This is a genomic window from Paracoccus shanxieyensis (assembly GCF_009711265.1).
In the GTDB taxonomy this organism is placed as follows: domain Bacteria; phylum Pseudomonadota; class Alphaproteobacteria; order Rhodobacterales; family Rhodobacteraceae; genus Paracoccus; species Paracoccus shanxieyensis.
This window is the reverse complement of record NZ_WMII01000020.1, coordinates 1-54,740: the sequence shown is the minus strand read 5'-3', so window position 1 is coordinate 54,740 and position 54,740 is coordinate 1. Positions and strand designations below refer to the sequence as shown.

General features: G+C 64.9%; 50 protein-coding genes, 1 tRNA gene and 1 pseudogene. 15 read left to right on the top strand and 37 right to left on the bottom strand.

What is annotated here, in order from left to right:
* The 5 genes from GL284_RS17360 to GL284_RS17340 all read right to left on the bottom strand — a co-directional run.
* The coding region (locus GL284_RS17360) for a prohead protease/major capsid protein fusion protein (RefSeq protein WP_155045859.1) at positions 1-1,992 on the bottom strand (1,992 nt) is incomplete at its 3' end.
* 3 nt (positions 1,993-1,995) lie between these two features.
* Positions 1,996-3,552, bottom strand: a complete 1,557-nt coding sequence (locus GL284_RS17355) for a phage portal protein (RefSeq protein ID WP_155045858.1) — start codon at positions 3,550-3,552, stop codon at positions 1,996-1,998.
* A complete protein-coding gene (locus tag GL284_RS17350; RefSeq protein ID WP_028030714.1) occupies positions 3,552-3,761 on the bottom strand; it encodes a phage head-tail joining protein in 210 nt (69 codons plus the stop codon). The genes GL284_RS17355 and GL284_RS17350 overlap by 1 nt, the downstream gene beginning before the upstream one ends.
* Positions 3,761-5,764 carry a phage terminase large subunit family protein gene (locus GL284_RS17345; RefSeq protein ID WP_155045857.1) on the bottom strand — a complete coding sequence of 668 codons (2,004 nt, stop codon included), beginning with the start codon at positions 5,762-5,764 and terminating at the stop codon, positions 3,761-3,763. Before GL284_RS17345 ends, GL284_RS17350 begins: the two co-directional genes overlap by 1 nt.
* Positions 5,712-6,308 (bottom strand): hypothetical protein, encoded by a 597-nt coding sequence (locus GL284_RS17340; RefSeq protein ID WP_155045856.1) that lies wholly within the window; start codon positions 6,306-6,308, stop codon positions 5,712-5,714. The genes GL284_RS17345 and GL284_RS17340 overlap by 53 nt, the downstream gene beginning before the upstream one ends.
* Before the next feature lie 111 nt (positions 6,309-6,419).
* Here GL284_RS17340 and GL284_RS17335 point away from each other — a divergent pair, with 111 nt between their 5' ends.
* The 3 genes from GL284_RS17335 (at position 6,420) to GL284_RS17325 (ending at position 8,006) form a co-directional block, all read left to right on the top strand.
* Complete coding sequence (locus GL284_RS17335; RefSeq protein WP_066813809.1) at positions 6,420-6,692, top strand: hypothetical protein; 273 nt, start codon at positions 6,420-6,422, stop codon at positions 6,690-6,692.
* A 95-nt stretch (positions 6,693-6,787) separates the two neighbouring features.
* Positions 6,788-7,351, top strand: coding sequence for a DUF3489 domain-containing protein (locus GL284_RS17330; protein ID WP_155045855.1), 564 nt, complete (start codon positions 6,788-6,790; stop codon positions 7,349-7,351).
* A 175-nt stretch (positions 7,352-7,526) separates the two neighbouring features.
* Positions 7,527-8,006 carry a GNAT family protein gene (locus GL284_RS17325; RefSeq protein WP_155045854.1) on the top strand — a complete coding sequence of 160 codons (480 nt, stop codon included), beginning with the start codon at positions 7,527-7,529 and terminating at the stop codon, positions 8,004-8,006.
* Positions 8,007-8,050: 44 nt separating this feature from the next.
* Here the strand turns inward: GL284_RS17325 and GL284_RS17320 are convergent, their stop codons facing one another.
* The 7 genes and pseudogenes from GL284_RS17320 to GL284_RS17295 form a co-directional block, all read right to left on the bottom strand.
* Complete coding sequence (locus tag GL284_RS17320; RefSeq protein WP_155045853.1) at positions 8,051-8,266, bottom strand: DUF7220 family protein; 216 nt, start codon at positions 8,264-8,266, stop codon at positions 8,051-8,053.
* Complete coding sequence (locus tag GL284_RS21575) at positions 8,263-8,661, bottom strand: hypothetical protein (protein WP_230383127.1); 399 nt, start codon at positions 8,659-8,661, stop codon at positions 8,263-8,265. Before GL284_RS21575 ends, GL284_RS17320 begins: the two co-directional genes overlap by 4 nt.
* 202 nt (positions 8,662-8,863) lie before the next feature.
* Positions 8,864-9,373: pseudogene (locus tag GL284_RS21570) on the bottom strand (DNA cytosine methyltransferase); the annotation flags it as partial.
* Position 9,374: 1 nt separating this feature from the next.
* Complete coding sequence (locus tag GL284_RS17310; RefSeq protein ID WP_155045851.1) at positions 9,375-10,715, bottom strand: site-specific DNA-methyltransferase; 1,341 nt, start codon at positions 10,713-10,715, stop codon at positions 9,375-9,377.
* Positions 10,716-11,147: 432 nt separating this feature from the next.
* A complete protein-coding gene (locus tag GL284_RS17305) occupies positions 11,148-11,573 on the bottom strand; it encodes a DUF6362 family protein (protein ID WP_196216796.1) in 426 nt (141 codons plus the stop codon).
* Entirely contained in the window at positions 11,566-11,766 is a 201-nt protein-coding gene (locus tag GL284_RS17300) for a hypothetical protein (RefSeq protein ID WP_089389369.1), read from the bottom strand. Before GL284_RS17300 ends, GL284_RS17305 begins: the two co-directional genes overlap by 8 nt.
* A complete protein-coding gene (locus GL284_RS17295) occupies positions 11,763-12,284 on the bottom strand; it encodes a crossover junction endodeoxyribonuclease RuvC (RefSeq protein ID WP_425274245.1) in 522 nt (173 codons plus the stop codon). The genes GL284_RS17300 and GL284_RS17295 overlap by 4 nt, the downstream gene beginning before the upstream one ends.
* Before the next feature lie 506 nt (positions 12,285-12,790).
* On the opposite strand from GL284_RS17295, the gene GL284_RS17290 reads away from it, so the two are divergent.
* Entirely contained in the window at positions 12,791-13,411 is a 621-nt protein-coding gene (locus tag GL284_RS17290) for a hypothetical protein (RefSeq protein ID WP_155045849.1), read from the top strand.
* Between the two features lie 7 nt (positions 13,412-13,418).
* Complete coding sequence (locus GL284_RS17285; RefSeq protein ID WP_155045848.1) at positions 13,419-14,489, top strand: helix-turn-helix domain-containing protein; 1,071 nt, start codon at positions 13,419-13,421, stop codon at positions 14,487-14,489.
* 33 nt (positions 14,490-14,522) lie between these two features.
* Here the strand turns inward: GL284_RS17285 and GL284_RS17280 are convergent, their stop codons facing one another.
* The 15 genes from GL284_RS17280 to GL284_RS17210 all read right to left on the bottom strand — a co-directional run bounded on the left by GL284_RS17280 (position 14,523) and on the right by GL284_RS17210 (position 26,699).
* A complete protein-coding gene (locus GL284_RS17280) occupies positions 14,523-17,087 on the bottom strand; it encodes a VapE domain-containing protein (RefSeq protein WP_155045847.1) in 2,565 nt (854 codons plus the stop codon).
* Positions 17,088-17,096: 9 nt separating this feature from the next.
* On the bottom strand, positions 17,097-18,416 hold the full coding sequence (locus GL284_RS17275; protein WP_155045846.1) for an ATP-dependent DNA helicase: 1,320 nt from the start codon (positions 18,414-18,416) through the stop codon (positions 17,097-17,099).
* On the bottom strand, positions 18,413-19,162 hold the full coding sequence (locus GL284_RS17270; protein WP_155045845.1) for a hypothetical protein: 750 nt from the start codon (positions 19,160-19,162) through the stop codon (positions 18,413-18,415). Before GL284_RS17270 ends, GL284_RS17275 begins: the two co-directional genes overlap by 4 nt.
* Complete coding sequence (locus GL284_RS17265) at positions 19,159-19,956, bottom strand: hypothetical protein (protein WP_155045844.1); 798 nt, start codon at positions 19,954-19,956, stop codon at positions 19,159-19,161. The genes GL284_RS17270 and GL284_RS17265 overlap by 4 nt, the downstream gene beginning before the upstream one ends.
* Complete coding sequence (locus GL284_RS17260; RefSeq protein WP_155045843.1) at positions 19,953-20,162, bottom strand: hypothetical protein; 210 nt, start codon at positions 20,160-20,162, stop codon at positions 19,953-19,955. The genes GL284_RS17265 and GL284_RS17260 overlap by 4 nt, the downstream gene beginning before the upstream one ends.
* Positions 20,163-20,172: 10 nt before the next feature.
* Positions 20,173-20,400 (bottom strand): DUF6511 domain-containing protein, encoded by a 228-nt coding sequence (locus GL284_RS17255; protein ID WP_155045842.1) that lies wholly within the window; start codon positions 20,398-20,400, stop codon positions 20,173-20,175.
* 140 nt (positions 20,401-20,540) lie between these two features.
* Entirely contained in the window at positions 20,541-20,771 is a 231-nt protein-coding gene (locus GL284_RS17250) for a hypothetical protein (RefSeq protein WP_155045841.1), read from the bottom strand.
* A gap of 82 nt (positions 20,772-20,853) precedes the next feature.
* The gene (locus GL284_RS17245; protein WP_155045840.1) at positions 20,854-21,603 is read right to left on the bottom strand and encodes a hypothetical protein; all 750 of its coding nucleotides are present in this window, start codon (positions 21,601-21,603) and stop codon (positions 20,854-20,856) included.
* A gap of 18 nt (positions 21,604-21,621) precedes the next feature.
* Positions 21,622-22,479 carry an ATP-binding protein gene (locus tag GL284_RS17240; protein WP_155045839.1) on the bottom strand — a complete coding sequence of 286 codons (858 nt, stop codon included), beginning with the start codon at positions 22,477-22,479 and terminating at the stop codon, positions 21,622-21,624.
* Positions 22,480-22,580: 101 nt separating this feature from the next.
* Complete coding sequence (locus GL284_RS17235) at positions 22,581-23,099, bottom strand: hypothetical protein (protein ID WP_155045838.1); 519 nt, start codon at positions 23,097-23,099, stop codon at positions 22,581-22,583.
* Positions 23,099-23,491, bottom strand: coding sequence for a hypothetical protein (locus tag GL284_RS17230; RefSeq protein WP_230383122.1), 393 nt, complete (start codon positions 23,489-23,491; stop codon positions 23,099-23,101). The genes GL284_RS17235 and GL284_RS17230 overlap by 1 nt, the downstream gene beginning before the upstream one ends.
* Positions 23,491-23,847, bottom strand: a complete 357-nt coding sequence (locus GL284_RS17225) for a hypothetical protein (RefSeq protein WP_155045837.1) — start codon at positions 23,845-23,847, stop codon at positions 23,491-23,493. The genes GL284_RS17230 and GL284_RS17225 overlap by 1 nt, the downstream gene beginning before the upstream one ends.
* A 13-nt stretch (positions 23,848-23,860) precedes the next feature.
* Positions 23,861-24,454, bottom strand: a complete 594-nt coding sequence (locus tag GL284_RS17220) for a hypothetical protein (RefSeq protein WP_155045836.1) — start codon at positions 24,452-24,454, stop codon at positions 23,861-23,863.
* 108 nt (positions 24,455-24,562) lie between these two features.
* A complete protein-coding gene (locus tag GL284_RS17215) occupies positions 24,563-25,492 on the bottom strand; it encodes a winged helix-turn-helix domain-containing protein (protein WP_155045835.1) in 930 nt (309 codons plus the stop codon).
* Entirely contained in the window at positions 25,461-26,699 is a 1,239-nt protein-coding gene (locus tag GL284_RS17210) for a hypothetical protein (protein ID WP_097031827.1), read from the bottom strand. Before GL284_RS17210 ends, GL284_RS17215 begins: the two co-directional genes overlap by 32 nt.
* Before the next feature lie 160 nt (positions 26,700-26,859).
* Here GL284_RS17210 and GL284_RS17205 point away from each other — a divergent pair, with 160 nt between their 5' ends.
* Genes GL284_RS17205 through GL284_RS17190 form a run of 4 tightly spaced genes read left to right on the top strand, consistent with a single transcriptional unit; the run spans position 26,860 to position 29,199 of the window.
* Positions 26,860-27,063, top strand: coding sequence for a hypothetical protein (locus GL284_RS17205; protein ID WP_097031826.1), 204 nt, complete (start codon positions 26,860-26,862; stop codon positions 27,061-27,063).
* Positions 27,060-27,515: a DUF2924 domain-containing protein gene (locus GL284_RS17200; protein ID WP_155045834.1), complete on the top strand. Its 456-nt coding sequence runs from the start codon at positions 27,060-27,062 to the stop codon at positions 27,513-27,515. Before GL284_RS17205 ends, GL284_RS17200 begins: the two co-directional genes overlap by 4 nt.
* Positions 27,512-28,819, top strand: coding sequence for a recombinase family protein (locus GL284_RS17195; protein ID WP_155045833.1), 1,308 nt, complete (start codon positions 27,512-27,514; stop codon positions 28,817-28,819). Before GL284_RS17200 ends, GL284_RS17195 begins: the two co-directional genes overlap by 4 nt.
* On the top strand, positions 28,816-29,199 hold the full coding sequence (locus GL284_RS17190; protein ID WP_155045832.1) for a helix-turn-helix domain-containing protein: 384 nt from the start codon (positions 28,816-28,818) through the stop codon (positions 29,197-29,199). The genes GL284_RS17195 and GL284_RS17190 overlap by 4 nt, the downstream gene beginning before the upstream one ends.
* 48 nt (positions 29,200-29,247) lie before the next feature.
* Here GL284_RS17190 and GL284_RS17185 read toward each other — a convergent pair whose 3' ends face one another.
* The 4 genes from GL284_RS17185 to GL284_RS17170 are packed head-to-tail and all read right to left on the bottom strand — an operon-like array spanning position 29,248 to position 35,371.
* Complete coding sequence (locus GL284_RS17185) at positions 29,248-32,286, bottom strand: type I restriction endonuclease subunit R (RefSeq protein WP_155045831.1); 3,039 nt, start codon at positions 32,284-32,286, stop codon at positions 29,248-29,250.
* Positions 32,283-33,578, bottom strand: coding sequence for a restriction endonuclease subunit S (locus tag GL284_RS17180; protein WP_155045830.1), 1,296 nt, complete (start codon positions 33,576-33,578; stop codon positions 32,283-32,285). The genes GL284_RS17185 and GL284_RS17180 overlap by 4 nt, the downstream gene beginning before the upstream one ends.
* The gene (locus GL284_RS17175) at positions 33,575-35,149 is read right to left on the bottom strand and encodes a type I restriction-modification system subunit M (RefSeq protein ID WP_341870490.1); all 1,575 of its coding nucleotides are present in this window, start codon (positions 35,147-35,149) and stop codon (positions 33,575-33,577) included. Before GL284_RS17175 ends, GL284_RS17180 begins: the two co-directional genes overlap by 4 nt.
* Before the next feature lie 42 nt (positions 35,150-35,191).
* Complete coding sequence (locus GL284_RS17170) at positions 35,192-35,371, bottom strand: type II toxin-antitoxin system Phd/YefM family antitoxin (RefSeq protein WP_076365648.1); 180 nt, start codon at positions 35,369-35,371, stop codon at positions 35,192-35,194.
* A gap of 49 nt (positions 35,372-35,420) precedes the next feature.
* On the opposite strand from GL284_RS17170, the gene GL284_RS17165 reads away from it, so the two are divergent.
* The gene (locus tag GL284_RS17165) at positions 35,421-36,374 is read left to right on the top strand and encodes a GIY-YIG nuclease family protein (protein ID WP_155045829.1); all 954 of its coding nucleotides are present in this window, start codon (positions 35,421-35,423) and stop codon (positions 36,372-36,374) included.
* 271 nt (positions 36,375-36,645) lie between these two features.
* Here the strand turns inward: GL284_RS17165 and GL284_RS17160 are convergent.
* A tRNA-Ser gene (locus GL284_RS17160) sits at positions 36,646-36,735 on the bottom strand.
* 481 nt (positions 36,736-37,216) lie between these two features.
* Between GL284_RS17160 and GL284_RS17155 the strand changes: the two genes are divergently transcribed.
* The 3 genes from GL284_RS17155 to GL284_RS17145 are packed head-to-tail and all read left to right on the top strand — an operon-like array spanning position 37,217 to position 45,438.
* Positions 37,217-42,688: a glutamate synthase-related protein gene (locus GL284_RS17155; protein WP_155045828.1), complete on the top strand. Its 5,472-nt coding sequence runs from the start codon at positions 37,217-37,219 to the stop codon at positions 42,686-42,688.
* Positions 42,689-42,691: 3 nt separating this feature from the next.
* Positions 42,692-44,446, top strand: coding sequence for a diflavin oxidoreductase (locus GL284_RS17150; RefSeq protein WP_155045827.1), 1,755 nt, complete (start codon positions 42,692-42,694; stop codon positions 44,444-44,446).
* A gap of 8 nt (positions 44,447-44,454) precedes the next feature.
* On the top strand, positions 44,455-45,438 hold the full coding sequence (locus GL284_RS17145; RefSeq protein WP_155045826.1) for a hypothetical protein: 984 nt from the start codon (positions 44,455-44,457) through the stop codon (positions 45,436-45,438).
* Positions 45,439-45,544: 106 nt separating this feature from the next.
* Here the strand turns inward: GL284_RS17145 and GL284_RS17140 are convergent, their stop codons facing one another.
* The 5 genes from GL284_RS17140 to GL284_RS17120 all read right to left on the bottom strand — a co-directional run bounded on the left by GL284_RS17140 (position 45,545) and on the right by GL284_RS17120 (position 51,510).
* Positions 45,545-47,617: a TonB-dependent receptor gene (locus GL284_RS17140; protein WP_155045825.1), complete on the bottom strand. Its 2,073-nt coding sequence runs from the start codon at positions 47,615-47,617 to the stop codon at positions 45,545-45,547.
* A gap of 195 nt (positions 47,618-47,812) precedes the next feature.
* Complete coding sequence (locus GL284_RS17135) at positions 47,813-48,619, bottom strand: ABC transporter ATP-binding protein (protein ID WP_155045824.1); 807 nt, start codon at positions 48,617-48,619, stop codon at positions 47,813-47,815.
* Entirely contained in the window at positions 48,612-49,592 is a 981-nt protein-coding gene (locus tag GL284_RS17130; protein ID WP_155045823.1) for a FecCD family ABC transporter permease, read from the bottom strand. Before GL284_RS17130 ends, GL284_RS17135 begins: the two co-directional genes overlap by 8 nt.
* The gene (locus GL284_RS17125; protein WP_341870489.1) at positions 49,589-50,575 is read right to left on the bottom strand and encodes a FecCD family ABC transporter permease; all 987 of its coding nucleotides are present in this window, start codon (positions 50,573-50,575) and stop codon (positions 49,589-49,591) included. Before GL284_RS17125 ends, GL284_RS17130 begins: the two co-directional genes overlap by 4 nt.
* Entirely contained in the window at positions 50,572-51,510 is a 939-nt protein-coding gene (locus GL284_RS17120; RefSeq protein WP_155045821.1) for an iron-siderophore ABC transporter substrate-binding protein, read from the bottom strand. Before GL284_RS17120 ends, GL284_RS17125 begins: the two co-directional genes overlap by 4 nt.
* Positions 51,511-51,633: 123 nt before the next feature.
* Here GL284_RS17120 and GL284_RS17115 point away from each other — a divergent pair, with 123 nt between their 5' ends.
* A complete protein-coding gene (locus GL284_RS17115) occupies positions 51,634-52,710 on the top strand; it encodes a siderophore-interacting protein (protein WP_155045820.1) in 1,077 nt (358 codons plus the stop codon).
* Between the two features lie 340 nt (positions 52,711-53,050).
* Positions 53,051-54,463: a tyrosine-type recombinase/integrase gene (locus GL284_RS17110; protein WP_155045819.1), complete on the top strand. Its 1,413-nt coding sequence runs from the start codon at positions 53,051-53,053 to the stop codon at positions 54,461-54,463.
* Positions 54,464-54,740: the final 277 nt, after the last annotated feature.

The following is a 54,740-nucleotide window of genomic DNA, read 5'->3' as shown; positions in this document are numbered from 1 at the left end:
GCACTTGATCTCGACCCCGTCGACGTCGAAGCCGTTGCGCGTCTCGATATAGGCGCCCTGCTGGCCCTCGAGATAGGCGTACTCGATGGTGTCGATCTGGTTCGGGCTGGCCGCCAGATACCAGGCGCTCTCGCTGGCGGCGTCGAGCCGCGGCTCGCTGATCGGCGAAAGCGTGCGGATCGACTGCGGCACCACGCTGGAGGTCGCGGCGGGCACCAGGTTCTGGGCGACCAGCTGCTCGGCCTTCAGTTCCAGCGAGGCGGGCACGATCAGGAAGGCCGGGCGGACGTTCAGCACCGTCTTCTTGTCGAGCCCGGTCTGCTTCGCCATCGCCGCGCGGGCCGCACCGACGCTGCTGACATCGAGCGCCGCGCCGGTGCCTGCCAGGTTCTTGTGCGTGGTGTGGAACAGCGCGTTGCCGTCGGCCATCGCCGGGTTGGCGGTGATGATGCCCCAGACCACGTCCGACTCCAGCTGGGCGATGGAGTTGCCGTACATCGCCGGGATCCGGGTGAAGGCGTCGAGATCGTCGTTGATCAGGGTCTGGCGGGTGATGGCGACCACCCGGCCATAGGTCTTGACCTTGTAGCTCTCCTTGCTCTCGCCGAGCGTGCCGCGCTTGAACTCGCCGCTCTCGCCGACCTCCAGCAGCTGCGGCGCTTCGCCGAGCTGCACCCGGTGCATCGCCTTGAAGTCGGTGGCGAGCACCTGGCGGCAGAACAGCATGAACGTGCGGGGATACGCCTCGTAAGCCTGCCGCAGCGTCTTGTTGGTGACCGCCGAGAGGATCTCGGGGAAGTCCGAGGTCGAGTGCAGCGCGCGCGTCGCCACCTCGTCGCGCGAAAGACCCCGCGTGTTGACCCCGGCATTGCCGAGGCTTTCGCGAGCGAGTTCCAGCAGGGTCATGCCGCGATACTGCCGGGCGGCGTCCTCCAGCTGGAAGAGCGTCGGGCTGTAGCGGTGCAGGAGCGCGTTCGCCACCGCGTCGCGGCGGGTGATCCGCTCGTCCCGGCCGCCGAGGGGGACGGAGACATGCGGGAAAGTCCGGGTCTCGTCCGACTTCGCCGCGACCTGGTCGAGGATCAGGCGGCGGGACTCGTCGACGCTGACGCCGCGCTTCACCAGGTCCTCGGCGAAGCCGCGTTCCAGGTTCAGCCGCCCGGCCAGATCGTAGATGGTGGAGACGCGATCACGCTCGGCTTCGCGGGCGCGGGTGGCGACCGCCTCGGTGTCGGGCGCGGGAGTTGCCTGCGGCTTCGGCTGGCTGCGCGTCTCGCTGGCCGCGACCTTCGGGTCGGGCGCAGCCGGTTTCGGCTCGGTCATGGGGGTGTCCTCGGTTGCGACCGGCTCGGTCGGCTGGGTGGTGGTTGCCTTGGCGGCGTCGCTCGCCGGGGTCTGGGTCTTGTCCGTCATCGGGGATGCTCCTTGCGGTGTGGGGGCGTCCCGGCGGTGAAGGACGCAGTCGTGAAGGGGGTGCTGGGCGCGGAAACCCGCGGCGGGATCGGCGCCGACCGCGACGGCGGAGACCTCGAAGGGGGTCCAGTCCACCGCCCGCCAGAGTTCGCGCGCGGCCTCGGGCTTCGAGACCTCGAAACGGTGGACCTGGTAGCCGATCGAGACCGCGCGGATGTGCCCGGCCTGGATGTCGCGCCAGATCGGCTCGACATCGGCGCGCTCGCTGATCCGGACCAGCGCGATGCCGCGCCCGTTCTCGATCCGCGCCGAGCCCGGCACGACCGAGCCGATCACCGCGTCGAGCGTGTCGAGCTCGTGCACCTTCAGGAACGGCGCGCCCGCGTTCAGCCGGTCGAGGCGGACATGGGCCGGGTCGAGGCTCAGTTCCTCGTCGTATGGCTCGCCGAAGAAGGTCGCGCGGCGGACGCGCGCGCCCGCCGACCAGACCACCTCGACGGTGCGGCTGTCGGCGTCGGCCGTGTTCGGCGCAAGCTCCGCCGACCGGCGCATGGCCGGCAGTTCGATCATCGTGTCCATGGGTCAGTCCTGTTGGTCGGCCTGCGCCGGGTCATTGTCCGCGCCGGCGGCCGGGTCGTCGGTGTCCTGTTCGTCGGCGGCCGGGTCATTCGACGGATCGCTGGTCTGCGCGCTGCCGGTCTTGGTGACGCGGCGCGGGTCGCTGTCGAGCACCAGCCCGAGCGCGTCCAGCTTGGCGTTGGTCGCGGCGATCTCGGCGAGCACCGCGTCGGGGTTGCGGCCCTGTTTCGCGATCACCTCGGCCAGCGTCATGGTGCCGGAGCGGATCGACAGCAGGTTCGCCATCGCGTCCTTCTGGGGATCGACCGCCTCGAACTTCGGGGGCGACCACTCGACCGGCACGGTCGGCGACGGGATCTGGCCTGCGGCCCATGCCGCTTCCGTGAACCAGCGCCAGACCGGCGCGCAGAACATCGGGATGAAGAGCTGCCACTGCACGGCATCGATCATGCGGCGGAACTCCACTAGCCCCGCCCGGATCGAGGAATAGTTCACCTGGGACAGGTCCCCGGTCAGCAGCTCGTAGGGCACCCGGAAGCCTGCCGAGATCGTGTGCAGGCTCGCGCGCTTGTATTCGCCGTAGCCGCCCGTCGCCGAGGGCTGGTTGAAGCGGATGTCCTTGCCGCCGCGGGCATAGGCGATCAGCCCCGGCTCGAACTGTTCCACCCGGTTGCCGTCGGCATCGACCACGGAGGGCGCGATGCCCTGTTGCGCCTCGTCGTCGCCGAAGACGATGGCGGTCACGCAGGCCTCGGTCTTCTTGCGGACCAGTTCCGCCAACTCGTAATCGTCGAGATCGCGCAAGGACCGGATGACCGGCGCACCCCAGGGAACGCCGCGCGCCTGCGTGCGCTGCTTCTCGTAGACATGGGCGATCTCTGACGCGGGGACCGGGCGGCTCTGCAACCCGTTCTGCAAGGCCCCGTAGGCGTCGCCCGGATGCTCGGCATGCAGCCAGTAGGCCCGGCGTTTGCCGACCGGGTCGAACTCGATCCCCTGCACGAGGCGTCCCGCGCCGAGGACGCCGGATTTCGTGGCGTCGAGGAAGTCGGCCTCCAGCACCTGCAATTGCAGCGGCACCGGAAGGCCGTCGCTCGCACGCCGCAGGCGGCGGCGCACCAGCACCTCACCCGCCTCGACCATCTCGCGGCAGATCAGCGTCTGCAGACCGTAGAAGTCGAGTTGACCATCAGCGTCGCAATCCGCTGTCCAGCGTTCGAACAGCGCGTCCACCTTCCGGTCGAGCGTGTCGTCGCCGCTCGCGGCGCGCGGCATGATGCCGGCGCCGATGATGTTGTTCACCAGCACCGCCACGGCCTTGGCCGCATGCGGGTTGTTGCGCACGAGGTCCCGCATCCGGTCACGCAGCAGCGCCCCGGCGACGCCGATCTCGGTGTCGGCGGAGGACCCCGGCGCCCGCCAGCCCTCTGTCCGTCGGCCTTTCGCGGCCCCGTCATAGCCCCGTGTGAGGGTCTCGAAGGCCTGACGGGCCAGCACGCGCCTGGCGGCGGCCCGAGGGGCGACGGAGGCAATGGCCCTGTCGAACCAGTTTGCCGACATCAGCGATCCCCGCGCGAAAAGCCCGCCAGCCCGGCCACCGGCAACGGCCGCGTGGTGCCCGCGATGGCGCGTTCGATGGTGCGGATGCGGGCGAGCAGATCCTCGGCGGAGCCGTAGTCGACGGACTTGCCGTCATAGCTCACCCGCGTCGTGCCGCTGGCGTAGGCCCGGCGCAGCGCCGAAAGCTCGGTTTCCGTCCAGTCGGTCATCAAAACCATCCTCCACGCCGTCCGAGCCAGTCGGAGCGGCGCTTGCCCTGCGGGGCCTGTCCCGGCCGGTTGATCTGTCCGGCGGGATCGGTGTCGGTGGGAGCGGCCCCGAGCTGATCCTCGAGGTCGCGCCATTTCTCGTCGGGCCAGCGGTCCGCGCCGGCGATCCAGGCGGCGGCGCGGGCATAGACCCGGCAGTCCAGCGCCTCGTTGCGCTCGCGCAGCTTCTGCCATTCCAGCCGGGCGAAGCCGCGCTTCGTGCGCACCGTCACCAGCTGTTCGGCCACGAACTGCTTCAGCCATTCGTTCTCGACCCAATGCGGCAGGTGCACCGAGCCGGGCGGGAATGCCGCCCCGTCGTCCATCTCCTCCTCGGTCGGCCGCGCCAGCCGCAGGAAGCGGTAGGTCTCGGCCTTGAAGGTCGACACCGCCACGGTCCAGAGCCGGGCGCCGCGCCGCAGGCGTTTGCCACCCTCGGTCGCGTCGACGAAGGTCGGCCCCGACACCGGGCTCGAGCGGTTGAACCCCTCGACGCCCTTGACCGGCGACACCTGCGCAAACCCCTGCGCCCGCGACCAGGAATAGACCGCCGGGGCCTCGTAGCCCGTGTCGATGGCGAGCCGCGCGATCCGAAGATGCGCGCCGCGCTCGTGCGGCCAGGACCGGTCGAGCAGCGCGGTCAGCTCCGACCATGCGTCATGCCGGTCCGGCCCGCCCTCGATCACGACGTGATCGACAAGCCAGCTTTCGAGCCCGCGACCCCAGGCCCAGACGTCGACCTCGATCCGGTCCTTCTGCACGTCGGCCCCGGCGGTCAGGAACAGCCCGCCCGCTGGCACGGTGCCGGATGTCCAGCGCTCGCGGCGGTCGTAGAGCCGCTGCCAGTCCGGCGCTTCGCCGGTCTCGACCCAGGTCTCGCCGAGGATCGTGTTGCGGAAGGCCTTGATCGCCTCGTCCGACCCCTGTGCTGCGTCCCATGCCCGCACGATCCGCTCCCAGCTCAGCCAGCCGATCGGCGAATAGAGCGCCGAGAGGTGATACCCGACCGTGGTCGGATCGGCGGCCGTGGCGGTCGCGCGCCATTCGCCCCCCTCCAGCATCGCCGTCTTGTGGTGTTCCGCGATTGCCGCGTCGCAGCCCTCGCAGTGATACTCCGCCGTCTCCGGGCGGCCCTTCTGCCAGCGCAGCCGGTCGAACTTCAGCCATTGCATCGCGCCGCAATGCGGGCACGGCACGAAATACCGGCGCTGATCGCTGGCCTCGTATTCGCGCTCGATCCGGCTCAAACCCCGGATGGTGGGCGTCGAGGCCAGGAACACCTTGCGCCGATGGGCGAAGGTCAGCGACCGGGCTTCCGCCAGCGTGACCGGATCGCCTTCCTCGTCGGCGGACGCGGGATACGCATCGACCTCGTCCAGAAATATGTAGCGCGCCGGTGTGGACCTCAGCCCGACCGCCGAGTTGGCCCCGGTCATGATCAGGATGCCACCCGCAAACTCCTTCGACAGCATGGTGTTGCCCGCGTCCCGCGAGCGCGCCGGTTTGACCCGCTCCCGCAGCTCGGGGCTCTCGTCTATCAACGGGTCGATCCGCTGCCGCGAGTTGCGTTTCGCCAGTTCCACCGTCGGCTGGACGGCCAGCATCGGACCCGGCGCCTGATGGATCGCGAAGCCGATCCAGTTGTTGCCCGCCTCGGTCGCCCCGACCTGCGCGGCCTTCATGAACACGATCCGCTGCGTGGGATCGCCCGGCGACAGCCGGTCCATGATCTCGCGCATATAGGGCGTGCGCACCGTGCGGTATCGCCCGGGCTCGGCCGAGGCGCGACCCGAGAGCATTCGGTGCCGGTCCGCCCATTCCGAGACGGTCAGGTCCGGGTCGGGCCGCAGCCCGTTGCCCCATGCGCGCAGGATCTCGCCCGCGCCATCGAAGTCCGTCAGGCCATCATCATCACCGGAAGTCGGGCCGGACCTCGGCGAGTTCGTCGAGGTGGGCGCGTACATGTTTCTCCAGCACCTTCTGCATCGCGGCTGGCTCCACGGTGATCTGCTGGCCCGTCGCGTCGCTGCACGAGGCCGAGAACTCGGCCGCCATCAGCGCCGCCGCACGCGCGGGCCAGTTCACCCATGCGTCCCGTTCCTCCCGCGCGAGGCGGAACACCAGCGCCAGCGCGCGGGCCCTTTCGATCAACTCCCCCTTCAGATTCTGGAGCCGGATGCGCCGTTCCTGCGCCTTCAGCACCTCGTTCGCGGTCTTGGCCTGCAGGAAGGTCGTGCCGCCGCCGACGGCGGGGACTGCCAGACCCTGTTCGCGGAGCGTGTCGCCGACGGCCGCCACCGCCGCCTCGGGGACGGGCTTCAGCTTCGGCGCGGGCGGCTTTCTCGTCTTCGACGGGTCCGTTGTCTCGGCACGCCGGGCGTCGCTGGCCGCCGCGTTGATGCTGCCGTCCGGATAGAGGACCAGCCGCTCGGCCGTCTTCGCCTTCTGGATCGCGCCGCGCGACAGCCCGACATGCGCGGCGTACTGGCGCTCGCTCATGCCCTGCATCGACGGCTCCGATTATCATTCAAGATCATGTGCTTATAGAGTTGATAAGCGTCGCGACCGGAGCGAACGTCCGTTCAGAAGGACGATGCAACTCACCAAGGAGCCACAACGATGACCACCCGCCTGAACCCGATCACCACCCCGCGCCACGAACTCCGCGCCGAGAAGGCGCGCCGAAACAAGGAAGCCGCGCTCGCCGCTTTTATCGGCAAGAAGGCCGAGATCGACGAGATGCTCGCGCGCCTTCAGGCGCTCAGCGACGACCATTTCAACTGCCACCCCGACGAGGCGGGCTGGGCGATGGTCGGCACCCTCGAACACTACGCCAGCCTCCTGAAGCGCATTACGGACAGCGCCTTCGGCGAGGGCGAGCACGCCCGCTGATCTCCGGCACCGCCGGAACTCCTGCCGCGTTCCCTGCGCGGCTCGGGGTCGTAGAAGGCGCCGCATGACGCGGGCCCGAAAACGGAGACGACCCAATGCCCAAGCTTTCCGACACCCAAGCCATCATCCTCAGCGCTGCCGCACAGCGTGAGGACCGCATTGCCCTGCCGCTGCCCGAAAGCCTGCGCGGGGGCGCCGCCGCCAAGGTGGTCGGCGCGATGCTCGGCAAGGGCTTCCTCGAGGAGGTCGACGCCGACCTGCGCAAGGGCGAGCCCGTCTGGCGCGAGACCGGCGACGGCCACGGCGTCACACTCGTCGCCACCGACGCGGGCCTCGCCGCCATCGGCATCGAGCCCGACGACGCGAACCCCGCGCCTGCGGGCGCGACGGACGCGCCGACCGAGGAGCCCATGCCGGACACTCCCAACGAACCGGAGGCCGCGCCAAAGGCGCGCACGCCGCGCGAGGGCACCAAGCAGGCCACCCTGATCGCCATGCTGCGCGCGCCGGACGGCGCGACCATCGAGGAGATCATGGCCGCGACCGGCTGGCAGTCGCACACGGTGCGCGGCGCCATGGCCGGGGCGCTCAAAAAGAAGCTCGAGCTCGAAGTGGCCTCGGAAAAGATCGAGGGGCGCGGAAGGGTCTACCGGCTCTAGGGAGCCTGAGTTATCCGCATCCGAAAACCAAATTGAAGCCGCCCGAGCAGGGCGGCAAACACGTCTGTTACTAGCTGGTGCTTTCTCGAACGGTGAACACTTGCAGCGTATCGGGTCTGGGGTTGCGGCATCATCCGACACCCCATAAACAAATGATAACTGAAAGGATTTTGAGATGGCACGCGTTGATATGATGCTGACCCTTGCCGGGTTCGATGAGGCGCTTCGTTCAGGACGCATAAAGACCGCAAGGATGCAAGGGAACGAAAAGATACAGATACATCAAGATATGCCAGATGGCCGAACACCTCGTCTGACCTATGCTCGGACCAAAGGATCTGGCGTCACAGCTGTCACCGTTATCACCACAGCAGAGCCAATTGACGGAATGCGCTGCTTTCATCTTGGATATGCAGTTCGGGAAGATCAGCGGGGAAAGGGCCTCGCAAAGGACCTCGCTTCGGCAGCCGTCACCGATTTTGTCGCGAACATCGTGCGGAACGGTATGAGAGAGTTTTGCATCGAGGCTATAGTTGACCGCGATAATCCCGTCTCTGGATCGGTTGCTCGCGCTGTCCTCGGCGTAGACCCCATTGAGAAGAACGACACTTCTGATGGGACGCCGATCTGGCAGTTTGTCAAAGTCATAACCTGACAAAGTCTACTAGGTCATTGCCTACGGAAAGTCCTGCCGCCAAGTCATGGCGGTCGACTTCTTTCGAACAACCTCCGCAGGACGTAGGAGCGCGCTATGCTGACCACGGTGAAGACCGCGCCCATCTTCAGGTTCTGCGCCAGCGTCGTGTGCAGGCCAAAGACCGGAAAGATCAGGATCTGCGTTGCGACCGCGACGCCGTAGCCGACGATCACGTTGGCTACGGCTTCGACCAGCGACATGACGCGCGACTGCTTCATCTCGCCGCCTCATCCACCGGCCAGCAGTTCAGCCGCCAGAGTTCGCAGCGCATGCGCTGCAACCAGGGGGACCACGCCGTTGCCACAGAGGCGAAGCCGGTCCACCCGGTGGGCCATCCCATCAGCGCCTCGACGAACAGCGGGTTCAAGGTCCGGCGCACATCGCAGGTACCGCTCCCAGCCATTGGCGTCACCAGGACCTGGCGGCCAAGCAGGCCGTTCACCGGCGTGTTCGCCAGTGTCGTCGCCCCGTCCTTGTGATCCCGCGCCGTCGGCGTCATCCACATCCCCGCCGAATGGGTCAGGTCGGCCGACCTGCGGTTGCCCGCACTCGGCTTGCAGCCATCGTTCGCCATCGGCGTCGGCCAGAGCGCGGCCGTCGTCGCGAGGTTCATCCCATGCTGGCCTGCTGCCTGCGACGGCGTCGGCTTTGTCTGCCGGTTCTCGTTGGCGCTGGCCCTCGGCGTCGGCCAGAGCCGCAGCAGTTCCGTCCGGTTGCCGCCACTCGATCGGGTGCCAGAGCAGGCGCGCGGGGTTGGCCAGGTTGTCCCCCTCGCGGATGGCGAGGATGAAGAGCCGCTCGCGCCGGTGGGGCGCACCGACTTCCGCCGCTGTGAAGAGGCCTGCCGCAAGGCGGTAGCCCATGCCGACCAGTCCGGTGGCGACTTCGGGGAAGCCGAGGCGGAGATGATGGGCGACATTCTCGAGGAAGACGAAGGGCGGCTCGACCTCGCCGATGATGCGAGCAACATGCGGCCAGAGGTGGCGCGGGTCGTCGGCACCCCGGCGTTTGCCCGCGACGGAGAACGGCTGGCACGGATAGCCCGCAGTGACGATATCCACCGCGCCGCGCCAAGGGCGGCCGTCGAAGCTGGTAACGTCGTCCCAGACAACAGCCTGATCCAGGGACGCGTCTTCCATCCGCGCCACGAGAGTGGCTGCGGCGAAGGTCTCCCGTTCGACATGGCCCACAGTACGATATCCGGGGATGGCGATGGCAAGCCCGAGGTCGAGCCCGCCCGCGCCGGAGCAGAGGGAGAGGCCGAAGAGGCATGCATCTCCGACTCCGGAAGCGCGTCCGGAGGAAGGTAAAGCCAGGTCATGCATGTCACGCGGCGGGTTCAGTTTGGGTTTCGGTCTCGGCCGTACTTTCCGCCAGCCGCGCGGTTCTCACTTGGGCGAAGGTCCGGCCATCGCTGTCGAGGATCGCCTCCTTGCCGGTCTCGGCCTGCCAGCGTTCGACGGCGACATCGACATAGGCGGGGCTGATTTCCATCGCGAAGACGCGACGGCCATTCGCTTCGCCTGCCATGATCTGCGAACCCGAGCCCGAGAACGGTTCATAGCAGAGGCCGCCCCGCGCCACATGCTGGCGCATCGGGATCCCAAACGCATCGAGCGGCTTCGGCGTCGGGTGGTCGGGACGCTCATCCTTGGCAAAGCTGGGCAGCGCCCATGTCGATGGCAGCGTTTCCTCGGCCACTTTCGGCGGGCGGTTTGGGCGGCGCCAGCCCATGAAGCAGGGTTCGTGTTTCCACAGGTAATGCGACCGGGTCAGAACCCCGCGGTCCTTCACCCAGATGATCTGCTGGTGCACGAAGGCACCGGCCTTTTCCCAGCAGGCTTCCAGCATCGCCTGGCGGCGCGAGGCGTGCCAGCAATACCACGCCGCATTTTCGGCAATGGCCTCTGCCACGGCGGCTGCGATGAAGCCGTCGTAAAGCTCCGCCCCCTGCGAACTGTCATCCCAGGTCGTGCCATAGGACGCGGACCAGTCCTTGTTGCGGGTCGGATGGTTCGAGCCATCGTAATCGACGAGATACGGCGGGTCGGTCGCGAACAGGATCGCCCGCTCGCCGTTCATCAGGCGGCGGACGTCGTCGTGGTTCGTGCTGTCGCCGCAGAGCAGCCGGTGATCCCCGAGGATCCACAGATCGCCGGTGCACGAGGCCGGATTGCGCGGCGGCTCGGGGATGGTCACCGGCGGCACGGAGCCCCCGGCGCCTCCCTCGTCCCCGTCGTCTTCCGCGACGTAGGCCAGCAGCTTGTCGAGCTCGCCGTCGGAAAATCCGACCAGCGACAGGTCGAAATCATCAGCGAGAAGGTCGTTCAGTTCCGCCGACAGCAGCGCTTCATCCCAAGTCCCTAATTCTGTTAGTTTATTGTCGGCCAAACGGTAGGCCCGCCGCTGCGCCTCTGTCAGGTGACCGAGCACAATCACCGGCGCCTCTGTCAGCCCCAGCTGCGTTGCGGCCAGCACCCGGCCATGCCCGGCGATCAACTCACCGTCTTCGGCCACGAGGCAAGGCACGGTCCACCCGAACTCGGCCATGCTGGCGGCGATCTTCGCCACCTGGTCTGCGCCATGCGCCTTCGCATTGCGGGCGTAGGGCTGCAAGCGCGCGAGCGGCCACATCTCGATCCGATCCGGGGCAAAGCTCAGCGTCATCGGGGGGCATTCCTCGGATCAGGGTGGATACCGCTGGCTTCCGGACTCCGGGGTCCAGACTGGACTCCACGCGGTGTCCAGCCGCCACCAGGGGTGTCCAGCTTCAAGGGTTTGAATTTGCAGTATTTCAGGCGAGTTCAGGCGGTGCTGGCTTCCGGGTGGCTTCCCAAAAATCCGGCCCTGTCGCTAGCGATATGCCGCGCTTCGCCCGCCAGCATACGAATGTCGCCAGGAAGGAACCAAGATATCAAAGGCTTGGCAGTTTGGACCCCGACTGGTTCCCTCGCTGGACCCCGGAAGCCAGCGGCGCGGCCAGTGCCTGCGCGCTCCTCTCCCGAGTATATTAAATCTGTAGCGTCCTGGACGCGATCTGTCTTGGCGTCTGGTGTCTCGCTTGAAAGTGTCTCGCACACGCGACGGCTATTGACAGGTTCAGTGCGTCACCTTCGCCACCACGAATTCCATCGACCGCTTCGACGGCACGCGTTTGCCATTCAACCGCCAGACGATGACTGCAATGCCATACTGCCAGCGCCGGTTGGCGGTGGCGCGGCTGATGCCCAGTTCCCAGCAGATCGGCTTCCATGGCTTGCGGTTCGCCCGGAGCCACACAAGGCGCGCGTCGGCCGGGTCCAGCCAACGCAACCACAGCAGCGCGTCGTCGGCTTGGGTGATGTCGCGAGGGCCGGGCTTCGGCCGTCGCATCCGAGGTTCTTGACCGACCTGGTCGGCGAAGCTGTGGAAATACTCGGGCCAGGCGTTGAAATAGCCCTGCGGCTTCACCTCGGGCAGCGACCTAAAAACATCGGCAGCGCTCTCAAGGCGCGCTTCGACAATGGTGGGTGTCCACTCAGCCATGTGCGATCTCCCTTGGCTCGACACGCGGGCCGTAGAGTTTTTCACCCAGCTGGCGGACCAGTTCCTGCTCCGGCCAGGTGAGACGCGGGTCGTCGATGGACACGGCCAATAGCCCATGGTCATGCCAGCCGTCCTGCTTGACGCGATCTGGATCACGGCGGGTGCCACCATAGCCGCGGGGATACCACCTCACGCGACACCCCCGTTCGTTTCGATGGCCCAATGCAGGATGGCAATGGCATCGGCCTCGTTGTCATCGGTGGGGCTGAACCCACGCGCCCGCGCGGCCGTAATCATCGCCTCCTTGTCAGCGTTGCCCTTCCCGGTGGCGTGGCGCTTGATTGTGCCAACCGGAACGCCCTCATAGGGGATGCCGCGGAGTTCAGCCCATGCCGTGAGCGTGGCCATCAGCCCGCCATAGACATGGGCAGCGTCCGTGCCGACATGGCGGCGGACTTCCTCGAACCAGATGGCAGCGATGGGGCCTGAGAGCCGGTCGATTTCGGTCAGCCAGTTGGTGAAGCGCAGATACCGCATGCCGCCACCGTCGAAACGGCCGGGGCGAAAGGACGTCGTGCCGGAGGTGATAAGGCCGTCATGGCCGCGCAAGGCCCAGCCTGTCGTTGTCCCGAGATCGAGGGCAAGGATGCAGGAAATGAAAATGCGCCCCTGCTCGGGGCGGACTTCCTGCGCGGAGATCATTGTGTTCATGGTGAAGGCTCACAAACTGTGGGCCTTCGGCTTCGGTCGCGGTCAGATTTAGCATGCACCGAGTCTACCCCAAAGCGAAAACGACGACGCGCCGTTCGAGGGAAACAACCGGCGCTGTTTGGTCCCCGTCCCAACCTCTGGACCCTCAAACCCAAGGTTCAATAGGGTTGGGGCACACCTTTATCATTCCAATTCAATGAGTTGATGGAATGGCGCCCCAACCGCTGTGTCCCCAACGGGTGGTCAACTCCTTTTACATGGAATCGTATGGCCCCGACGATTTTCATCATTCCACATGAATGGTCATCAATAGGTTGGGGAAACAGCATAAGGTTGGGGACACCGTTGTTTCTGCAGGCTTTCTTGTGTCCCCAACGCGAGATGGAAGTTGGGGCAGCGTTGGGTCTACTGGGAAGGTTGGCACGCTTGGGGACAAGGGATGTCTTGACCGTGCCCGTTTTTTTAACCTACAAGTAGGTGGAAAAAACGGGCATGAGGAATCGAGCATGGCAGGATGGGTTGAAACGAAGATACTGGGTGAGCCTTGGGATGTGGACCGTCGTATCGCCGAGATGGGATTGTCGATGGATGGTTTGACCAACTCGGTCCGCGCGGCTCGCACTGCTAGTGGAAACGCGACGGCGCTGCATCCTTCGAACGCGGCAGGCACATTTGGCTATCACGAGGGCGTCGCATCTCTTCGCCAGGAGTTCATTGGCGACGAATGGGTCATCGACCGGAAAGACGGGGTCGAGACCATCCGCAACGACCAGAAAGGGCTGAAGATCGGGTTCTGCAACGTCGATCGCGCCTGTGGCGACAAGGCGCCGAAGCCGCGCTCGGACAAGGGTGCTGCGTCCGAACGTGCCTGCGGCCCGATGCTTTTCGATCCGGAAGAACTTCGTTTCTTCGTCCGTGACGATGCCGTGGGGCTCGCGTTTTATTACCTCATGGTCGACGATATAGGACGGGCCGAACTCACCCGGCCCAAGATTTCGGGCAAGACCTTCGAAGGCGCAGTGGAGCGCATCTTCCTGCTTCCCGAAGGCGACGAAGAAGACATGCTCCTGAATCTCGACGACGACGGCATCGCGGAGGATTTCGAGCCCAAGATCGTGCGCAAGTAGGCGTCACATGTTTGAAGAATCACGATTGAAATTGGCTCGTGCGCGTCGCGGGCTAACGGCGAAAGCGCTTGCCGAACAGGCTGGCGTTAGCGTCGACACCATCAAACGTCTCGAGCAGGGCCGGAACGAGCCTGAGCCGCATACGGTGGGGAGGCTGGCAGAGGCGCTTGGATACCCGGAAGAATTCTTCTTCGGACCCAAGGTCGATGCCGTCGATCCCGGTGCTGTCAGTTTCCGCTCATTCTCGAAGATGACGGCCAAGGAGCGCGATGCCTCTCTTGGCGCCGGATCGGTGGGGCTCATGCTGAGCGGATGGGTCGAGGAGCGATTTGGTTTGCCGGAGCCCGATCTGATCGATCTGTCGTACGAAAGCGACCCTGAGGTGGCAGCGTCGCACATGCGGCAGCAGTGGGCGCTTGGGCAGCAACCCATCGCTGACCTGATGGCGCTTTTGGAAGTCAAAGGAATTCGGCTGTTTTCGCTTACCGAGAACACCGCGTCGGTCAACGCCTTCTCTTTCTGGCGCGGCGGCAAGCCGTACATGTTCCTGAACAACTTCAAGACCGCCGAAAGCAGTCGTTTCGATGCCGCACATGAACTGGCTCACCTCGTCATGCACAAGCATGGCGACCCCAAAAAGGGACGAAATGTCGAGCGTGAGGCAAACGCCTTTGCTTCGGCGTTCCTGATGCCCGCCGAAGATGTCATAGCCCGCATTCCGAGGCGGGTCACAACGGATACCGTCATTCGCGCCAAAGCCCGATGGCGTGTTTCGGCAATGGCGATGGCCTATCGTCTTCATCAGCTGAAGCGACTTTCGGAGTGGCAATACAAGTCGATCTGCATCGACCTGACGAAGCGCGGCTACCGCACCGGTGAACCGAACGGCATCGGTCGCGAGAAATCAAAGGTCTGGCGCCAAGTGCTTACGATGCTCTGGCAGGAGCGCGTAACCAAGGCTGACATTGCGCGAGAACTCGGCCTCCCGCTCGGAGAAGTAGAGGGGCTTATCTGGAGCTTGACCGCCGATGATGGCGGGAGTGAGCGGCAGGAAAGAGGGCCGCTGCGAGCCGTGTAGAAAGAGGTATCGAGATGCCCAGACGTGCGATGACTACGTCTGGGCTTTCCGATACCGCCACTCCCGACCTGCCGCGCGCCCTCCCTCGTCGCGCCGCCGATATCGCTCCCAGCCGTTGGCTTTGAGATAGGCCGAGACACGCATCTGATCGCCACGTGTCCAACGTCCGGGTTCGAGCCCGATCGCTTCATCGAGGATCTCGCCGACCGATACGTCGCTCAGCGGTTCCTGCCGCAGCACGCTTTCGGTGCGGGAATTGCCGTAGTCCGGGTAGCCGTCGGACACTGTGCGGATCTCGTGCGTCAGCCAGTGCTCGATCAGATTGTCCCAAGCGTCGGATTGGTAGCGGCGCTCCTGTTCTCCATGAGCTTCGGCAAGGATCGCCGGATCGTCGATCCACCAAATCGCGCCTTCGCGGAAACGGTGGACGGCTTCGGCCCAGAGTTGATCCCGGTCGCGAGCGATTGCGGCGATGTCGATGCTTCCACAGCGTAGCGGCCAGAATCGGCGATTGCCGGTTTCATCGCGCAGATAGGTGTCGGGGTTCACAGTGCCTGCGAACACGCACTGGCGGGGAACCTCGACGGTGTAGCGGCCATAGGGCGGCCGGAAGCGGTCGGTGGTGCGGGTCAGGAACGCCTTGATGCGCGAGACCTCGGCGCGGCCAATGGCGTCGAGTTCGGCGATTTCCACAATCCATACGCCCTGCATGTGAATGGCCGCGTCCTTGGACCCAAGCTCGGGCAACTCGTCGGTGAACCAATCCTCGCCCGCGAGCACCTTGATCGCAGTGGATTTGCGCGCGCCCTGCGGCCCTTCGAGGATCAGCATATGATCGGCCTTCACCCCGGGCCGGTAGATCCGGGCCACGGCCGAGATCAGCCAGAGCGCGCCGATGGTGTGATGGAAGGCAGTCGGCGCAGCGCCGAGATAGGTGCTTGTCCAGGTCTCGATCCGAGGCGTGCCATCCCATTTCAGGGTGTCGAGCCAGTCGCGAACCGGATGGATGCGCAGGTCGCGGGCCACCGCGCCGACACCACGGCCGACAACCATCGGGGCGACGTTCAGCCCGCGCAATTGCAGCCACTCGGCCGTGCGCACATCGTCGGCATCGTTCCAGGGGCGCGGAAAGCGGATGGCCGGGTCATCCCACGGCAGCGGCTGGCGCACCACGATACCTTGGGCGAACTCGTCGAAGGCCAGGAGCCCTGCGAATACCGGATCCGAGGACAGGGCGATGATCACATTGGCCTCGTTGCGCTCAGGCGTGCCGGACAATTCCTGACAGAGCCGCCCGAACCAGGCAGGGCGCGCGATCCTGCCCTGCGGATCGCCCGTCGCATGCACGCGGCGGCGCAGTTCCGTCAACTGCTTGTCGAGGATCGACATGGAGATGCCGGTCGCAGTCTTGATCCGGGCGAGGATCTGGCGTTCGGGCAGCGGATCTAGCCGGGCCAGCGCAAGGCGGCCGAGGAGGCTCGAGAGCGCGGCGAATTCGGGCGGATTGGTCAGCGCCTCGGCGGCGGCAATCAGAGCGTCCGGATCGCCAGGCGCCAAAGCCGCCACTGTCGTCATGGCCTCCGTGCCGACCGGCTCGTCAGCGGAAATATCCGGTCGATAGTCGGCCCCATGCGCCCCGCGCATCAGATCGTCGTTGAAATCGTCGCCATGGAGCGGGACCACGATTTCGTTCGAAATGTCGGCCCGGTTCAGCCGATCCGACAGGGTCGCAGCGGCCTGACGACCTGCGTCGCCTGCATCGGCGTAGATCGTGACCCGTGTCGTGCCCGCCGGCCACTGAAACCGCGCGAGACCATCGGCAGAGAGCGCCGCCCAGACGGCGGTGCCGAACAGGGCATGCGCCGCTAGGGCGGTCTCGATGCCTTCGGCAATGCCGAGATGGCCGTCCGCAGGCATGGCGAACAGGCGCACGGCCGCATCCGCTACCGATCCCAGCATCTTCTTCCCGGCAGACGCCTTGGCGCTGCCGTCGTCGAGCAGGAAGGTCCGGTGAATACCCTGAGCGCGGGTGCCGTCTGCCAGGCGTGGCAATGTGATCAGGCCCGGCCAACCGCGTCGCGTGTCGAAATCCGGCAGATCGGGGTGGAACAACAGATCCGGGCATCCCGGATCGGCAACGCCGCGGATGCGGAGGTAGGTTTCGGCGGGCGTGCCAGCGAGCGGCTGTGCGCCGTCGATCAGTCGCGCAATCTCGCCGGTATGATCGGGCTTCGCGCGTGGCGCGTTTCGGGGCGCGGGTTGATCCATCCCGGCAATCCGCGCCGCCTCGTCGAAGAGCGCGCCATCGCAGAGCCCGGTTGCCTGCGCGATCAGATCGATCGGCCCTGCGCTTTCGCCGGTGGCATAGTCGAAACCCCAGCCGGCATAGGGCCCGTCAAGGTGGATGGTACAAGACCCCTCCTTGCGCGGCGGGCGGCCGGACAGGTCGGCACAGCGCAAGGAACGACGGTCGCGCGCAAGCCGCGCCTCGGGAAAGATGCCGGGGAGCCAGTCGCCTGCGGTCGCCGCCAGCCGGTCCTTTACGGCCGCGAGATCGTGGCGTGCTTTAGGCGTGCCGACATCGTTGAGATCGATCATCGCGCCCCCTCAGGCCAGAAGGACGAGCCCGCGCTCAGCGCGGGTGATAGCGGTATAGAGCCAGCGGCGGCGGTCGATCTCGCTGCGGCCAAGTCCGTCATCCCAGACGATCACATTCTCCCACTGCGAGCCTTGGGCCTTGTGGGCGGTGATCGCCCAGCCGAAGGTCGCCTCGGTCAGCTTGCGCTTTTCCCGCCAGTCGCGGTCATGGCGCTTGGCATCGAAGGCCACATGATCCTCGAAATGCCCCTTGTAGATGCGCAACCGGCCCGGACGGCCGTCGCTGTCAAAGGGGGAGACCCGGCGCCCGTCTTCGTCATGCACCACGGCAGAGAAGTAGAGGCTACCCTCATCGACGATATCCTCGAGGGTCAGGAACATGCCGTTGATCAGACCGAGCGAATTGTCGTTCTTCAGGCAGATGATCTTTTCCGCCCTGCCGGTGGGAAGATATGTCCCGCCCAGCCCGGCCGCCGCCCGCATCGCATTGTTCAGCTGGAAGCGCGTCGCGTTCAGGCCGCAGATCAACTGCCCACCGCGCAGCGCATGATCCGGCGTGATGTCGCCCTTACGCAGCTTGGCGACATGGGCGTCGTAAACCCCGAACCCGATGGGCTCCCCCATCCGCGCCATGGTGGCGAGACGGATGATGGCGCTCTCGGCCGCCTGACGGTGAATCTCTGTCAGCATCACGTCGGGCGTATCGCGGGTGAAGGCTCCTTCGCCCTTGATGGGCGGCAACTGACCCGGATCGCCCAGAACGAGGATCGGTTTGCCAAAACTCATCAGATCGCGCGCCATTTCCTCGCCCACCATCGACACCTCGTCGAGGACGATCAGCCTTGCATCTGCCGCATCGCTCTGCGGGTTCAGGGCGAAGCGGGGATGCTTCATCGCCGAGAGCGCCTGCCGCATGGCCTCGATCGCGGCCTCGGCAGTGGTGCGGTCAAAGCCGGTCAGCCGCCGCGCGGCAGTCTCGGCTTCTCGGACCTTCTGCGCTGCGGCCTCGATTTCCGCTTCCGTGGCCTCGATCACAGAATAGATCAGGCTGTGGATGGTGCGCGCAGGCGTGCCTTTGCGGGTCAGCACGAGCGCCGCCTTGCCGGTGAAGGTGGCGGTGACCACACCCGGCACACAGGTGCCGTCCTTCGCGCCGCGGTGGGGCGACAGGCCAAGCTCATCGAGCGCGAACTTCAGCACCGTGCTCTTGCCCGATCCGGCATAGCCAAAGAGCCGGAACACCTGTTGCTGCTCGGTGCGGTTCTCGAACCAGTCGCGGACCTCGGCGATCGCGGCGGCCTGCGCAGCCGATGGGGTGAATTCCGTCATGTTCGCCGCGCCTCCACCGCATAATCCTTGACCACCCCGCCGCGCGCGGGATCGCCCACTTCACATTGGCGCACGAAGATGCGCCGACCGTCCGGCAACTGGCGCCAATGCCCCCGGCGCAGGTGCCAGCGCGGGCTGGCATGACTGCCACCGAGCCGCTCGGATGTGGCGCGTAGCCGGGCCGGATCGATGGCGACCTGATGCCAAGTCCAGCCGCGCACGCCATCCCGCGCGAAGGGTGTGCGCCTGATCGGGGCGATCTGGCGTTCGCTGATGCTCGCTGACGATGCGAGGATCGCGAGCCCGCGCCAGACGATGGCGGCCGCCGCCTGACCGCTTTGTTCGGCAAGCCCTGCATCGCGAAGTGCCGGATTGGTGGCAAACTCGGCGATGCCGCCATCGGCGATCCGGACATGGGCATGGATATCGGTCCAGCGTCTGGGCCTGCGCCACAGGGCGAGCCAGACCGCCTCGATGCCGTCGTCGCGCTGCCGTGCATAGACGATCTGGCTGCGGATGGTCCGACTGCGGTCGGCCAACTCAAAAATCGTCTCGGGGTGCGGCAACCGTTGCGGACCTGCCGCGAGGCGGCGGGCCAGCGCATCGACGTCGTCGGAATCGAACTGCGCCTGATCGGCGAAACGCCAGACCGGTGCGAATTCGAACCCTTCGAGCAGGTCCCGCAGCCAGAAGCGCGCGCGATGGGCGCGGACGATCCGCTTGAGATCATAGGCGTCGGGGATCATCGCCGCTCACCCCAGCACCTAGCCGCCCATGCGCAGGGCGCGTGCCACTTGCCGGCCGCCATGCCACCCCGGCAGACGACGGCCGTGGGTTCGGTCGCCGCCCGCGGCAACCATTCGTCCGCCTCGGACGCCTGCACGACCCCGACCGCGCGATCCGACATCTCCTGCGCCAAGCGGGCATCGAACGGCACCAGTTCCGTGTGCAATTCCATCGTGTCACGGTTCAGCGCGGTGAAGAGCGCCGGGTTGGGCAGGTCCATGTAAGCCTGATAAAGCGCGATCTGGGCGGCGTAGACGGGTCGCGCGATGCTGACGCCACGCTTGACCACATCCTTCCAGCTCGACGCGCCGAGCGCCTTGTTCTCCCAGAGCGCGGGATAATCCATCGCCACGGGGCCGGAGACGAAGCAGCCGTCGATATGGCCCTTGAACCGGCCAGCCATGGCCGCGAAGCCGAACTGGCGGCCATCGGGGCGTTCGGTGCGCAGATCGAACCCGGCAATCCGGAACCAGCCCGCGACAATGTCCTCGGCCCGATGGCCAGCCTCGAAGATCCGCAGGATGCGCGGTTCAAACTCCTGGCCCTCGTCCTTGGGGACAGCGAGATAGTCGAACTGGATCTGACGCAGGCAGTCGCGCCCAAGCCCAGAGGAACTGACATAGGTGCGGGGGCGCTCGGCGCGATTGCGCGCCGTCAGGGCAGAATCGATGGCGGCCGAGACGGCGGTGGCGATCGGTGGACGCGGTGCGCCTTGGCCATAGTTACAGCCGGAGCCGTGGTTCAGGTCGATCATTGGTCACGCTCCCAGAACCCGCCAGCCTGCGCGATGCAGGTCAGCTTGTGATGCTGGGCCTCGGTCAGCCGGGCGCGCGGGCCGGATGTCTCCAGCTTCTGGCGCAGGCTCTCGCAGAACTCGACCTCGAAGTCGGTGATGGCATTTGCCGTCGCGGCGGCAAGAAGGTCGGCCCAGGGGGCGGTCTCATTGTTTAGATCGATCATGACGACCTCCTCAGAACGGAATCGGATCGTCATGGGCCGTGCCGGTGCGCTCCTTGCGCGCGCCTTGCGCCAACATGCTGTCGACATAGCCGGTGACGGCCGCCTCGATCAGCCGGTCGATATCTGCGGCCGTGCGATGGAAGAAAGGCTCCATGAGCCCGAGGTCGGTCAACGCTTCGGCAAAGAGCGTCCGCGCGTCGCGGATCGCCTGTGCCTCGCGGGCGGTCTTGTCGATCATGCCATTCATCCTTTGGGCGATTGCGCTGCCCACGTCCTGACAGCGGAGCGAGCAGAAGCGGTGATAGGGATAGCGGTCGTGCTGGAGGCGGTGGACGTAGCCGAAGCCACGAGCCTCCCGCGCGCAGACGGCGCAAAGCGCTACCCCAGTAGGAAATTCGCGATCGGGTCCTCGGGCGGCCAACCCGCCCGCTGAAGCTTCTCGGTCTGCATCACGATCCAGCGCGAGATGGCGTTCACCGCCATGGCCTCGAGGTCGCCGAGGGTAAGGCTTGCGATGGGTTGGTGCAGTCTTCCTCGGGCCTCGAGCCATGTTCCGATCTCCAGCGCGGCGGCGCGCGTTACTTGCGCCTGCCATTCGTCCGGGGTCATGGGCCGGTCGCCCGGCCCAGCCCCTTCGGCCTCGGCGATGGGTGACCCAGCGGAACCACCCGACCGCCGTTTCCGCCGCGCCTCAGCCATTGAGCCAGGCGGGCATGGCGGGGGTGCCCGGCGCGGCGGGTGCCGGGGCCTGCGGCGCGGGCGGCGCTGCGGGTGCGGTCTGCGCGCCCCAGGCCGGAGCGGTAGTTGCAGCGGGCTGCGGTGCCGCGCCCCATGCCGGTGTCGGCGCTTGCCAGCCCGGCGCCGCGCCGCTCGCGGCCTTGCGCGGCGGGGCGTTGACGGGTTCCGGCGGGACGGTTTCACCGCGCATGACGGTGGCATGGTGCGGCTCGTCGGGCAGAACGACGTTGGCGATGCGGTTCTGGTCGCGGTATTGCGGGTTGGACGCGGGCTCCACCATGATGCGGGCTGCGAAGACGATGCCGTCGAGATGCTTGAGGCCGGGCAGCACCCGCTTGGCCTTGGTCGCCGGGGTTTCGTCGCGCGGATCGAGCCCGAGGGCGCTGTCGACCATGGCGCGAAACGTGGATTTCGAGATCTTCCAGCCGATGGACTGGCCTTTCTCGTCCAGTTTTCCGCCTGCCACGGTGAAGCTCTGCCAGAACTTGCGGCGGGCATGCGGGCCTTCGACCACCGTGAATTCGCAGTCGAGCATGCGCGCATCGCTGGACTGCGAGGCCTTCAGCAGCCCAGCATCCATCGGGGTTGCGCCATTCACCCCGCCGGGGCGGATGGTCAGGCGGACCTTGGCGAAGGTGCCGTCCGGGATCAGCTCGCCGATGGGGGCCATCTGAGGTTGGGCGTCGTTCAGATCGTAGCTCATGTCAGTTCCTTTCAGGGATCAGGAGGCAAAAGCGGGTTGATGGGAGGCGCGGCCGTCGATCCGCGCGAGCAGCGCGCCGAGGTCGGGCGGCTCGGTCAGGTCGAGACGGCCGGACCGGTCCTTGGCGGGAAGGCCCCAGGGGTTGCCGGACTTGCAGACAAGGCGGCGGTCCGTGGCGGTCTCGTCCAGAACCCAACCACCCTCGGCATCGCGGGCGAACAACTGCATCGAAACCACCTGGTCCACGATGCCGGGCAATTCCCGCCCCGCCTTGCTGCCTTCCATCTGCGGCTGCCAGGTGACGGCACCGAAATCGTCGGTCACCTTTTCCAGCACGCCCACGAAGATCACTGTCTTGCCGCGCGCATGCTGGAGGTGCTTCAGCGCCTGGATCACCTCACGCCCCAGAAGCCCATAGGCGCCTCGGACATCCGGCTTGCCGGTCCGGTCCGAGAAGGCTTCAGGCTGCTGGCGGGCATAGGCCATCGCCTGCCGGGTCAGATCGGTGATCGAGTCGACGAAGACGATGCGGCGCGCGGCGAGGAAGGCCTCGATGCCGCTGTCGCGGTGCTGGGCCTGCAGCCACGCGTGCCGTTCGGTCCCGTACCAAGACTGCGGATGTTGCGCGGGGTCCGGCCCGCCGATCAGCACCGCCAGATCGCGGAAGTCGGTGAAGCTGCGCACCGGGATCGACGCGCCGCGCCAGTCCTGCACCGATTTCATCCCGGCCTCAAGGTCGAGGCAGACGGTTTCCTCGGCAGGCAGGGACTTCAGAAGCGTGGTCTTGCCTACGCCGGGCGGGCCGAAGATGGCGAGCGAGGTCTTGTTCTCGGCGGCCGAGAGGCGTTCGTCGGCGGTGATGATGCGGAAGGCCATGGGGTTCTCCGAAAGATTGCAAGGGGCGCGGCGGCGGGGGTGACCGGGTGCCGAAGGGGAACCTGCCCAGCGTTACCGCTCGGGCGTCCCGCCGCCGCGCGTCACCGGTCTCGGGTCTCGAGCCGGAACACAGGTTTGCCGGTGGTCTCGGACCGGGCGGCTGCGAAGCCTTCGCGCATGGCGTCGGGCCAGGCCCCGAAGCGGCGTTCGGGCACGCGATAGGCGATCTCGAGATACTGGGTGGGATCGTCGCCTGCCTCGCGGATCCGGGTCGCCATCGCGGCCAGCCGGTCCTGATCCCACGTGACCTTCTTCGGCAGGTCGGCGATCACCATCACGCCCGCATCTTCGACCCGCACAGTGCCCGAGGTCTTGCCCTGCGCAGACCGCTCGGCCTCGGTCGCAACGCCATAACGCTGCGCCAGTGCCGCTTCGAAACGGTCCTTCAGGCGCTTGATCCGGGCGGTCTCGGCCGCTGCTTCTTCCTGCAGCGCGAGAAGCAGCGCCGGCGGCATGTCGGCGATCTCGCCGAGGGACAGCCGGTCGAGGTCGTCGAACTTCGGCGCGTTGTCGAAGCGGGCCTCGGGCTGCGCTTCGGTGCTGGGGGAAGGCATGGCCATCAGCGCCCCTCCCGTTTCAGGGCCGCATCCACGGCGCGGTCCGTGCCGACAGCCCCGGCTTCGCGGGCCAGACGGTGGAGCTTCTCCAGCGCCGAGGATCGCTGGATGGCCGCGGACAGTTCGCCATTGGCGGCGACAATGGCGATGGCGATATCGTCGACACTCGCGGTCTCGACGGGCAGCGGATCGGTGGCATCGCCGGGACGCCAGGCGGCGGGGATCACCTCCGGCAGATCCTCAAGGCTGCGGAAAGCCTTGCGCAGGCGCGCAAGCGGGCCGTTGGTCTCGGTCATGTCGTGGTCTCCGTTGAGGGATGCGGCCGAGCTTCCGGCCAGAAGAAAGTAAAGGGACGGCGGCAGCCGATCCTCGATACAGGCAAGCGTGGCGCGCATCAGGCGGCCTCCTCTGTCGTGATGAGTTGGGAAAACGGGATCGGCGCATGGCGCGGCTTGGTCCGCGCGATGGCCAGATAGGCGAAGCGGTCGGGGCCGACGCGGACCTGCACCAGATGCACCAGCGCGGCCTCGAAGGCGCGGTGGGCGGCACTGGCCAGCGCCCCGAGCCTGCGGCGTTCCGGTTCCGGCAAGGTCGAAATCACCGCCGTGGTATCGATCCCGAGAAACCCGCGATGATACTCGAGCCGGTCGCCCGGCATGGCTTGGCCGATCCAGGCGCAGAACTCGATGTCGGTGAGCGGCCGGGCCTTTGCGGGGGTGAATTCAGTGAGGGGCATGACGATCATCTCCATGTCGGTCCTCTACTCACGCTGCTTTCGAACCGTCCCACTCGGCCCCGATCCCGCGCATGGCGAGGTCGAGCCGCAGGCGGGCGATGTGGCGGTAGAGGGCGGAACGGGAGGTGCCGGTACGCTCGACGATCTCCACGACAGCGCAGGTGCCAAGTGCCGCGCAAAGCCCGCGGGCATCCTCGGGCAGGCCGCCCAGCACCCGGGCGAGATCGTGGATTGTGTCGGCGTCGTCCGTGGCAGAGCGGTCCTGCCCATGCCAGGCGGCCAGACCATCGGCTTCCGCCAGCAGGCAGCCCAGCAGTTCGGTCGCGCCGGAAACGGGGGCGTCGAGCGAAAGCACCGTGCCGCCCTGCATGCGCCGCTGGCGGTGATGACGGATGGCGATGCGCGAGGACTGGTTGCGCAAGACGATGTTGGAGAAAGCGCCGATGCTGCCGCGGCGCGCGTCGAAGCCGGGCAGCCGGCAGATCAGGTCGACCAGCAGGTCCTGGCGGAGATCGTCGAGATCGGCGGCAGGCAGCACCAGCTTGCGATGCAGGCGGCGCGCGGCAATGGCCGCCTCATCGATCAGCGTGGCAAGGTCGTCGGGGGAAATCGGCGGAAGCATTCAGGAGCACCTCGGAACATGTTGCTGTTGTTCCGAATGTGCCGTTCAGCGCGCTGCCGCCGGTGTGATTGCCGTGTGTTTGTTATGTGCGGATTGTGTGTGGCGGCCTCAGGATTCGATGACCACTTCGGCAAGGTCGAGGCCGAGCCGATAGCCGCGAGCATGTACCGTCGCGACCAACGCCTTTGCTTGGTCGCTGGTCAGCCCACAACCGACCAGCGCCTTCCGAAGATCTCGGATGATCTGGTTGGGTGGCCGGCCGGTCTGTCTCTCGATATCCTGCTTTTTCAGGACTGGATCACGCTTGACGGATTGCTCGATCAGCAGACGAAACAGCGCGAACATCTGAGTCGGCAGGTCTAGCCGACGGCCGTCGAGAGTGACCGATTGCGCCGAAAGCTTCATGACAAGGCGCGGAACTGAAGATGGCGGATCGAGGACGAGGCGTTCCGTGCCATCCGACCCTGCCTTGAAAACCGCCGCAATTTCGTGGGGCTCGACCCCGACCTCCCGAAGCCTGACGGCGATTGCCGCGGAAAGGTCGTGGACGATTGCCATGATCGGCTTCGGCCCCACGGCCACCCTGATCGCCATCACCGCGCCCGGCGCAACCAGATTTTCAGCATCGATTGACAGGACCACGGCATGCCCAGACGGGGTCTCCCCCAATAGCCAGACGTCGTCCGCAATGCGGGTGACCGCGCCGCCAAGATCACCGCTGGCAGAAATCCGGGTCACAAGCCGGTCGACGTCGACCGAAAAGCGGCGCAGATCGTCCTTCTGGAGGATCACGTCTTCGGCCTGATCGTGCGGGCAGCAGGCCCGGAATGCATCACCCAACTGTTCGACGGGGCGCGCATCAAGCCCGCAATCGCACTCCGCGCAGACCGACCAGGTATCGGCCTTCTGCTCTTCGATCAGTACCTGCGCCCGCAAGACGCGCTCAATATCGTTTGCGGAAAAACGGCTCAGCGCCCGGCCCGATATCGCGACCCGGGCGCCGCCCTCACTCAGCCGCGTCCACAACCATGCCAGCATCGCGGTCCTTTTCGAGCCCATTGCGCTGAACCAGCGTGTGGATCGCCTTTTCGAACCGCGTCCGGCGGAAGGCGAGCGTCCCTGGCGGCTTCAGCCGCACCGTGACCTGTGCCGGCCGCTTGGCGCCGGTTTCGAATGCGACCCGGAAGGTGATCTCGCCCAACCGCCAGCCCCGGCCGAACCGCACCTCGCTGCCCCGAAAATGGGTCAGCGCGCCGCCGGACGCGTCTTTCGATTCCCAACTGCGCACATGACGCCAGCGCTGATCCTCTTCATCCCGCTCGAAGAGGTCAGCGGCGGCGGCAACGATCCGAACCTCCTTGATGGTCTCGTCATAGCGATGCTGGAACGCGAAATCGGGCCCGGCATCGCTGATCGGATCGAGCGTATAAAGATCGCGGGCGTCCCGCCCCGAGAAGAAGCCCGGCCGCCTCAGGATATGCCGGGCGAAAAGCTCGGAGATCTCGCCTTGCTGCGCCTTGACCACGCCGCCTACGAACAGGCGCCCTTCGACCGGGGAGTACCGCAGCACCGCATATTTGACCGCCCGAAGGGTAATGATCTCTTCGCGATCCCCGGTGACCACCGGCGTTGTGGTGACTTGCGCGCCGTGGCTGATCACCAGGTTGATTTCGCCATCTTCCTCATAGGGCCCTAGGCGGCAATATTGACCCTGCAGGTCCTGCGAAAACAGATTGATCACCGCTGCCTTGAAAGCCTCGGTCATTTCTTCGGTCAGGTCCGCACCCACGTCCCGCTCTGGCCCGCGGAACTCTGCAGGCGATGTCGGCGCACGCAGCGCATGAAAGTCGGCTGCAGCCTCGAAAACGCGGTGGTGCAGCAGGTAGGTGTGGAGCGCGACGTGTTTGGGATCATGGCGAATGGGCGCGGATTCGGCGTCGTCAGGGTCGGGCTCGGGATAGAGAACCACGCCACGACGCCGGGCTTCGTTCAGAATAAGCTGCATGCCCTCGCTGGTTCCAAGCTCGGCAACGCGATGCAAATCGGCGACCATTCCGGCGTTCCAGCCTGCAACGGTTCCTTCGAAATGCGCCGCCAGAGCTGCCCGAATGGTTGCGGCCTCTCCCTCGAATGCCACAGGCAGTTCATCCTCGCCGAAGTGCCGAACGAACAAAACCCGCATCAGGGCCGGATCAATGGTTTTGAGAAACTTCGGATTAACAAATTTCTTGAGATCGGAACCCACGGGAATACCTCGCAAACGGCCGGCCTGTTCTGATTATGTTCTACCCGATGGATCAACCATGAGTCGAGTCCGGCCTTTCGCATAACCGCCATCTTTCCCTGCGGGACGTTTTTCGGATCGGCTGAGTAGAGGCAGGGCAAGCCAACACGGACTTGCTCGCATGAAACGCCCCAATCCACTGCCACCCGATCAGATGACGCCCGCCGAACGCCGCGCCGAGTTGTGCGGGCTGCTCGCCCTCGGTCTGGTCCGCCTGATGCAGCGCGATCGGGACGAACCTTCTGACGATGCTGGAGAAATTCGCCTACACTATCCGGCCGACCGATGCCGTCATGCAACCCCGAACCCAACGGAGACCGCATGACGACTCAAGATCCCATCCCCGCGCGCCTGGCCGCGCTGAAGACCGCCAGCACGCCCGACTTGAAGCAGCAGTGGCGCGACCTGTTCGACAGCGAACCGCCGCCGTTCAACCGGCGCTACCTCGAATCCCGCCTGGCCTACCGGATCCAGGAACTCGCCTATGGCGGGCTCAAGCCCGAGACCGTCCGGCGGCTGGAACGGCTGGGCGAAGAACTGGACGGCGGCGACAAGAAGAAGCGCGGAATGCGCCTCGACCGCGACCGCCCCATCACGGGCACGCGCCTCTTGCGCGAATGGCAGGGCGTCGAATACATCGTCACAGTCACCGCTGACGGCTTCGAGTGGCAGGGGCGCCCCTACAAGTCGCTGTCCGCCATTGCGCGCGCCATCACCGGCACCCGCTGGAATGGCTGGGTGTTCTTCGGCCTCAAGAACCACAGGGGGCGGACATGACGAAGCCCGTGGTCCGCAAGTTGCGCTGCGCGGTCTACACCCGCAAATCCTCCGAGGAAGGTTTGGAGCAGGAATTCAACAGCCTGCACGCCCAGCGAGAGGCCTGCGAGGCGTACATCGCCAGCCAGCGGTCCGAGGGCTGGGTGCTGGTCCGCGATCACTATGACGACGGCGGCATCTCCGGCGGCACGTTGGAACGCCCCGGCCTGAAGCGGTTGATGGCCGACATCGAGGACGGACTGGTCGACGTGGTGGTGGTCTACAAGATTGACCGCCTCAGCCGCTCGCTCGCCGACTTCGCCAAGCTGGTCGAGGTGTTCGACCGGAATGGCGTGACCTTCGTCTCGGTGACGCAGTCGTTCAACACCACCACGTCCATGGGGCGGCTGACGCTGAACATCCTGCTCAGCTTCGCCCAGTTCGAGCGCGAGGTGACGGCCGAGCGCATTCGCGACAAGGTCGCCGCCAGCCGGAAGAAGGGAATGTGGATGGGCGGGGTGCCGCCCTTCGGCTACCGAGTGGAAAACCGGAAGCTGGTGGTCGACGAGACCGCCGCAGCGCATGTGCGCTGGATATTCGCCCGCTTCATCGAGATCGGCTCCTGCACCGTTCTGGCCCGCGAGGTCGGCGCTAGGGGGCTCGGCACGCCGCGCGGCAACCGGATCGACAAGAAGTACCTCTACCGGATGCTTTCGAACCGTGCCTACCTCGGCGAGGCGGTGCACAAGGGCGACAGCTACCCCGGCGAGCATGACGCAATCATCGACCGCGAGACTTGGGACAAGGTTCACGCCATCCTGAAGGAAAGCCCCCGCAAGCGCGCCGCCCGGACTCGCGCCGACACGCCCGCGCTGCTAAAGGGGCTCCTTTTCGGTCCCGATGGCGCCGCGTTCTCGCCGACGCACACGCGCAAGGGCGGCAGGCTCTACCGCTACTATGTCAGCCAGACGGTGCTGAAGCATGGCGCGGGGGCGTGTCCCATCGGCCGCGTCCCTGCTGGCGACATCGAGGCGGCAGTGGTTGACCAACTGCGTGCCGTCTTCCGCCAGCCCGAGATTATCGCGGGCACATGGAAGGCAGCGCGGCCGCAGGGCGACGGGATCACCGAGGCCGACGCTCGAGCAGCCCTTCAGAAGCTCGATCCGTTGTGGGATGAACTGTTCCCGGCCGAACAAGCGCGCATTCTGGCCCTGTTGGTCGAGCGGGTCGAGATCGGCGTCAGCGGGCTCAACGTCCGCCTGCGCATGGACGGGCTCGCGGCGCTGGCGCGTGAAATCACCGCCGATGCCGGAGCCGAAGCATGACCCGGGCCACGTCTATCCCCTACACCGTGACCATCCATGTCCCGTTCCGCGTCGTGAAGCGCGGCGGGCGGAAGGAGATCCAGTTACCGGCGGACGCGCCACAGAACCACAAGGCCGACAATACGCTGGTCAAGGCGCTGGCGCGCGCCTTCCGCTGGAAGCAGATGCTGGAATCCGGGGATTTCGTCACGGTCGCCGAACTGGCTGCACGCGAGGGCATTGCGGTCTCCTACCTCACACGGGTTCTTCGGCTGACGCAGCTGGCCCCCGATCTCGTCGAGGCGATCCTCGACGGGCGGCAGGGGCCGGGGGTAACACTCGCCCGGCTGATGGGATCTTTCCCTGCGCCGTGGACGGAACAGCGGATCGCACTCGAGTGATGCGCCACGAACTCTCCGACCGCCGACTGAAACGCGGTGACCAAATCCTTAAGCCAGACCAAAATATCGCTCGAAGAAAGCCGCCAGCCTGTCCAGAACGGTTCGTTTCTTGGCCGCATGGCCATTGTTTTTGGAGAACCGCGATACCGGCGGCAGGATCTTGGTGATTGCCGTACCGGTGGCGGGCACGCTGCCATCTCGGAAGGCGCTGTCAATGAAGCTGCGGGTTGCCTCAGCGTTCAGGTTCTCTTCCGTGATGATGCGTTCCAGCTCCTCAGCCTTCTTCGCCGCCACGAAGGCCTGCCATTGCGCATCCACTCTGGCCTTTGTGGAAACGGTGTCGACGAATTGCTCGATGAGATCCTTCTTGTTGCGCAGGGACGGGCTCGAGTTGACCGCACGGTCGATGGTGGCGCGGATTTCCTTGTCCTCGCCCGTGCCCTTCTTCTTCAGGTATCGCTCGACCAGCAGCAGGATGTAATCGACGTTGATCTCCACCTGCTTGATGAGCTCGATCTCGAACACCACGTCATCATTGATCGCCTCCTTGTCTGCCGCCGACGCAGTACGGAACTCGGCGTGCAGGTTCAGATACAGGCTCTGATAATCCTGAAAATCGCGCTCGCTCAGAATCTCGTGGCCGGCGAAATCGTCAAATGCGACAAGGATGTTTTTCAGCCGCAGGATCGAGCCGAATAACTTGATGAATGCCTTCTGCGCGGTCTCGCCGATAATCGCGCTGCCTAGCGGGAACCCGGCAAGAAGTTCCTCGACCCGCTTCTGATACTCTTGGTAATATTCCCCATAGGGTTTCAGCAGCACGATGCCCTTCGCATCTTTGTTGCCGAACAATGCTAGCGCGTCGTTGGTTTCCTGCTCTAGATTTCGGAAGGAGACGATATTTCCGTAGGTCTTGACCGAGTTGAGGATGCGGTTGGTGCGAGAATATGCCTGGATTAGTCCGTGTGCCTTCAGGTTCTTGTCGGCCCAGAGCGTGTTGAGCGTCGTGGCGTCGAAACCGGTCAAGAACATGTTGACAACGATCACCAGGTCCAGTTCGCGCTTTTTCAGGCGCTGTGACAGATCCTTGTAATAGTTCTGGAACTTCTCGGCCGAGGTATCGAAACTGATGCCGAAAAGCGCGTTGTAATCCTTGATCGCCGCATCCAGAAAATCGCGCGAGGACTGGTCCAGCCCCTCGGTCTCGAACTCCTCCTCGCCCAGCAGGCCGCCCTCATCGTCTTCATTGGCGGCGAAGCTGTAGATCAGCCCGACCTTCAGCCGCTGCGCCTCGGGCAAACCCGTCTGCTGCGCGGCAAACTCTAGATAATAGCGTTTGGCCGCCTCGATCGAGGCCGTCGCGAACAGCGAGTTGAACCCGGCCAGCCGCTTGCCGTCATGGCGATAGGAACTGGCCCGGCGGGTCTTCTGGTCGAAATGCTCACGGATATAGCCGACGATCTGCGAAATCCGCTCGGGCGCCAGCAGGGCGCGTTCCGTGTCGATGGCGGATACCTGCTTGTCGCGGATCGCCGTCCCGGCCTTGATCGTGTTGATATAGTCGATGCGGAAGGGCAGCACGTTCCTGTCGTTTATCGCATCGACAATCGTGTAGGTATGCAGCTTGTCGCCGAAAGCCTGTTCGGTCGTGCGCCGAAGCGGATTACCCCCGCTGGCGGAATTTTCGGCGAAGATCGGAGTGCCGGTAAAACCAAACAGGTGATAGCGCCGAAAAACCCTGGTGATCTCGGTATGCATGTCGCCGAACTGGCTGCGGTGACATTCGTCGAAGATCACCACCACATGCGCGTCATAGACCGGATGCTTGCGGTTCTTGACCACAAAGCGGCTCAGCTTCTGGATGGTGGTGATGATGATGCGGGCGTTGGGGTCTTCCAACTGCCGTTGCAGCACGGCGGTCGAGGTGTTGGAATTGGCCGCGCCCTTCTCGAACCGCTCGTATTCGCGCATGGTCTGGTAATCCAGATCCTTGCGGTCCACGACGAAGAGCACCTTGTCGATCGAGGGCAGGCCGCGCGCCAGTTGCGCCGCCTTGAAGCTGGTGAGCGTCTTGCCGCTGCCGGTGGTGTGCCAGATATAGCCGCCCGCCCCGATCGTGCCCAGTTGCCGGTGGTTGGTGGCGGTGCCGATACGTTGCAGGATGCGTTCCGCCGCGACGATCTGATAGGGTCGCATCACCAACAGCTTGCGGTCCACGTCGAACACGCAATAGCGGGTCAGGATGTTCAGGATCGAATGCCTGGCGAAGAAGGTCCGGGTGAAGCCGGCCAGATCGGTGATCGGGCGGTTCGCCGCATCCGCCCACCAACTGGTGAAGGCAAAGCTGTTCGAGGTCTTTTGCCGGGACCGTTTCCCCCGGCTCTCGGCAAGATGGCCGTCGCGTACGGTGTTCGAATAATACTTGGTCAGCGTGCCGTTCGAGATGACGAAAAGCTGCACATAGTCGAACAGACCCGAACCCGCCCAGAAGCTGTCACGGTTGTAGCGGCTGATCTGGTTGAACGCCTCGCGGATGTCCACGCCCCGGCGTTTCAGCTCGACATGCACCATCGGCAACCCGTTGACCAGAATGGTCACGTCATAGCGGTTGGCGTGTGCGCCGCCGCCTTCGCCGCCGGGAACCTCATACTGGTTGACAATCTGAAGCCTGTTGTTGTGAATACTCGCCTTGTCGATCAGGGTGATGTTCTTCGAGGTGCCATCGTCGCGCTTCAGCACCTGCACATGGTCCTCTTGGATACGCGCGGTCTTTTCCAGGATACCGTCATTGGCGCTGGCGATATGCTGCGTGAAGAAGCGGTCCCATTCGGCGTCCGAGAACGTGACCTTGTTCAGCCGCTCCAACTGCGCCCGCAGGTTGGCGATCAGATCGGCCTCATGGGTGATCGGCAGATAGTCATAGGCCTGTGCCTGCAACTGCCGGATCAGGGCGCGTTCAAGCTCGGCCTCGGACTGCCAGCCCGTGCCTTGCGCATCCTGCGGATCGGGCAGGAATTCGGCGACGACGGTGGATTCTCCGGACAGGGCGATGGGCTCGTAGCGCGGCGAGGCGGGGGTTTCACTCATGCGGCCTCGGGGAAGGTCAGCAGTCGGTCGCGGTAATGCTCATACTGGCGGCGGCGGGCGACGATCTCGGCCGGCAGGCCGCTGGAGAGGTCATTCACCAGCATGTCGAAACGGTCGAGGATGGAAACGATGCGGTCCTGCTCCTCCCGGGGCGGGACAGGAATCCGGATCTTCGCAAGGCTCTCGCCCGAGATGCGGCGGACCTTGGTTCCGGTGATATGCGGCTTCTTCTGCGACTGAAACAATTCCGTCTGGAAGAAATAGGACATGTATTTCGGATTGATCGAGTGCCGGAAGATATAGGCGTCGGTGCTGACTGCCACATCCTCGTCGCCCAGCCACGCGACGGCCTTGGCTACTGCCTCATCGTCCTCGCTGGTCGTCGCAATGACCAGATCGCCGGCATGGGCCTTGCGGGCGCGGGCTGCAAAACCCGGATCGACGAAGGATTTCGTTTGATCTGCCCAAACACCGTAATGCGTGTGAATCTGGCCATAATGGATACAGCCGAGGCCGGTTTCGGTGAAATCCGACTTCTGAATGCCAGCCCCACGAACGAAATTACCTATTGCGCCCAAAGCCATCCACCTTACGCTTGCTGCTTGCTGCTTGCTGCTTGCTGCTTGCTGCTTGCTGCTTGCTGCTTGCTGCTTGCTGCTTGCTCCGAAGCTGAGCAGGGCATCGCGGTAGTGACGATACTGGCGCCGCCGCGCCTCCAGCTCCGCCTCCAGCTCCGCCTCCAGCTCCGCCTCCAGCTTAGTAAATTTATCAAGTATTACAACGATTTCTTGCTGAATCTCGAGTGGCGGGACGGGAATTTTGATCTTGGCAAGGCTTTTTGCCGATACGTCGATGACCTTGGTTCCCGTAGCAAGCCGTTTCTTCTCTCCAAAGAAATGCGGCGTCTGAAGATAGTAGGAAAGATACTTCGGATCTTGCCCGTGCTTCAGTACCGTGGCGTGTCCTCCTGTAACGATCTGCTCATCCCCCAGCCAGGCAACGGCCTTGCAAACATCGTCGAGGTTCTCGCTGGTGTTGGTGATGATCAGATCGCCGGGATCGACCTTGGCCAATCGGGCTGCTTTCTCGGCCGGGACGAACGAAATTGTCTCCGAAGCCCACGCTCCATAGTAGGTATAGATTTGACCGTAATGAATACAGCCAACCCCGGCTTCCACGAAATCGGACTTCGGCATGCCGTTGCCGCGCACCAACTCGCCAAATTCGCCGATGGCTTTGAACTCCACCCCATCCGAGCACAGGTTCGCAATCAGCGCGTCGATCCGGCTCATGCCCCGGCCCCTTCCAGATCGGCCACGATGGCGTCGATGGCCCGGCGCAACTCGGCCTGGCGGGCAACGATGCCTGCGATTTCGGCATTGAGCGCGCCGATATCCACCGCTTCGCGCCGATCCTCCTGCGTGACATAGGACGAGACCGAGATGTTATAGCCGTTTTCGGCAATCCCGGCATTCTCGACCAGCCGCGCGAAATGGGCCACGTCCTTGCGCTCGGCACAGGCGTCGAGGATGGCTTGCCGATGCGCGGCTGCCAGCCGGTTCTTGTTGCCAACCCTCGTGAACGCGGTGCTTGCGTCGATGAACAGCGTGGCGTTGTCGGATTTCGATTTCTTCAGCACGATGATGCAAGTTGCGATCGTGGTGCCGAAGAACAGATCGGGCGGCAACTGGATCACCGCATCGACATAGTTGTTGTCGATCAGATATTTGCGGATCTTCTGCTCGGCCCCGCCCCGATACAGCACCCCAGGAAACTCGACGATGGCGGCGGTGCCGTTCACCGCCAGCCAAGACAGGATATGCATGGTGAAGGCGAGATCCGCCTTGCTTTTCGGCGCCAGAACTCCGGCAGGCGCAAAGCGCGGGTCGTTGATCAGCAGCGGATTGGCGTCGCCCGCCCAGCGGATCGAATAGGGCGGATTGGACACGATGGCCTCGAACGGCTCATCATCCCAATGCGCCGGGTCGGTCAGCGTGTCACCATGGGCGATGTCGAATTTCTCATAGTTCACATCGTGCAGGAACATGTTGATGCGGCACAGGTTGTAGGTGGTCAGGTTGATCTCCTGCCCAAAGAAGCCCTGCCGTACTCGGTCGTGGCCCAGCACCTTGGCAAAGCTGAGGAGCAGGGAGCCGGAACCGCAGGCCGGATCATAGACCTTGTTCACCTCGGTCTTGCCCAGCACGGTGACGCGGGCCAGCAGCTCGGACACCTCTTGCGGTGTATAGAACTCGCCCCCCGACTTGCCGGCGGTCGAGGCATACATCTGCATCAGGTATTCATAGGCATCGCCGAACAGATCGATACTGTTGCCTGTGAAGCCGGCGCGCGATAACGGCAAATCGCCGATGGCGTCCAAGAGGCCGACCAGCTTTTCGTTGCGCCGGGCAACGGTCGGGCCAAGCTTGCTGCTGTTGACGTCAAGATCGTCGAACAGCCCCTTGAAGTCGTCTTCGCTGTCCGCACCAAGGGCCGAGCCCTCGATATGGCTGAAAATGCGTTCAAGGGTTTCGTTCAGGTTGGCGTCGTGACGCGCCCGTGCCCGCACATTGGCAAACAGCTCCGAGGGCAGGATGTAAAAGCCCTTTTCCTTCACGGTTTCCGTGCGGCCGAACTCGGCCTCCGCATCTCCCAGCTTCGCATAGTCGAAATTCGGGCTGCCCGCGCGGCGCTCCTGTTCGTTCAGATAGCTGGTCAGGTTCTCCGAAATGAAACGGTAGAACAGCATCCCGAGGACGTAGCTCTTGAAATCCCACCCATCGACGCTTCCGCGCAGGTCGTTGGCGATGCGCCAGATGGTCTTGTGTAACTCGGCGCGTTCGATCCCGCTGGCGTCGCTCACGGTCGGGAACCCATAGCTGATGTCGAGCCGAAATCCCCGCCCTTACTTACTCGACTGATCATTGTGCCCCGCTTCCATTGCCTTCAATCGCTCATACTCTTCAACTGCCAGCACGACGACGACTGCCCGGCCATGCTTTTCGACGGTGACGGGTTCAGCCCGCGCCATGTCGATCAGCCTGCCGAAATTATACTTCGCGTCCTTGGCTGATATTGCCTGCATGGTGTACCACCTGCTAACGATCAGGCAATAGTGGCCAAAGTGGCCATGGATGCAAGGCGAAAATGTGAAACCCCGCTCGATCAACATCTTCCTGCTCGACGGCGATCCGAACGGCATTCGGGTGGCGCAGATTTCGATGTCGACGATCCAGGCCATCGCCTTCCGCCGCAACCAGCTGCGACGGGTCCGCGAGGCCTTCCCCGAGATCGAGCGGCCCGGCGTGTACATACTGATCGGCGCTGACGAGGATGCGCAGGATCGTCAGCTTTCCTACATCGGCGAGTCGGAAGGTGTCGGCGCCCGCCTGTCGTATCACAACTCCAACGAGGGAGGGCGAGACGCCAAGGGTTTCTGGACCGATACGGTCGTCCTGATCAGCAAGGACGAGAACCTGACCAAGAGCCACGCTCGGTATGTCGAGGCCTGCCTGATCCGCGGCGCAGGAAGTAATCCTCGCTGGACCCTTCCCAATACGCGGACACCCTCCGACGATGCCGGCAAGTTGCCGCTGCCCGACCGTGCCGCCATGGACGAGTTCGTGGATCAGACAAAAACGCTGGTCGGTGCTCTTGGCTGGGATTTGTTTCGTGAAATCCGGGGGCGCGCCCCGGAACAGATGCTGGAGCAGGCGTTGCCAACGGCTGAAGCCCACGCGAGCCCTCGCTTTTTCTTTCGCGGCGAGGGCTTCGCAGCGGAGATGGAGATCGGCCCCTCAGGGGACTTCGTGATCACTGCCGGATCCAAGGCGAGGGTCCGAACTACGCGAACGATACCAAGAGGTACGGCCACCCTCAGGAACACCCTCATAGAGAAGGGCGTCCTTCGCGAAGAAGGTGATTTCCTCATCTTCACAAGCGACTACAGCTTCACATCCGCATCTGCCGCAGCTGCGACCGTCATCGGCGCGAGCGCAAACGGTCGAATTCTCTGGAAGCTTCCGGACGGACGCACCTACGCGGACTGGGAGGCGAGCCAAGACATCGCGGCAGGAACGGTTGGCTGAAGGCGGCGGAGTTCGATTTATGTTCCTTCTGTGCGCGCCCCTGAAATCGAAGTGCTCAGCTGCGTGGCTTAGAAAGCATAGCGTTTTTAGTGGCTTGCAAAAAATTCACCAAATCCGTGCAGTCAACAGGTCCGGAGAATATTGGCCCTGAGAGACCGCTTTCGGGCCACCTAGCGGCAGCTGCAGTGCTCAGCCCCTCCCGCATAACCCTTGAAAACAACGGAAAAATCCGGCCGCAGCCGGATGGGGAGAACGCTTTCGCAGGGGCAAGTGGCGGAGACGAAGGGATTCGAACCCTCGAGACGGTCTCCCGTCTGCACCCTTAGCAGGGGTGTGCCTTCGACCACTCGGCCACGTCTCCGCCGCCCCGTATATGGATCGGCATCCCCGGAAACAAGGGGTTTTTGCGCAAAGGCTTGCATTCTTGTGACAGCCGCATTTCCGGCGTTTTTCGCGGGGCATGGCCGGGCGCATGGCGGGTTCGGGGGCAGGGGGCAGCGAAGCTTTCCTACTTGGCTCCGACACGCTGATCGCAAGCGCGTTCAGCGCGTTACGCCGGGATATGGGCGGCTTCTGGCGGGCAGGCGCTGCCGGTCCCGGAGGCTGCAAAGCTGTCGCCCGCGCCACGCAGCGCCAGCCTGCCATCACGCATCCATGCCCCGCACACATCTGCGTCGCGCCCAGCATTTTTCGTTGATCTGAGCCCGGGCTTTGGGTATCACCGCCTCCGGCCAGCTTGCTGCATGTCAGCATTTGCCAGGTATCCCGAAAAGATTTGTCGCCTCCGGTCGGTTTTTGCCGTGCCGGTCTTTGCGTCGCCTGGAATATGCGAGGTTGCCCGATTGAACACGTCCAGCACTGCCTTTGGCCTGTATGACCCGACCCTTGAACACAGCGCCTGTGGCGTGGGTTTTCTGACGCGCAAGGATTCCGTGCAGACCCATGACGTGCTGCTGAAGGGCCATGAGGCGCTGTGCGCCGTGCCGCATCGCGGGGGCATGTCGTCCGAGGGCGTGGGCGACGGGGCGGGGATCTCGGTCGATCTGTCGCTGCATTTCTTTCGCAAGCTGACGGGCGCGGCGCTGCAGCCGGGCGGCTTTGGCGTCGGGAATTTCTTCCTGCCTGCCGACCCAGCCCAGCATGACCGGGCCGCAGGTCTGATCGACGCGGTGCTGCGCGAGGTGGGAATGCAGATCCTGCTGGTGCGCGAGGTGCCGGTCGATCCCTCAGCGATCCTGCCGCGCGCCGCCCGCTGCCAGCTGACGATCCGGCAATGGATCTTTGCCGCGCCCGATGATCTGCGCGGCCCGGCGCTGGATGCGCGCATCCATCAGGCGCTGCTGCAGATCGAGGCGGTCGCCTATACCGTGCCGGAACTGGACGGGCTTTACCCGGTCTCGCTGTCGGCGCGGACGCAGGTGCTGAAGGGGCGGCTGAATTCCTGGGAGATCGTGCCCTATTTCCGCGATCTCAGCGATCCCGACCACCGCGTGCATACGATGTATTTCCACACGCGGTTTTCGACCAATACCGATCCGCACCCCTCGATGGCGCAGCCCTTCCGGCTGATGGCGCATAATGGCGAGCTGAACACCGACAAGAAGAACCGCCTGTCCGAGGCCGCCGTGGCGCTGGCGCGCAACCAGACCATCCTGCGACCGCGCGGACAGTCTGACAGTTGCCGGCTGGACCAGACGCTGAATGCGCGGGTCTATGACGAAGGGCTGGGGCTGGTTGCGGCGGTCGTCTCGATGATGCCGCCGGCTTGGGAAAACGACAGCCGCATGTCGCCCGCTGTCCGGGCCATGCTGGAATATTTCTCGCTTTACGAGGAAAAGAACGACGGTCCCGCCGCGCTGGTCTTTGGCGATGGCACGATCATCGGCGCGCGGCTGGACCGGCTGGGCCTGCGCCCGCTGCGCACCACCGAAACCGAGGAATATCTGGCGGTGATGTCCGAGGCCGGGCAGGTCAACTTCGCCCCCCATACCGTGCTGCGACGCGGGCGGGTCGAGGCGGGGGGGATGATCTATTACGACCACGCGATCAAACGCATCCATGAAACCGACACGGCGCTGGACATGCTGGCGGCGCAGGCAGATTACCCGGCGCTGCTGGCCGCCGCGCAGGTGAATATCGACGCGCTGCCCGAGCCTGCGGACGATCCGCAGACGGCGATCAAGGTCTATCAGGGCGATCTGTCGCGGCCCGCGCGTTACGTCGCCTATAACCACAATCAGGAAAGCTTCCGCTTCCTGATGGACCCGATGCTGCAAACCGGGGTCGAGAAGGTCTCGGCCATGGGATATGGCAATGCGATCAACGCATTGTCCGATAACGAAGGCGGGGTCGCCAAATATTTCAGCCAGCGTTTCGCGCAGGTCACCAACCCGCCGCTGGATTCGATCCGCGAGGCGGATGGCATGACGCTGCGGGTGGCCTTGGGCGAAAAGCCGCATCTGGGGCAGTCGCGGTCGCGCCAGATCGTCGTGAACTCTCCGATCCTGCGCATGACGGACATGCTGAAGATCAAGGCGCAGGACGCGACGCCATGGCCGGTCTTCGACATGCTGTATCACCCGGCATTCGGCGCAAGCGCGGCCAATGAAACCGCGCTGATCGGTGCCCTTGACAGCATTGCCGCCGAGATTGCGCAATTCGCCCGCGACAAGGGCGGCATCGCCATTCTGTCGGACCGCCATATCAGCCGCGACCGCGCGGCGCTGCCGATGACGCTGGCCGTGGCGGCGATCAATCAGAAGCTGATCGAGCAGGGCCTGCGGCTGAAAATCAGCCTTGTGGTCGAAAGCGGCCAGATCTCGTCGTCGCATCACATCGCCTGCGCGCTGGGATTTGGCGCGGCGGCGGTCTATCCGCTGGGCGTGCGGATGCGGGCCGAAGAGCTGTTCGCCGACAAGGCCGCGGCGGCCTTCAAGAAATTCCACAAGGCCGCCGAAAAGGCCCTGATGAAGACCATGGGCAAGGTCGGGCTGTGCACCGTCGAAAGCTATTCCGGCGGCGAATTCTTCGAGCCGAACTTCCTTGATACCGACGATCCGGTGTTTCGCCGTTATCTGCCCAACATGAAGACCCCGGTGGGCGGCGTGCGCTTTGCGACCGTGGCCCAGTCGGTCGCGGATTGGCATGAAAGGGCGCTGAGCATCGAAAGCGCCGATGACATTCCGATGCTGGGGCTGTTCAAGGAACGCTCGGAAGGGGCGGGCCATTCCTATGGCGCGGCGGCGGTGCGGGGTTTCGTCGATCTGACCGAAGAACCGATCAGCCTTGGCGGCGACGATCCCGATGGCGAAACCGATCCGCTGCGGCTGCTGACCCTGCGCCAGCTGGACGACGCCTTCGGTATCGACGATGACAGCTATGTCAACACCAGCTTTGGCAAGCTGACACCCGACCGCATCGACGGCTTCCAGATCACGCCCGGCTATCGCGCCTTTTCGCGGGCCATGGCCGAGGAACGCCACCGCCGACCCGCAGCGCTGCGCGATGTGCTGGCCTTTCCCGCCGACGTGACCTTCCTGACCTCGACCGCCGATATCAAGCGCGAGATGATGCTGTTCAACCGGGCGGGCAACAATGATTTCGTCATTCGCGGCCTGACCTGCGACACGCTGGGGCAGGGCCGTTTCGCGCTGGCGCTGACCGGCCCCAAGGCGGGCCAGATCGGACGGCTGGATGCGCTGGCGCAAACGCTGGTCGAACGCTTCGGCACCGACATCCACGGCCATTGGCTGGAAGGCGGGCGGCTGCATGTCGAATGCGGCGGCTGGGCGCTGGATTACCTGTCGCGGCTGCGCGCCGGACCTGATCCCATCGCGCTGGATCTGGTCGAACCCGCGTCCGCGATCACGCCGCGTCTTGCCTCGGGGGCGATGTCGCATGGGGCGCTGGTCGCCAGCGCGCATGAGGCGGTGGCGCATGGCACGAACATGGTCGGCGGCATGTCGAATTCCGGCGAGGGCGGCGAACATCTTAGCCGCTATGGCACCATCCGGGCCAGCCGGATCAAGCAATTCGCCAGCGGCCGCTTTGGCGTCTGGGCGGGCTATCTGGCCGATCCGAACCTTGAGGAAATCGAGATCAAGATCGGGCAGGGCGCCAAGCCCGGCGAAGGCGGCCAGCTTCCCGCCCCCAAGGTGACGGTCGAAATCGCCGCCGCGCGGGGCGGCACGCCGGGGGTCGAACTGATCAGCCCGCCGCCGCATCACGACACCTATTCCATCGAGGATCTGGGCCAGCTGATCCATGACGCCAAGGCGGCGCGCGTGCGCGTCGTGGTCAAGCTGGTCAGTTCCGAAGGCATCGGCACCATCGCGGTCGGTGTGGCCAAGGCGGGCGCGGATGTCATCAACGTCGCGGGCAATACCGGCGGCACCGGCGCGGCCTCGGTCACGTCGCTGAAATATACCGGGCGGGCGGCGGAAATCGGCATTGCCGAGGTCCATCAGGCGCTGTGCGCCAATGCCATCCGGCAAAAGGTCACGCTGCGCTGTTCTGGCGCGATGCAGACCGGATCGGATGTGGTCAAGGCCGCCTTGCTGGGCGGCGACAGCTTTGAATTCGGCACCACGGCGCTGATGATGCTGAAATGCGTGATGGCCAAGAACTGCAACGTCAGATGCCCGGCGGGCCTGACCACCAATCCCGAAGTCTTTGACGGCGACCCGCGCGCGCTGGCGCAATACCTGCTGAACATCGCCCATGAGGTGCGCGAGATCCTGGCCACGCTGGGGCTGGCCAGTCTGGCCGAGGCGCGGGGACGCTCGGACCTGTTGCATCTGCTGGATCATCCGGCGTCGGTCGGGCAGCTGAACCTGCGCGCCATGCTGACGCCGGTGCCCGAAGACCGCGTCGATCACCCGGTCTATCTGGAACGCGATTACAGCGTTGACGACATGCTGCTGGAGCAGTTGCGCGACCGGCTGCTGCGCGGCGGTGAAAGCCGCATCGTGCTGCAGCCCAATCAACCGCTGGGCAACCGCGACAAGTCGGTCGGCGGTCAGTTGGCCATCGACATCGAACGGATGCTGAACCATCAGGGTGCCACCCCGCGCGCCGCGATGACCGATGACCGTGGCCGGCGCTATCTGGGCCCCGAAACGGTCCGCATCCAGACGCAGGGCGCGGCGGGTCAAAGTTTCGCCGCCTTCTGCAATGACGGCATGGTCATGGAACATACCGGCACCTGCAATGACGGCGTCGGCAAAAGCGCCTGTGGCGGCCAGATCATCGTGCGCGCCCCTGCCGGAGGCGGGCAGGACCATGGGCAGAACGTGCTGGTCGGCAACTTTGCCCTGTTCGGCGCCACCGGCGGGCGCTGCTTCATTCAGGGGCAGGCGGGTGACCGTTTCGCGGTGCGGAACTCGGGCGCGACGGCGGTGGTGGAAGGGGTCGGCGATTTCTGCGCCGAATACATGACGCATGGCGCGGTGCTGAACCTTGGCGGCTTTTCCAAGGGCTTCGGCAATGGCATGTCGGGCGGCTTTGCCTATCAATACGATCCTGCGGGGCGGCTGAAGGATTTCATCAGCCGCGACTCGGTGATGTTCGGCACGCTGTCGGATGGCTCGGCGCAGGCGCAGATCCATGCCGATGCGGTACGGCAGCTGCTGCACTGGCACCATGACGCCACCGGATCGGCCCGCGCCGAACGGCTGCTGCGGGACTGGGACGAATGTCAGGGCGATTTCGCGTGGATCATGCCCAAGGCGCTGCTGCAATATCAGGACGCGGATGAAATCCTTGCCGCCCGGCCGCGCAAGGAACTGGCCGAGGAACTGGCCACCGCACTGGCCGCGCATCAGGTGGCGCAGGTCAAACGCGCATGGCGGACGGGCAGGGCCGTGCATCATGGCGCGGTTCCGGCCTATGGGGAAACCGACACGCAGGACATGTTCCGGCTGCTGAACAGCTATACGGTGATGCAGGCTGCCCGCGCGCTGGCCGAAAAGCGGGTGGGCCGTGCCGATCCGCTGGCCCGTGAAAAGGCGCAGCGCAACCTGATCCTGACCGAGGATTTCGCGCTGATGATGACGCTGGCCAAACATGCCCGCACCGCCATTGCCGATTACGACGACATGCAACTGGCGACATTGCTGGCCAACAAGCGGCTTGCCGATTTCAAGCGGGCGCTGTCGCTGCGCAATATCCTGTCGATGGACAGTCCCGGAACCTATGCGTGGATCCTGCATCAGGACCGCAAGAACCGTGGGCTTCTGGGCCATATCCCCAGCTTCGATGAGCTGTTCGCCCGCCAATCCCTTCCCGAGACGATCGCGCGCTGCGCTGCGGAGTAAGACATGCAATTGCCCTATATTCCTGACGACGCGCCCTTTAGTGGCGATCAGCGCACATGGCTGGCGGGGTTTCTGGCCGGGCTGCATTCGCGCAGCGCCATGGCGGCCGATCTTGCGGGCGGAGCCATCGCCTCGGCCCCTGCCGCGCAGACGCTGAAGCCGCTGGACATCCTTTACGGCACGCAGACCGGCACGGCCGAAGACCTTGCCCAGCAGGCCGCCGCCCTTGCCCGCGCCCGCGGCTTTCAGCCCCGGATCGAGGAACTGGACGCCATCGACATGTCCCGGCTGGCCGGAATGGAGCGGGCGATCATCGTCATCTCGACCTATGGCGAGGGTGAGATGCCCGACAATGCGCATCAGTTCTGGGATGCGCTGTCCGGTCCCGATGCCCCCCGGCTGGAACGGCTGTCCTTTGGCGTGCTGGCGCTTGGCGATACGGGATATGAACATTTCTGTCAGGCCGGCAAGCTGATCGACACGCGGCTGGAACAGCTTGGCGCGCAGCGGCTGGGCGCGCGGGTCGATTGCGATGTCGATTTCGAGGATGCCGCCGCCGCATGGCTGTCCAGTGTTCTGCCTGCCGACAGCGGCACGGCCCCCGCTGCCGCCCCGACCGCCGAGCCCGCCCCTGCGGCCAGCAAGACCGGCTTTGGCCGCAAGAACCCCTATGCGGCGCGGCTGATCCAGAACCGCCTGCTGTCCGGCGCGAATTCCGCCAAGGAGATCCGGCATTTTGCCTTTGATCTGGGCGATAGCGGTTTAAGCTATGAGGCGGGCGACGCGCTTGGCGTGATGCCGGTGAACAATCCCGCGCTGGTTCAGGCGCTGCTGGCGCGCCTTGGGGCGGCGCCGGATCTGGCCATCCCCGGTCAGGATGCCGGGCTTTCGGATCTGCTGACCCGCCGCCTTGAAATCCGCACCCCGCCGCGTGACCTGATCGCCGAGATCGGCAAGCGCGCGGGACACGAAGAACTGTCCCATGTGCTGGCCAATGGCGACAAAGAGGCGCTGGAGGCGTTCCTGTGGGGCCGCGACACGCTGGACCTGCTGAACCTTGCCCCCGGTCTGAAGCTGGATGCGGCCGAGTTTTTGGGCTGGCTTAAGCCCTTGCAGCACCGGGCCTATTCGATCTCATCCAGCCCGAAGGCCCATCCCGGCGAGGTGCATCTGACCGTCGCCGCCGTGCGCTGGATGGCGGGCGACCGCGCGCATGGGGGCGTCTGTTCGACCTTTCTGGCCGATCAGCAGGGTGGCAGCAGCCCGGTCTTTATGTCGCCCAACAAAAGTTTCCGCGTGCCGCAGGATGGCAGCGTGCCGATGATCATGGTCGGCCCCGGCACCGGCATCGCCCCGTTCCGCGCCTTCCTTGAGGAACGGCGCAGCTTGGGCGCCACGGGCATGAACTGGCTGTTCTTTGGCGATCAGCACCGCGCCAGCGACTTCATCTATGAAGACGAGATCGGCCAGATGAGCGCCAGCGGCTTCCTGACCCGGCTTGATCTGGCCTTCTCGCGCGATCAGGCGGACAAGATCTATGTGCAGAACCGCATGGAGGAAAACGGCCGTGCGCTGTTCGCGGCGCTGGAGGAGGGCGGGCATTTCTATGTCTGCGGCGATGCCACGCGCATGGCCCGCGATGTCGATGCCAGCCTGCACCGCATCATCGAAACCCAGGGCGGTCTGACCCCCGAGGCGGCAACCGAATATGTGAACCGCCTGCGACGCGACAAGCGTTACGTCCGGGATGTCTACTGAGGTCCGATTTGCGCGAAACACGCGACCCCCGGCCGCTGGCCTGCCCATGCGCCGCCGCAGCCACCTCCGCGCCTTTGCCCGAAAAGCTGGCCGATCTGGTGGCGCTGGCGGGCACGCAGGCGCTTGATCTGGGTCTGGCAGAACTGGCGCTGGTCGGCACCTGCTTTGACAATGCGCAGATCCTGATGCGCAATGCCGGCGCGCTGATTCAGGGGCGCGGCGGCTATGCCGCGTTTCAGCCCTGCGGCAGCAGGTTTCGCGCCAATCGCCGCCGCGTCACCATCCGCGTGAACGAAACGCGCGCCGTTTCGGTGCTGCGCAGCTCCGAGATGCCTGCGCGCCGCATGCCCGCGACGATCTCGGTCGTGGATGCGGCGGGCGTCGTCGGTCACCGGATCCAGCTTCTGGACGATGCCGACCGGCTGAAGGCGCAAAGCCTGCCATCCGCGGCGCTGGATCCCATGTCCGAACAGGGTGTCACCGCCATGTGGCAGGCGGCGAATGTCGTCAGCCTTGCTGGGGTGCGGCAGGCCCGGCAGCGTTGGACCGGCGCGCATCTGGGCGATCATCTGGACGATCTGCTGCTGGATGCCGGGCAGGCGCGGCTGTCCTGCCTGCCCTATCTGGGGCGGGCGCGGGCGCGGCGGGTCGCGACCTCGATCCTGCCGTCGTTTCTGGATTTCCTGTGCCACCACCGCGCCGGTTTCAGCGCGACGCTGCCATTTGGCGGCATGGCGCAATCCATGTCGGCCCAGGCCCTTGGTTTGCGCCGCGCCGGGTCGCTGCTGATCTGCGAGACGGATGCAGGTCTGTTTCTGGTGGACATGGCGCAGGTCGGGCAGGGCTGGGTCACACGCCTTGGCACCGCCGGGGTCGAGGCCGCGCTGGAGCTTTATGACCATGATGGCCGCTGCCTGCTTCTGCTGCACGGCGATCCGTGGTCGAATGCGACCAACTGGGCGTCGTATCTTGAGGCGATGCCCGGCGCCTGAACGCCTGTCGAAAGCAGGGCAGGTTCGGACGCCAATTCCCTGAAGATGCGCTATATTCGCGCTTAGCAGACAGGCGGCAATCGCTTGCCGCCTGCAGCGGGCCGGTTCAGAACTGATAGTCCAGACGGATGCCCACCTCGCGGCGATCGCCCAGTGTGGCCATCACGCCCGGACCGTAATCATAGGTGAAATACTCTTTGTCGAACAGGTTGGTGGCATAGGCCGTGAGCTTGGCCTCTTCCCACGCATAACCGGCTGCCAGATCGACAAGGCCATGGCCGCCCAGCGTGACCGGATCGGGCACATAGGATTCAAGCCGCGAAATCGTGCTGCTTTGCGCCGAGATATGGCCATTGACGAAAGGCCCGGTCACGTCACCCCACGCAAAGCCCAGCGAGATGTTGCTTTTCGGCGCCGACGGGAAGGGCAGGCCGGTGAAATCATCCGGCCCGGCGCGGAAATCGGTGAACTTGGTGTGCAGCAGTCCCACCGAGGCGGTCAGGTCCAGCATATCGGTCGCGGCATAGGCCAGCTCGAACTCGGCGCCATAGGATTTCGACTTGCCGGCATTGGCGATATAGCTGCTCTGCCAGTCCAGCGGATCGCGGCGCAACTCGACCTGCTGGTCCGTCCATTCCTGATAGAACACATTCGCGCCCAGCCGCAGCCGGTCCTGCATGAAGCGGCCGCGCCATGCCAGTTCCAGATTGCGGGTCTTTTCCGGGTCGTATTCATATTGGCTGCCATCCGCGACATAGATCGCCGAGCCGCCGGGCCGGTAGCCTTCCTGATAGATCAGCGCCACGCTTTGATTGGCGCCGAAGCTGTATTCCACGCCCAGCTTCGGGATAAAGACGCGATCGCTGAAATCCGTATCGGTATCGCTGCCGACCACGCCATCGCTGCGCACCCATGCCGACTGGTCCTGCTGGATATAATCCAGACGCGCGCCGCCGATCACCCGCCAGTTCGGCGCGAATTCATAGCTGGCCTCTCCGAACAGGGCATAGTTCCTGATCGTCGCGGCATTGCGGCTTTCGTCATAGCTCAGCAATTGCTGATTGCGGAAGCTGCTTTGCTTTTCGCGGGCGGCATAGGCTCCGGCCACCCAGCGCAGCGCGCCGCTGTCATAGTTCAGGCGGATTTCCTGGCTCAGCAGTTCTTGCCGGAATGCGCCGTCCACCGTCATGAATTCGCCCGGCGTGCCTTCATTGATCGAATGGCGTTCGGTCAGCGATTTCGTCCAGCCGGTCATCGCGGTCAGGCGCAGATTGGCGTTGAAATCATGCGTGACCTCGATGCCCAGATTGTTGACATAGGTTTCGCGCACATCCTGATAGACCGGCAGCGCCGTCAGCCCAAGGCTGCGGTAATAGTCGGGCAGAAGCGAGCCCCAGCCATCGCCGCGCCGGGCGTCATAGCCCGGCGAGCCCGTGGACCAAAGCGGCCCGACGATGTCGTTCTGCGTCGGGCCATCGAAGGACCGCGCATAGCTGAGGATGACGCGGGTATCGTCGTTTTCGGTCGGCAGCCACAGCACCTTGCCGCGCGCCACCCAGTAATCATCCGTGACATAATCGTCATAGCGGTCATATCGGGCATAGGAGGGATAATTCAGATCGCTGTCCTTTTCCGACCATTCCCCGCTGACCCGATAGGCGATGCGGTCATTGATGGCATCACCAAAGGCCAGGCCGGCCTGCTTGTGATTGTCCGAGCCATAGGTCAGTTGCGCCGCGCCCGACCGCGCGAATTCCGGGTCTTTCGTGCGCAGATAGATCGCGCCCGCCAGCGCCGCGCGTCCGGTCAGCGTCGATTGCGGGCCGCGATAGACCTCGACCTGTTCGGTATCAAAGACGCCGCGCAGCCCGCGCCGCGTGCCCTCGACCGTCTGCTGCACCCCGTCGATATAGAACGAGGCCAGCGGCGCGCCCAGCCCGCCCGGCGTCAGCCCTTCGGAATTGATGCCGCGCACCACGAAGCCGCTTTCGGTCCAGTCCCCGGTCGAGACGTTCGCCATATAGCGAAAGCTGTCGGTGTAATCCTGCACGATCGGCTGCGCCAGTTGCCGTTCGTTGACGATGCCGATGCTGGCCGTGGCCTCATCAATGTCGGTCGTGGTGCGGTCGCCATACAGCACGACCGGATCAAGTTCGATCGGGGCAGCCTGCTGCGCCATGGCCGCGGATGCAGCAAGAAGCGAGGCTGTGCAAAGAAAAACGGCCGTGCGGCGGTGACGGATCACTGGTCAACTCCCTCGATTGACATGCCTGCGGCGGGTCATGCCGCAATGCCGAGTAAAATACACGGTTATTTGAGGGGCCGCAGGAATCGCGTGCTGGCGGTTATGGATTGCGCCGGAATGTTGCGGAAATCACATAGGTTTGCGGGTGGTGCGGGACTTGCGCGGCAGGCAAAGCGGCGTGCCGGTTTCGGGGTCGGTCAGAATCGCCACCTCGACGCCAAAGACTTCGGCAATCGCCGGGGCGGTCAGGGTCGCCGTGGGTGTGCCGCTGGAATGGATGCGGCCATCCTTCAACAGCACAAGGTGATCGGCATAGCGCGCGGCCTGATTCAGGTCGTGCAGCACGGCGACGACCGTCGTGCCCTGCGTCTGGATCAGATCGCGGGCCAGTTCCAGCAGGTCGATCTGATGGGCAAGGTCCAGATAGGTGGTCGGTTCGTCCAGCAGCAGGATGCCGCCCTGCTGGGCAAGGGTCATGGCGATCCACGCCCGCTGCCGCTGCCCGCCCGACAGCGTGTCCAGCTTGTGATGGCGCAGATGCCCGGTCGAGGTCAGCGCCAGCGCCTGTTCGACCGCGGCGGTGTCGGCCTTGTTCCAGCCGCCGAACACGGTGCGATGCGGATAGCGGCCCTGCCGGACCAGATCCAGCACGGTCATCCCTTCGGGCGCGGTTGCGCCTTGGGCCAGAAAGCCGATGCGGCGGGCCACGGATTTCGTGGGCAGGCTGGCGATGGCCTTGCCGTCCAGCAGGATCGCTCCGGCGTGCAGCGGCTGAAGCCCGGCAAGGCTGCGCAGGATCGTCGATTTGCCCGAGCCGTTCGGCCCCAGCAGCGCGGTAAAGCGGGCAGGGGGGATCTGCAGGTCCAGCCCGTCCACCACCAGCCTGCGGCCATAGCCGATGCTGGCCTTGCGGGCGCTCAGTTCCGGATCAGTCATTGCGCCGTTTCCACAACAGAAAGCCAAAGAACGGCGCGCCCAGCAACGCCGTGAACAGGCCGACCGGAAGCTGGACCGGCGGCATGATGCGCCGCGCGGCCAGATCCGCGACCAGCACAAGGATCGCCCCCACCAGCGCCGAGGCCGGGATCAGCCGGGCATGGGCATGGCCGACCAGCCGCCGCGCCAGATGCGGCGCGGCCAGACCGACAAAGCCCACCAGCCCCGCCGCCGCCACCGCCGCCCCCGCCAGCGATGCGCAGATCAGCACCGCCATCCCGCGCAGCAGGTTGACGCGCTGTCCCAGACCGCGCGCCACCGTGTCGCCAAAGGCGATCAGGTCCAGTTCCCGCGCGATCAGCCATGCGGCGACAAAGGGCAGGATCGCCCACAAGGCCAGCATCCTGACCCGTTCCCACCGGCTGTCCTGCAGGCTGCCGGACAGCCAGATCATCGCCCGCTGCACCGCAGGCGGATCGCCGAAGGTCGAGATGAAGCTTGCTCCGGCCCCCGCCAGCGCGCCCAGCCCGATGCCGATCAGGATAATGCGCACCGAGCTTGTGCCCTGCCGCCACGAAAACGCATAGATCGCCGCCGACATGGCCAGCGCGCCCGCGAAGGTCAGCACCGGCAGCAGATCCTGCGGGATGGTGCGGAATTCGATGATGATCGCGGTCGCGGCCAGAGCTGCGCCCGCATTGATGCCCAACAGGCCCGGCTCGGCCAGAGGGTTGCGCATGATGGCCTGACATACCGCGCCTGCCACACCAAGGCTTGCGCCGACCAGCACCGCCATCAGCGCGCGTGGCAGGCGCAGCCCGGTCACGATCATGCGGGTTCCCGCGGGCGTGTCGGGGGCGCCGGTCAGGGCCGCCAGCACCTGTCCCAGACCCAGCCGCTGATCGCCCATGGCGATGGCGGCCAGAAAGGCGGCCAGCAGCCCGGCCAGAAGCAGCGCCCAGACGGCCCTCATGCGTTGGCCTCGCTGCGGGTATTGGCCAGCCAGATGAAGAAGGGCGCGCCGATCAGCGCCATGGTGATGCCCAGGGGCATGTCGGTGGCAAGAACCGCGCGCGGCAGGCTGTCGGCCAGCAGGGCCAGACCCGCCCCGCCCAGCACGGCAAAGGGCAGGATCAGCCGGTAATCCGGCCCGACCAGCAGCCGCACGATATGCGGCACGACCAGCCCGACAAAACCCAGCGGCCCGGCAATCGCCACAGCACCTCCGGCCAGTCCCACGACCAGCAGCCCCGAAATCAGGCGCCACAGCAGCGGGTTCTGCCCCAGCCCCCGCGCCGTGTCCGCCCCAAGGCTCAGCGCGGTGAATTGGTCACGCACCGCGATGGCCGCGATCAGCGCGGTGGCAAGCCAAGGCAGCACCGGCAGGATCTGCGCCATTTCGCGGTTCTTCAGGCTGCCCGCCGACCACATCCGCACCACGTCCAGCGTCTGGGCATCCAGCACCAGCACCGCCATGCCGACCGATCCTAGAAAGGTCGAGATCACCACCCCCGCCAGCACCAGCTTTAGGGGCGTCGCGCCGCCACGTCCGGCCGAGCCCAGCAGATAGACCGCCACCGCCGCCAGCGCCGCCCCGGCAAAGGCCGCCCAGACCAGCGCCCCGCCCGCCGTCACCCCGGCCAGCGAAATCGCCAGAATGACCGCGAAACTTGCCCCGGCATTGACGCCCAGCAGCCCCGGCTCGGCCAGCGGATTTCCGGTCACCGCCTGCATGATCGCCCCCGCAACAGCCAGCGCCGCCCCCGCGCTCAGCGCCGCGATGACGCGCGGCAGCCGGACCGAGCGGATGACGATATCGGCCCGCTCATCGCCCGGCGCGATCAGCGCCTGCAAGGCACGCGGCAACGAGATATCCGAGGACCCGACCGTCATCGCCCAAAGCGTCAGCACCAGCAGCGCCGCCAGCAGACACAGGAACAGACCGGCCGTCCTCACGGCGCGGCGATCACGAAACGCTCGATATCGTCCAGCACGCGATTGGCCGAGGCAAGCCCGCTGAACTCCATCCATGTCGCAGCAGAAACGCGGTGGACCTTGCCGGATTTCACCGCCGGCAGCATCTGCCACAGCGGGTTGGCCAGCACTTCCTCATGCCGGCCGTCCTTGTCGGAATCGTTGGTGCCGCCGACGATATACAGCAGCACATCGCCATCCAGCTGCGACAGCTCTTCCCAATCGGGGCGCTTCATCGACAGGCCGGGATCGTCGGTCACCTCATAGGGGCTGCGTCGCACGCCCGCCTGCTGCAGGATCGCAAAGGGCGCATAGGTCTGGGGCGCGTCCAGATAGACCTGAAAATCCCACGAGGTGATGCGCAGCACCGAGACCGTCCTGTCCGGCATCCGTGCCCTGATGTCGGCCAGCCGCGCGTCATAGGCGCGGAACTGATCGGCGATGTCCTGTTCCTTGCCGGTAAAGCCCGCCAGCAGCCCATAAAATCCCCGCCAATCGGTCGAGCCATAAAGCAGCGTCGGCGCAAGCTGCGACAGTTGCGGATAGATGGCGCTGGCCATGGCCTGATCGCCGGTCAGTCCAAGGATCAGGTCGGGCTGCAGCGCCACGATCGCCTCGAGGCTGGGCTCGGCGACAAAGCCGGTGCTGGTGACGCCATTCCCGGTCGCGCGGGTCTGCAGCGCCGTATCGCTCATGCGGTCAAGGGGGGCGCCGATGATGGGCAGGCCCACATCCATGCCGATGCCAAGGGCAAAGCTGGCATCCAGCACCACGACGCGCTTGGGGGCGGCGGGCACGCAAAGCGGGCTGGCATGGATTTCGGGGGCGTCCAGAAGCTTGCCCTCGCACGCCATCGCCGGCACAGCCAGACATGAGCCGACCACGGCCAGTGCGGCAGTTTTCAGTCGTGACACCATCGCCCGTCCCCCCTTCAAGCGCGCCTTTCCCTGACTTGCCAAATGTGCTGCGGGCTGGCAAGAAATCCGAGTAATTCTGTATGATTTGGCGCCGGTGCCGGTGCGAAACAGGGGCTGGGGGGAATGATGGTTGTCAAACATGCCGCGCGGATCGCCGTGCCGCTGGACCCTGTCGCCCGGTTTCTGGGTCAGGAAGCCGCCAGGATGGGGCTTGATCTGCAATCGACCGGCGCAGGCCATGTGCTGCAACTGGATGACGCGCGGCTGTCGCTGCAGCGCGCCCCCGAGGGCTGCGAATTGCTGATCGAGGCCGGGACCGAGGCCCTTCTTCACGAACTGCGCGAGGCCATCATCCATATCGCGACCGAACATCACCAGCCGCCCTTGCACCTGCAATGGGATCCGCGGCCAGCCGCTGCCAATTCAGTCAATCCCGGCAATCCCGCCAAGCTGACCGTGGCCAAGGTGGTTCAGAACCAGCGCATCTCTCCTTCGTTCCGCCGGCTGCGGCTGGCCGGGGATTTCGCCCGCTTCCGTGATGGCGGCATGCATTTCCGGCTGATCTTTGGCCCCGAAGGCGCGGGGCTTCCCCATGCCGATGAAAACGGCACGACGCATTGGCCCGAAGGCATCGACCGCTGGCACCGGCCACCCTATACCGTCCGCGCCATCGACCCGGATTGTGCATGGATCGACGTGGATATCTTTCTGCATGACGGCGGCCGCGTGACCGACTGGGCCAAGGCCACCCGGCCCGGAGATCTGGTCGCGCTGACCGGACCGGGCGGCAAGACGCCGCAGGTCGCTGACTGGATTGCCTATATCGGCGACGAAACCGCATTGCCGATCATCGCCCGTGGGCTGGAACTGCTGCCCGAGGGAACGCAGGGCGTCGCGCGGATCGTGCTGGCCGACCCCGCCGACCGCCAGCCGATCCGACATCCCGAGGGCGTGGACCTGCAATGGCTGTCAGGCGACCAGTTCTCGGCCTTGTCTGCCTTGCAGACGCTGGATCTGCCGCCACAGGGGCGATATGTGTTTTTCGCCGCAGAACGGCAGCAATCCGGCGCGGCGCGCGACTGGCTTGTGGCGCAGGGACTTCAGCGCGGCGAATTCACCACCGCCAATTACTGGACCGAAGGCTGGGTGCCGCCCGCCGATCAGGCGCGGCCAAGGGCCGGATGGATCACGGCGGTCTGAGGCAAGGCGGGCTGATCCCGCAGCGGGGGGTTGGTCAAGGCGCCCGATACAGGCAGATGCCCAGCGGCAGGGCCGCTGGTCAAAGAAGCAGCATCCGCCAAACAATCTGAACCAGTTTCATAGAAACGACAGACAAGCGGCTTAATGTTAAGGGAATTTCAGCCAATGGCGGAGAGGGTGGCCGCCATCATATTGTTGCGTCGTGTGAATATTTGAAAATATTTAACACGCAATAACAGTATCTTAACGACATAACTTTGTGAATAGCTGTGGCGAGCCGTTGCCATGGATTGCGACCTGTTGGATAGATAGCTTGGCAAGCGGAAAAGCGGGGTCGTCAATGCCTAGGGTTGTGGAAGAATTAAAGCCTGCTGCGGTGCAGGCGTTGAAGCACTTCGGGGGCGCGGCACATACGTTTCACGCGGTCGGCGGCGCGCCGGGGCTGATGCTGCAAATCACCGCGACGGGCGGGCGCTCATGGGTCATGCGGGTTCGGATGAATGGGACGCGCAAGCACTTCGGGCTTGGAACCTATGACAGCCGCGCGACGAACAACAATCCCGGCAGTCGTGATTACAACCCTATCTCGCTGGACCGGGCGAACTTGGCTGAAGCGCGGCGGCGCGCAGATGACATTCGGTCTGCGATCAAGGCCGGGGCTGATCCTGCCGAGGCGTGGCGCATCGGCGCGACCGTGCGCCGCCTGATGACCGTTGAACAGATGAACGCGGCGGACGCATGGTCTGCGGCGCGCGATCAGCGCCAAGCCATCCTTGACGGCGCGACGTTGGCTGACCGGATGACGTTTGCAACAGCGGTTGACGAATACCTGAAAACGAAACTGTCCGAATTCGACAATGAAAAGCATCGCAAGCAATGGCGCAGCACATTGGACAATTACGCTTGTCCGGTCATCGGAAAGACAAGCGTTGATGCGTTGACCGTTCACGACATTGAGCGGGTTCTAAATCCGATTTGGTTGACCAAGACCGAAACGGCATCAAGGCTGCGCGGACGAATTGAAAACGTCCTTGCGTGGGCGACCGTGAAGAAACATCGGACGGGCGACAACCCGGCGCGCTGGAAAGGCAACCTTGATGCGATCATGCCGAAGCCGTCAAAGGTGGCCGACAAGGACAATCAGCCCGCCTTGCAGTTGACCGATGCCGTGGCGTGGTGGAAGGCGCTGCGCAAACGCGAAGGCATGGCGGCTCGGGCGCTGGAATTTTTGACGCTCTGCGCCAGCCGGTCGGGCGAGATACGCGGCGCGACATGGGACGAATTCACCGATCTGGGCGGCGATGCGCCTATGTGGATCATTCCGGCCAGCCGCATGAAGGCGGGCAAGGAACATCGCGTTCCGCTCACGCCGGATGCCGTGGCGCTGCTGGACGCCATGCCGCGCCAAGCTGACGCGAAGCCGGGGCAAGATTATGTGTTCTGGGCGGCGCGCGGCGGAATGCTCTCGGACATGTCGATTTCAGCGGTCATGCGGCGGATGCAAGAGACTGCCGTGGCGAAGGGCGAAGCTGGCTGGCTGGATCGTGTCAGCAAGCGTCCTGCGGTCCCGCATGGCCTGCGCAGCACGTTCCGCGATTGGGTGGCTGAACGAACCGATTATCCCCGCGACATGGCAGAAATGGCATTGGCTCACACGGTCGGTTCGGAGGTTGAACGCGCGTATCGGCGCGGCGACATGCTGGACAAGCGGCGCGCGCTCATGGCCGATTGGGCGGCATTCCTGAATGGCTGATCAGTTCCGCAACATCTTTCTGTCTGAAAGGACGGTTGGTCGCGAAAAGGCGAAGTTCCTTTCACGACTATTCGGTATTTTTTCGGAGGAAATCGTTCGAATTTGGGCGGAAAACGATCAATGCCGATATGAAAACTTAGGTCGTCCGACCGGGCAGTGTCCCAACACATGGTGTAGGAGGCCGCGCGCGGAGCCTTCGGCGTAGCGCAGCGCGCGGCCGTTGGTGACGCTGGCGGTCACCGTCGATCTTCGGACAAGTTTCGGGTTGCGAGACCTT

Excerpts from the sequence above, each read along its gene's own strand:
- GL284_RS17250 (WP_155045841.1), bottom strand. The coding sequence starts at position 20,771 with ATGACCCCGGACGAATGGCAGGCGCAAGTAACGCGCGCCGCCGCGCTG.
- GL284_RS17140 (WP_155045825.1), bottom strand. The coding sequence starts at position 47,617 with ATGGCGCAGCAGGCTGCCCCGATCGAACTTGATCCGGTCGTGCTGTAT.
- GL284_RS17150 (WP_155045827.1), top strand. The coding sequence starts at position 42,692 with ATGCAATTGCCCTATATTCCTGACGACGCGCCCTTTAGTGGCGATCAG.
- GL284_RS17230 (WP_230383122.1), bottom strand. The coding sequence starts at position 23,491 with ATGCGCGCCACGCTTGCCTGTATCGAGGATCGGCTGCCGCCGTCCCTT.
- GL284_RS17110 (WP_155045819.1), top strand. The coding sequence starts at position 53,051 with ATGCCTAGGGTTGTGGAAGAATTAAAGCCTGCTGCGGTGCAGGCGTTG.
- GL284_RS17255 (WP_155045842.1), bottom strand. The coding sequence starts at position 20,400 with ATGATCGACAAGACCGCCCGCGAGGCACAGGCGATCCGCGACGCGCGG.
- GL284_RS17240 (WP_155045839.1), bottom strand. The coding sequence starts at position 22,479 with ATGGCCTTCCGCATCATCACCGCCGACGAACGCCTCTCGGCCGCCGAG.
- GL284_RS17320 (WP_155045853.1), bottom strand. The coding sequence starts at position 8,266 with ATGAAGCAGTCGCGCGTCATGTCGCTGGTCGAAGCCGTAGCCAACGTG.
- GL284_RS17275 (WP_155045846.1), bottom strand. The coding sequence starts at position 18,416 with ATGACGGAATTCACCCCATCGGCTGCGCAGGCCGCCGCGATCGCCGAG.
- GL284_RS17260 (WP_155045843.1), bottom strand. The coding sequence starts at position 20,162 with ATGATCGATCTAAACAATGAGACCGCCCCCTGGGCCGACCTTCTTGCC.
- GL284_RS17265 (WP_155045844.1), bottom strand. The coding sequence starts at position 19,956 with ATGATCGACCTGAACCACGGCTCCGGCTGTAACTATGGCCAAGGCGCA.
- GL284_RS17165 (WP_155045829.1), top strand. The coding sequence starts at position 35,421 with ATGCAAGGCGAAAATGTGAAACCCCGCTCGATCAACATCTTCCTGCTC.
- GL284_RS17200 (WP_155045834.1), top strand. The coding sequence starts at position 27,060 with ATGACGACTCAAGATCCCATCCCCGCGCGCCTGGCCGCGCTGAAGACC.
- GL284_RS17195 (WP_155045833.1), top strand. The coding sequence starts at position 27,512 with ATGACGAAGCCCGTGGTCCGCAAGTTGCGCTGCGCGGTCTACACCCGC.
- GL284_RS17220 (WP_155045836.1), bottom strand. The coding sequence starts at position 24,454 with ATGCTTCCGCCGATTTCCCCCGACGACCTTGCCACGCTGATCGATGAG.
- GL284_RS17355 (WP_155045858.1), bottom strand. The coding sequence starts at position 3,552 with ATGTCGGCAAACTGGTTCGACAGGGCCATTGCCTCCGTCGCCCCTCGG.
- GL284_RS17325 (WP_155045854.1), top strand. The coding sequence starts at position 7,527 with ATGGCACGCGTTGATATGATGCTGACCCTTGCCGGGTTCGATGAGGCG.
- GL284_RS17295 (WP_425274245.1), bottom strand. The coding sequence starts at position 12,284 with ATGAACACAATGATCTCCGCGCAGGAAGTCCGCCCCGAGCAGGGGCGC.
- GL284_RS17290 (WP_155045849.1), top strand. The coding sequence starts at position 12,791 with ATGGCAGGATGGGTTGAAACGAAGATACTGGGTGAGCCTTGGGATGTG.
- GL284_RS17130 (WP_155045823.1), bottom strand. The coding sequence starts at position 49,592 with ATGAGGGCCGTCTGGGCGCTGCTTCTGGCCGGGCTGCTGGCCGCCTTT.
- GL284_RS17225 (WP_155045837.1), bottom strand. The coding sequence starts at position 23,847 with ATGGAGATGATCGTCATGCCCCTCACTGAATTCACCCCCGCAAAGGCC.
- GL284_RS17310 (WP_155045851.1), bottom strand. The coding sequence starts at position 10,715 with ATGACGCTGAGCTTTGCCCCGGATCGGATCGAGATGTGGCCGCTCGCG.
- GL284_RS17340 (WP_155045856.1), bottom strand. The coding sequence starts at position 6,308 with ATGCAGGGCATGAGCGAGCGCCAGTACGCCGCGCATGTCGGGCTGTCG.
- GL284_RS17135 (WP_155045824.1), bottom strand. The coding sequence starts at position 48,619 with ATGACTGATCCGGAACTGAGCGCCCGCAAGGCCAGCATCGGCTATGGC.
- GL284_RS17115 (WP_155045820.1), top strand. The coding sequence starts at position 51,634 with ATGATGGTTGTCAAACATGCCGCGCGGATCGCCGTGCCGCTGGACCCT.
- GL284_RS17215 (WP_155045835.1), bottom strand. The coding sequence starts at position 25,492 with ATGCTGGCATGGTTGTGGACGCGGCTGAGTGAGGGCGGCGCCCGGGTC.
- GL284_RS17190 (WP_155045832.1), top strand. The coding sequence starts at position 28,816 with ATGACCCGGGCCACGTCTATCCCCTACACCGTGACCATCCATGTCCCG.
- GL284_RS17280 (WP_155045847.1), bottom strand. The coding sequence starts at position 17,087 with ATGATCGATCTCAACGATGTCGGCACGCCTAAAGCACGCCACGATCTC.
- GL284_RS17245 (WP_155045840.1), bottom strand. The coding sequence starts at position 21,603 with ATGAGCTACGATCTGAACGACGCCCAACCTCAGATGGCCCCCATCGGC.
- GL284_RS17270 (WP_155045845.1), bottom strand. The coding sequence starts at position 19,162 with ATGATCCCCGACGCCTATGATCTCAAGCGGATCGTCCGCGCCCATCGC.
- GL284_RS17170 (WP_076365648.1), bottom strand. The coding sequence starts at position 35,371 with ATGCAGGCAATATCAGCCAAGGACGCGAAGTATAATTTCGGCAGGCTG.
- GL284_RS17235 (WP_155045838.1), bottom strand. The coding sequence starts at position 23,099 with ATGGCCATGCCTTCCCCCAGCACCGAAGCGCAGCCCGAGGCCCGCTTC.
- GL284_RS17285 (WP_155045848.1), top strand. The coding sequence starts at position 13,419 with ATGTTTGAAGAATCACGATTGAAATTGGCTCGTGCGCGTCGCGGGCTA.
- GL284_RS21575 (WP_230383127.1), bottom strand. The coding sequence starts at position 8,661 with ATGAACCTCGCGACGACGGCCGCGCTCTGGCCGACGCCGATGGCGAAC.
- GL284_RS17345 (WP_155045857.1), bottom strand. The coding sequence starts at position 5,764 with ATGTACGCGCCCACCTCGACGAACTCGCCGAGGTCCGGCCCGACTTCC.
- GL284_RS17205 (WP_097031826.1), top strand. The coding sequence starts at position 26,860 with ATGAAACGCCCCAATCCACTGCCACCCGATCAGATGACGCCCGCCGAA.
- GL284_RS17120 (WP_155045821.1), bottom strand. The coding sequence starts at position 51,510 with ATGGTGTCACGACTGAAAACTGCCGCACTGGCCGTGGTCGGCTCATGT.
- GL284_RS17180 (WP_155045830.1), bottom strand. The coding sequence starts at position 33,578 with ATGAGCCGGATCGACGCGCTGATTGCGAACCTGTGCTCGGATGGGGTG.
- GL284_RS17350 (WP_028030714.1), bottom strand. The coding sequence starts at position 3,761 with ATGACCGACTGGACGGAAACCGAGCTTTCGGCGCTGCGCCGGGCCTAC.
- GL284_RS17335 (WP_066813809.1), top strand. The coding sequence starts at position 6,420 with ATGACCACCCGCCTGAACCCGATCACCACCCCGCGCCACGAACTCCGC.
- GL284_RS17305 (WP_196216796.1), bottom strand. The coding sequence starts at position 11,573 with ATGGCTGAGTGGACACCCACCATTGTCGAAGCGCGCCTTGAGAGCGCT.
- GL284_RS17330 (WP_155045855.1), top strand. The coding sequence starts at position 6,788 with ATGCCCAAGCTTTCCGACACCCAAGCCATCATCCTCAGCGCTGCCGCA.
- GL284_RS17185 (WP_155045831.1), bottom strand. The coding sequence starts at position 32,286 with ATGAGTGAAACCCCCGCCTCGCCGCGCTACGAGCCCATCGCCCTGTCC.